Annotated in this window: 44 protein-coding genes and 3 tRNA genes (2 of these 47 only partly in view); 22 read left to right on the top strand and 25 right to left on the bottom strand. The window is 64.7% G+C overall.

The features are described from left to right. The 14 genes from BVH03_RS12485 to BVH03_RS12420 all read right to left on the bottom strand — a co-directional run. On the bottom strand, window positions 1-146 hold the 5' portion of the coding sequence (locus tag BVH03_RS12485; RefSeq protein WP_075961457.1) for a DUF2058 domain-containing protein. The gene continues 394 nt to the left of window position 1, outside the view; only the first 146 of its 540 coding nucleotides appear in the window; the start codon lies at window positions 144-146; its stop codon lies off the left edge, out of view. Window positions 147-205: 59 nt separating this feature from the next. After that, a complete protein-coding gene (gene mazG, locus BVH03_RS12480; RefSeq protein ID WP_075961456.1) occupies window positions 206-1,033 on the bottom strand; it encodes a nucleoside triphosphate pyrophosphohydrolase in 828 nt (275 codons plus the stop codon). Between the two features lie 55 nt (window positions 1,034-1,088). Further along, on the bottom strand, window positions 1,089-3,335 hold the full coding sequence (relA, locus tag BVH03_RS12475) for a GTP diphosphokinase (protein WP_075961455.1): 2,247 nt from the start codon (window positions 3,333-3,335) through the stop codon (window positions 1,089-1,091). Between the two features lie 107 nt (window positions 3,336-3,442). After that, on the bottom strand, window positions 3,443-4,792 hold the full coding sequence (rlmD, locus tag BVH03_RS12470; protein WP_075961454.1) for a 23S rRNA (uracil(1939)-C(5))-methyltransferase RlmD: 1,350 nt from the start codon (window positions 4,790-4,792) through the stop codon (window positions 3,443-3,445). Beyond that, window positions 4,792-5,697, bottom strand: coding sequence for a cysteine synthase CysM (cysM, locus tag BVH03_RS12465; protein WP_075961489.1), 906 nt, complete (start codon window positions 5,695-5,697; stop codon window positions 4,792-4,794). The genes rlmD and cysM overlap by 1 nt, the downstream gene beginning before the upstream one ends. Before the next feature lie 195 nt (window positions 5,698-5,892). After that, window positions 5,893-6,711, bottom strand: a complete 819-nt coding sequence (locus BVH03_RS12460) for an ABC transporter ATP-binding protein (RefSeq protein WP_075961453.1) — start codon at window positions 6,709-6,711, stop codon at window positions 5,893-5,895. Between the two features lie 40 nt (window positions 6,712-6,751). After that, window positions 6,752-7,810: an iron chelate uptake ABC transporter family permease subunit gene (locus tag BVH03_RS12455; protein ID WP_075961452.1), complete on the bottom strand. Its 1,059-nt coding sequence runs from the start codon at window positions 7,808-7,810 to the stop codon at window positions 6,752-6,754. Further along, window positions 7,807-8,820: an iron ABC transporter permease gene (locus BVH03_RS12450; RefSeq protein ID WP_075961451.1), complete on the bottom strand. Its 1,014-nt coding sequence runs from the start codon at window positions 8,818-8,820 to the stop codon at window positions 7,807-7,809. The genes BVH03_RS12455 and BVH03_RS12450 overlap by 4 nt, the downstream gene beginning before the upstream one ends. Beyond that, complete coding sequence (locus BVH03_RS12445) at window positions 8,817-9,740, bottom strand: ABC transporter substrate-binding protein (protein WP_083640051.1); 924 nt, start codon at window positions 9,738-9,740, stop codon at window positions 8,817-8,819. Before BVH03_RS12445 ends, BVH03_RS12450 begins: the two co-directional genes overlap by 4 nt. A gap of 121 nt (window positions 9,741-9,861) precedes the next feature. Further along, window positions 9,862-10,818, bottom strand: a complete 957-nt coding sequence (locus tag BVH03_RS12440) for an alpha/beta hydrolase (RefSeq protein ID WP_075961449.1) — start codon at window positions 10,816-10,818, stop codon at window positions 9,862-9,864. After that, the gene (locus BVH03_RS12435; RefSeq protein WP_075961448.1) at window positions 10,815-12,320 is read right to left on the bottom strand and encodes a methyltransferase regulatory domain-containing protein; all 1,506 of its coding nucleotides are present in this window, start codon (window positions 12,318-12,320) and stop codon (window positions 10,815-10,817) included. Before BVH03_RS12435 ends, BVH03_RS12440 begins: the two co-directional genes overlap by 4 nt. A 67-nt stretch (window positions 12,321-12,387) precedes the next feature. Continuing rightward, on the bottom strand, window positions 12,388-14,673 hold the full coding sequence (locus tag BVH03_RS12430; protein ID WP_075961447.1) for a TonB-dependent siderophore receptor: 2,286 nt from the start codon (window positions 14,671-14,673) through the stop codon (window positions 12,388-12,390). Between the two features lie 146 nt (window positions 14,674-14,819). Continuing rightward, window positions 14,820-16,175: a cell wall metabolism sensor histidine kinase WalK gene (locus BVH03_RS12425; RefSeq protein WP_075961446.1), complete on the bottom strand. Its 1,356-nt coding sequence runs from the start codon at window positions 16,173-16,175 to the stop codon at window positions 14,820-14,822. A 1-nt stretch (window position 16,176) separates the two neighbouring features. Beyond that, window positions 16,177-16,884, bottom strand: a complete 708-nt coding sequence (locus BVH03_RS12420) for a response regulator transcription factor (protein ID WP_075961445.1) — start codon at window positions 16,882-16,884, stop codon at window positions 16,177-16,179. A 134-nt stretch (window positions 16,885-17,018) separates the two neighbouring features. On the opposite strand from BVH03_RS12420, the gene BVH03_RS12415 reads away from it, so the two are divergent. The 4 genes from BVH03_RS12415 (at window position 17,019) to BVH03_RS12400 (ending at window position 21,534) form a co-directional block, all read left to right on the top strand. Beyond that, window positions 17,019-19,772 carry an ATP-binding protein gene (locus tag BVH03_RS12415; protein WP_075961444.1) on the top strand — a complete coding sequence of 918 codons (2,754 nt, stop codon included), beginning with the start codon at window positions 17,019-17,021 and terminating at the stop codon, window positions 19,770-19,772. Continuing rightward, complete coding sequence (locus BVH03_RS12410; RefSeq protein WP_083640050.1) at window positions 19,759-20,382, top strand: biliverdin-producing heme oxygenase; 624 nt, start codon at window positions 19,759-19,761, stop codon at window positions 20,380-20,382. Before BVH03_RS12415 ends, BVH03_RS12410 begins: the two co-directional genes overlap by 14 nt. A gap of 313 nt (window positions 20,383-20,695) precedes the next feature. After that, window positions 20,696-21,133, top strand: coding sequence for a hypothetical protein (locus tag BVH03_RS12405; protein WP_075961443.1), 438 nt, complete (start codon window positions 20,696-20,698; stop codon window positions 21,131-21,133). Next, window positions 21,133-21,534 (top strand): META domain-containing protein, encoded by a 402-nt coding sequence (locus BVH03_RS12400; protein ID WP_075961442.1) that lies wholly within the window; start codon window positions 21,133-21,135, stop codon window positions 21,532-21,534. Before BVH03_RS12405 ends, BVH03_RS12400 begins: the two co-directional genes overlap by 1 nt. Window positions 21,535-21,583: 49 nt before the next feature. On the opposite strand, the gene dinB is transcribed toward BVH03_RS12400, so the two are convergent. Next, entirely contained in the window at window positions 21,584-22,654 is a 1,071-nt protein-coding gene (gene dinB / locus BVH03_RS12395; protein ID WP_075961441.1) for a DNA polymerase IV, read from the bottom strand. Window positions 22,655-22,926: 272 nt separating this feature from the next. On the opposite strand from dinB, the gene BVH03_RS12390 reads away from it, so the two are divergent. The 5 genes from BVH03_RS12390 (at window position 22,927) to BVH03_RS12370 (ending at window position 27,514) form a co-directional block, all read left to right on the top strand. Next, window positions 22,927-23,003 (top strand) — tRNA-Met (locus BVH03_RS12390). Between the two features lie 120 nt (window positions 23,004-23,123). After that, window positions 23,124-23,200 (top strand) — tRNA-Met (locus BVH03_RS12385). Window positions 23,201-23,320: 120 nt separating this feature from the next. Next, window positions 23,321-23,397: transfer RNA gene (locus tag BVH03_RS12380), tRNA-Met, on the top strand. A 218-nt stretch (window positions 23,398-23,615) separates the two neighbouring features. Beyond that, the gene (gene mprF, locus BVH03_RS12375) at window positions 23,616-26,246 is read left to right on the top strand and encodes a bifunctional lysylphosphatidylglycerol flippase/synthetase MprF (RefSeq protein ID WP_075961440.1); all 2,631 of its coding nucleotides are present in this window, start codon (window positions 23,616-23,618) and stop codon (window positions 26,244-26,246) included. Beyond that, on the top strand, window positions 26,246-27,514 hold the full coding sequence (locus BVH03_RS12370; RefSeq protein ID WP_075961439.1) for a virulence factor family protein: 1,269 nt from the start codon (window positions 26,246-26,248) through the stop codon (window positions 27,512-27,514). The genes mprF and BVH03_RS12370 overlap by 1 nt, the downstream gene beginning before the upstream one ends. A 38-nt stretch (window positions 27,515-27,552) precedes the next feature. On the opposite strand, the gene BVH03_RS12365 is transcribed toward BVH03_RS12370, so the two are convergent. Beyond that, window positions 27,553-28,893, bottom strand: a complete 1,341-nt coding sequence (locus BVH03_RS12365) for a short-chain fatty acid transporter (protein WP_075961438.1) — start codon at window positions 28,891-28,893, stop codon at window positions 27,553-27,555. 249 nt (window positions 28,894-29,142) lie between these two features. Between BVH03_RS12365 and rimO the strand changes: the two genes are divergently transcribed. The 3 genes from rimO to BVH03_RS12350 all read left to right on the top strand — a co-directional run bounded on the left by rimO (window position 29,143) and on the right by BVH03_RS12350 (window position 33,760). Then, window positions 29,143-30,468 (top strand): 30S ribosomal protein S12 methylthiotransferase RimO, encoded by a 1,326-nt coding sequence (gene rimO, locus BVH03_RS12360; RefSeq protein ID WP_027905637.1) that lies wholly within the window; start codon window positions 29,143-29,145, stop codon window positions 30,466-30,468. 751 nt (window positions 30,469-31,219) lie between these two features. Next, complete coding sequence (locus BVH03_RS12355; protein WP_075961437.1) at window positions 31,220-31,456, top strand: hypothetical protein; 237 nt, start codon at window positions 31,220-31,222, stop codon at window positions 31,454-31,456. 339 nt (window positions 31,457-31,795) lie between these two features. Beyond that, window positions 31,796-33,760: a TonB-dependent receptor domain-containing protein gene (locus tag BVH03_RS12350; protein WP_075961436.1), complete on the top strand. Its 1,965-nt coding sequence runs from the start codon at window positions 31,796-31,798 to the stop codon at window positions 33,758-33,760. Window positions 33,761-33,981: 221 nt separating this feature from the next. Here the strand turns inward: BVH03_RS12350 and BVH03_RS12345 are convergent, their stop codons facing one another. After that, entirely contained in the window at window positions 33,982-35,319 is a 1,338-nt protein-coding gene (locus BVH03_RS12345) for an NTP/NDP exchange transporter (RefSeq protein ID WP_075961435.1), read from the bottom strand. Between the two features lie 22 nt (window positions 35,320-35,341). Next, on the bottom strand, window positions 35,342-36,394 hold the full coding sequence (locus BVH03_RS12340) for an SDR family oxidoreductase (protein WP_143485951.1): 1,053 nt from the start codon (window positions 36,392-36,394) through the stop codon (window positions 35,342-35,344). 163 nt (window positions 36,395-36,557) lie between these two features. Between BVH03_RS12340 and BVH03_RS12335 the strand changes: the two genes are divergently transcribed. Next, entirely contained in the window at window positions 36,558-37,457 is a 900-nt protein-coding gene (locus tag BVH03_RS12335; RefSeq protein WP_075961434.1) for a LysR family transcriptional regulator, read from the top strand. 44 nt (window positions 37,458-37,501) lie between these two features. Then, a complete protein-coding gene (locus tag BVH03_RS12330) occupies window positions 37,502-37,711 on the top strand; it encodes a hypothetical protein (protein WP_075961433.1) in 210 nt (69 codons plus the stop codon). Between the two features lie 66 nt (window positions 37,712-37,777). Here BVH03_RS12330 and BVH03_RS12325 read toward each other — a convergent pair whose 3' ends face one another. Together BVH03_RS12325 and BVH03_RS12320 are read right to left on the bottom strand one after the other, a co-directional pair. Then, on the bottom strand, window positions 37,778-39,100 hold the full coding sequence (locus tag BVH03_RS12325) for an ATP-binding protein (protein ID WP_143485953.1): 1,323 nt from the start codon (window positions 39,098-39,100) through the stop codon (window positions 37,778-37,780). Between the two features lie 29 nt (window positions 39,101-39,129). Beyond that, window positions 39,130-39,876, bottom strand: coding sequence for a response regulator transcription factor (locus tag BVH03_RS12320; protein ID WP_075961431.1), 747 nt, complete (start codon window positions 39,874-39,876; stop codon window positions 39,130-39,132). Between the two features lie 148 nt (window positions 39,877-40,024). Between BVH03_RS12320 and xseA the strand changes: the two genes are divergently transcribed. The 8 genes from xseA (at window position 40,025) to leuA (ending at window position 50,679) form a co-directional block, all read left to right on the top strand. Next, window positions 40,025-41,404, top strand: a complete 1,380-nt coding sequence (gene xseA / locus BVH03_RS12315) for an exodeoxyribonuclease VII large subunit (protein ID WP_075961486.1) — start codon at window positions 40,025-40,027, stop codon at window positions 41,402-41,404. A gap of 12 nt (window positions 41,405-41,416) precedes the next feature. Continuing rightward, window positions 41,417-42,238 (top strand): M23 family metallopeptidase, encoded by an 822-nt coding sequence (locus BVH03_RS12310; RefSeq protein ID WP_075961430.1) that lies wholly within the window; start codon window positions 41,417-41,419, stop codon window positions 42,236-42,238. Between the two features lie 70 nt (window positions 42,239-42,308). Beyond that, window positions 42,309-42,977, top strand: a complete 669-nt coding sequence (locus BVH03_RS12305; RefSeq protein WP_075961429.1) for a glutathione S-transferase — start codon at window positions 42,309-42,311, stop codon at window positions 42,975-42,977. Between the two features lie 155 nt (window positions 42,978-43,132). Further along, on the top strand, window positions 43,133-43,654 hold the full coding sequence (locus tag BVH03_RS12300; protein WP_075961428.1) for a sigma-70 family RNA polymerase sigma factor: 522 nt from the start codon (window positions 43,133-43,135) through the stop codon (window positions 43,652-43,654). Further along, complete coding sequence (locus BVH03_RS12295; protein ID WP_075961427.1) at window positions 43,651-44,622, top strand: DUF4880 domain-containing protein; 972 nt, start codon at window positions 43,651-43,653, stop codon at window positions 44,620-44,622. The genes BVH03_RS12300 and BVH03_RS12295 overlap by 4 nt, the downstream gene beginning before the upstream one ends. Window positions 44,623-44,770: 148 nt before the next feature. After that, entirely contained in the window at window positions 44,771-47,251 is a 2,481-nt protein-coding gene (locus tag BVH03_RS12290) for a TonB-dependent receptor (protein WP_075961426.1), read from the top strand. Window positions 47,252-47,447: 196 nt separating this feature from the next. Further along, on the top strand, window positions 47,448-48,710 hold the full coding sequence (locus BVH03_RS12285) for a mechanosensitive ion channel family protein (RefSeq protein ID WP_075961425.1): 1,263 nt from the start codon (window positions 47,448-47,450) through the stop codon (window positions 48,708-48,710). Window positions 48,711-49,002: 292 nt separating this feature from the next. Next, window positions 49,003-50,679, top strand: a complete 1,677-nt coding sequence (gene leuA, locus BVH03_RS12280) for a 2-isopropylmalate synthase (protein WP_075961424.1) — start codon at window positions 49,003-49,005, stop codon at window positions 50,677-50,679. A 282-nt stretch (window positions 50,680-50,961) separates the two neighbouring features. Here the strand turns inward: leuA and BVH03_RS12275 are convergent, their stop codons facing one another. The 5 genes from BVH03_RS12275 to BVH03_RS12255 all read right to left on the bottom strand — a co-directional run. Then, a complete protein-coding gene (locus BVH03_RS12275; RefSeq protein ID WP_075961423.1) occupies window positions 50,962-52,515 on the bottom strand; it encodes an APC family permease in 1,554 nt (517 codons plus the stop codon). 136 nt (window positions 52,516-52,651) lie between these two features. After that, the gene (locus tag BVH03_RS12270) at window positions 52,652-53,407 is read right to left on the bottom strand and encodes a gamma-glutamyl-gamma-aminobutyrate hydrolase family protein (protein ID WP_075961422.1); all 756 of its coding nucleotides are present in this window, start codon (window positions 53,405-53,407) and stop codon (window positions 52,652-52,654) included. A gap of 51 nt (window positions 53,408-53,458) precedes the next feature. After that, window positions 53,459-54,736 (bottom strand): FAD-binding oxidoreductase, encoded by a 1,278-nt coding sequence (locus BVH03_RS12265; RefSeq protein WP_075961421.1) that lies wholly within the window; start codon window positions 54,734-54,736, stop codon window positions 53,459-53,461. 76 nt (window positions 54,737-54,812) lie between these two features. Then, window positions 54,813-56,306, bottom strand: a complete 1,494-nt coding sequence (locus BVH03_RS12260; protein WP_075961420.1) for an aldehyde dehydrogenase — start codon at window positions 56,304-56,306, stop codon at window positions 54,813-54,815. 13 nt (window positions 56,307-56,319) lie between these two features. After that, window positions 56,320-57,671 carry the 3' portion of a glutamine synthetase family protein gene (locus BVH03_RS12255; RefSeq protein WP_075934503.1) on the bottom strand. 31 nt of this gene lie beyond the right edge of the window, so 1,352 of the gene's 1,383 nt are visible here — the last part of the coding sequence; its start codon lies off the right edge, out of view; the stop codon is at window positions 56,320-56,322.

Raw genomic sequence — 57,671 nt, 5'->3', positions numbered from 1 at the left:
GCCGCAAGCTGGCTGCTGTTGTCCTCTTCAGCCTGGCCTTTCTTCACCATGCGCTGCTGTTTGTGCTGTTGCTTGCTGGCCTGCTTGACCTGCTTCTCGTTGACCAACCCGGCTTTGAGCAACTGGTCACGTAGTGAAATCGCCATAACCTACCTATGCGCAGACAATTTAACGGGATGGGACAAGCCCATCTGACTTGAAGCGTTCAGCAGCCTGACTGCCGCTCACTTTTCTTGGCCTCGCCCCACAGGGCGTCTAGCTCGTCCAGGGTGCAATTCTCGATGGGCCGCCCGGCTTCGCGCAATGCCTGTTCGATGAAGCGGAAGCGCCGCTCGAATTTGCCATTGGCCGCCCGTAATGCCGCCTCGGGATCGACCCGCAGATGTCGAGCCAGATTGGTGGCGCTGAACAGCAGATCACCGATTTCCTCGGCGATGGCTTCAGGGTCGTTCTCGCTGATCGCTTCGAGCACTTCATCGAGCTCTTCGCGCACCTTGTCGAGCACCGGCAAGGCATCCGGCCAGTCGAAACCGACACGGGCCGCGCGGCCCTGCAGCTTACTGGCGCGGCTCAGGGCCGGCAGCACATTCGGCACGTCGTCGAGCAACGACAGCTGCTGCGGTGCCGCAGCTCGCTCTGCGCGCTCTTCGGCCTTGATCGCTTCCCAACGTTGCTTGACCTCCGCTTCGCCAAGGCGAGGCTGATCCACCGGCCCATACAGATCGCCATCGGGAAACACGTGGGGGTGGCGGCGTACCAGCTTGCGGGTGATGCCATCGACCACCGCGGCAAAATCGAAGCGCCCCTCCTCCTCTGCCAGCCGGCTGTAGTAAACGACCTGAAACAGCAGGTCACCCAGCTCGCCCGGCAATTCGGCGAAGGCGCCGCGCTCGATGGCGTCGGCCACTTCGTACGCTTCCTCGAGGGTATGCGGCACGATGCTGGCGTAGGACTGCTTCAGGTCCCATGGGCAGCCATGCCGAGGGTCGCGCAGGCGCGCCATCAGGTTGAGCAGGTCAGGGAGTTGGTACATAGCGGGGTCCAGTGAATGCGGGCCCGAGGTTCACCACCTCGCGCCCGTTTACGACTCAGGGCGCGCGGTGACGGCGCGCCTCGATGATATTGGGCAGTTGCGACAGGCGGCCCAACAGCCTGCCCAACGCGTCCAGCCCCGGAATTTCCACGGTCAGCGACATTGACGCCGTATTGTCTTCCTTGTTCGAGCGGGTATTGACCGCCAGCACGTTGAGCTTCTCGTTGAGCAGCATCTGCGTCACGTCGCGCAGCAGACCGGAACGGTCGTAGGCGCGGATGATGATGTCCACCGGGTAGGTTTGCACCGGCACCGGACCCCAGCTGACCTGGATAATCCGCTCCGGCTCGCGGCTGCCGAGCTGCAGCACCGCCGCACAATCCTGGCGGTGAATGCTGACGCCACGGCCCAGGGTGATGTAACCGACGATGGGATCGCCCGGCAGCGGCTGGCAGCAGCCGGCCATCTGGGTCATCAGGTTACCCACGCCCTGGATCTGGATATCGCCACGCTTGCCCGGCTTGAAGCCCTGGGCCTTGCGAGGAATCAGCTCGAGCTGCTCGTTGCCACGCTCCGGCTCGACCAGTTGCTGAGCCAGATTGACCAGCTGCGCCAGACGCAGATCTCCCGCACCCAGGGACGCGAACAGATCCTCGGCGGTGCGCAGGTTGGCCTTCTCGGCGAGCTTCTCGAAGTCCACCGGCGGCAGGGCAACACGGGCCAGCTCACGTTCGAGCATGGTTTTGCCGGCGGCAACGTTCTGGTCACGGTCCTGCAGTTTGAACCAGTGGACGATCTTCGCCCGCGCCCGCGAGGTGGTCACGTAGCCCAGGTTGGAGTTCAGCCAGTCACGGCTCGGCGTACCCTGCTTGCTGGTGATGATTTCCACCTGCTCGCCGGTCTGCAGGCTGTAGTTGAGCGGCACGATGCGCCCATTGATCTTGGCGCCGCGGCAGTTATGGCCGATCTCGGTGTGTACGCGGTAGGCGAAGTCCAGCGGCGTGGCGCCCTTGGGCAGGTCGATAGCATGGCCATCCGGGGTGAACACGTAGACCCGGTCGGGCTCGATATCAACGCGCAGCTGCTCGGCAAGGCCACCGATGTCGCCAAGCTCCTCGTGCCATTCGAGCACCTGGCGCAGCCAGGAAATCTTTTCCTCATAATGGTTGGAGCCGGATTTGACGTCGGTGCCCTTGTAGCGCCAGTGGGCGCAGACGCCCAGCTCGGCTTCCTCGTGCATGTTGGAGGTGCGGATCTGCACTTCCAGCACCTTGCCTTCGGGGCCGAGTACCGCCGTGTGCAGCGAGCGGTAGCCGTTCTCCTTGGGGTTGGCGATGTAGTCGTCGAATTCCTTGGGAATGTGCCGCCACAGGGTATGCACGATACCCAGCGCGGTGTAGCAATCACGCACCGCCGGCACCAGCACGCGCACTGCGCGCACGTCGTAGATCTGGCTGAACTGCAGGCCCTTGCGCTGCATCTTGCGCCAGATCGAATAGATATGTTTCGCGCGGCCGCTGATATCGGCCTTGATGCCGGTGGCCTCGAGCTCCTCGCGCAGCTGGCCCATCACTTCGTTGATGTAGTGCTCGCGATCCAGGCGGCGCTCGTGCAGCAGGTTGGCGATCTGCTTGTACTGCTCCGGCTCCAGGTAGCGGAAGGACAGGTCTTCCAGCTCCCACTTGATATGGCCGATGCCCAGGCGGTGAGCCAGCGGCGCGTAGATGTCGAAGACCTCGCGGGCCACGCGCTGGCGGCGCTCCTCGTCGGTGTCCTTGACGGCGCGGATCGCGCAGGTACGCTCGGCCAGTTTGATCAACGCGACGCGCACGTCGTCGACCATGGCCACCAGCATCTTGCGCAGGTTGTCGACCTGGGCCTGGGAGCCGAGCACCGTGGACTCGCCGCGCGGGTTGAGGCTGGCACTGATGGCCGCCATGCGCAGCACGCCCTCGATCAGCTTGGCCACCACCGGGCCGAAACGCTGACGCACGTCAGCCAGGGGAATCTTGCCTTCACGCACACCGCGGTAGATCACGGCGGCGACCAGGGAATCCTGATCGAGCTTGAGGTCGGCGAGGATCTCGGCGATCTCCAGGCCGGCGCCGAAACTGGACGCGCCTTCGGTCCACAGATTCTGCGCCGCATTGGCCTGTTGCTCGGCCGCCCGGGCGAATTCACAGGCGGCGCGCAACGCATCACGATCGAGAGCCGGGTCGACACTCGTGACGTGCTCCAACCAGGCCTCGAGATTGATACTGCCATCATCGTTGATGGGCTGGTGCACTCTAACCTGAACCATCTAATACCTTCCCTATCGCGGGGCACGCCCCGCTGAATGTCGCCAGGCTTCTGCGAGCCGGTCGGTTGACCAATCGGCGCAATCCCTGTGCGCCATATCACTTGCCTTCAGCGCTCGAACAGCGCCATCGCTTCCACATGGGCCGTCTGTGGAAACATGTCCAGAATACCGGCTTTTTTCAACCGGTAACCTTGCTGCAACAATTCGCCACTGTCACGCGCCAGGGTGGTCGGATTGCACGATACATAGACCAGCCGATCGGCGCCAAGACTGGCCATCTGCCTGACCACCTGCAACGCGCCGTCACGCGGCGGGTCGAGCACGATGGCATCGAAACCGCCGGCCGCCCAGCCAGTCTCGGCCAGCGGATTGGACAGGTCGGCCTGGTGAAAGTGCGCATTGGCCAGGCCGTTGCCACGGGCGTTTTGCGCCGCCCGCTCGACCATCGCCTGCACGCCTTCCACGGCAATCACCTCACGGGCGCGCTGGGCCAGCGGCAAGGCGAAGTTGCCCAACCCGCAGAACAGATCCAGCACCCGCTCGTCTTCACGCGGCGCCAACCACTGCAAGGCCTGGGCCACCATGGCGGCGTTGACGGCCGCGTTGACCTGGACGAAATCACCCGGTCGGTAAGCCAGCTCCAGATCCCACGCATCCAGTCGATAGCCCAGCGACTGGCTGGCGCCAAGCGTTTGCGGTTCACCCTCGCCCTGCAGCCACAATTGCGCTTCGTGCACCGAACAGAACGCCTGCAGACGGGCCGTATCCACTTCGCTCAAGGGCTCGGTGTGGCGCACCAGCATGGCACTGGCGGTGCCCTGAAACAGTTCCACATGACCAATGGCACGCGGTGCCTGCAAGCCACCGAGCAGCGCCGGCAGTGCGCGCAGGATCGGTTGCAGCGGCTCGACCAGCACCGGGCACTCGCTGATGGCGACGATGTCCTGGCTGGCCGCCGCACGGAAGCCCACATCCAGGCGCTTGTTGCGTGCATCCCAGCGCACCGCGATACGGGCGCGGCGGCGGTAGGCGAACTCGGGACCGGTCAGCGGCTCGGCCCAGGCCTCGGGCTGCTGGCCGCCGAGGCGCTCGAGTTGCTCGGCGAGCTGGCGCTGCTTGAGCGCCAATTGATCGCGATGGGCGATATGTTGAATGCTGCAACCGCCACAGATACGCGCGTGCACGCAGGGCTCGGCGCGCCGCTCGGGGCTGGCCTGGAACACCCGCTCGGTGCGTGCATCGATCACCTTGCTGCGGGCATCCAGCACCCGGGCTTCGATTTCCTCACCCGGCAGTGCGCCGCTGACGAACCAGGTGCGCCCGTCGATGAAGGCGATACCGCGCCCGTCATTGGCCAGGCGCTCGATCTTCAGACGCTGCTTCTTGCCCACCGGCACCTGGGCGGCACGGGTGCCGCCGCTGGGTTGAAAGCGCAGGCCGCCGTTCTTGCGGGCCATCAGTTCGCCACGGCGTCGTATACGCCGGTGGACAGGTAGCGGTCGCCGCGATCGCAGATGATGGCGACCAGCACGGCGTTCTCCAACTCCCGGGACAGGCGCAGCATGGCCGCCACCGCGCCGCCGGACGACACACCACAGAAGATGCCCTCTTCGCGCGCCATGCGGCGCATTACGTCCTCGGCTTCGGCCTGGGCCATGTCGACGATACGGTCGACGCGCTCGGCTTCGAAGATCTTCGGCAGGTACTCTTCCGGCCAGCGGCGAATACCCGGGATCGCCGCGCCTTCCATCGGCTGCAGGCCGACGATCTGCACGGCCTGGTTCTGCTCCTTGAGGTAGCGCGACACGCCCATGATGGTGCCGGTGGTGCCCATGGAGCTGATGAAATGGGTGATCTGCCCGCCGGTCTGGCGCCAGATTTCCGGGCCGGTGCTGGTGTAGTGGGCGACCGGGTTGTCGCCGTTGCCAAACTGGTCGAGCACCTTGCCGCGGCCGTCGGCCTGCATGGCCAGCGCCAGATCGCGGGCGCCTTCCATGCCCTCTTCCTTGCTGACCAGAATCAGCTCGGCACCGTAGGCGGTCATCGCCGCCTTGCGCTCGGCGCTGGAATTGTCCGGCATGATCAGGATCATCTGGTAACCCTTGATCGCCGCGGCCATGGCCAGGGCGATGCCGGTATTGCCCGAGGTGGCTTCGATCAGCGTGTCACCAGGCTGGATGTCGCCGCGCAGCTCGGCACGGGCGATCATCGACAGCGCCGGGCGGTCCTTCACCGAGCCGGCCGGGTTGTTGCCTTCGAGCTTCACCAGCAGGGTATTGCTGGTGGCACCGGGCAGGCGTTGCAGGCGAACCAGCGGTGTGTTGCCGACGCATTCGGCGATCGTGGGGTATTGCTGGGTCATGGCGTCGATCGGGTCCAGACGGCTGCAGGGGGCGGCCATGATACCGGCAAATCAACGCAACCCCTACTCCCCGCTGCGCGCGATAACGCAGCCTTGCAAAGCGGCCCGCTCGCGGCGAAGCCCGCAGTGATCAGCCTTTGCGGCCAACGCACGGCAGCCGGTGAACCAGGCGATCTAAGCTGATAACCGATTCATCTAACGCCTCGTGATGCCGGCGATCACCGGCGTCCCGCTGACCGGGTCGCGCATCAGCGTGCAGCGCACGTCGTACAGACGCTCGACCAGTTCCGGCGTGACGATGGCACCTGGCGCGCCTTCGGCGACGATCTGCCCGGCTTTCATCGCCACCAGATGGTCGGCGTAACGGCAGGCGCTGGACAGGTCGTGCACCACCATGACCACGGTCTTGCCCGCCGCGGCGAGGTCACGAATCAACTCGAAGACCTCGATCTGGTGGCCGAGATCCAGCGCTGAAGTCGGCTCGTCGAGCAGCAGCAACGGCGTCTGCTGGGCCACTGCCATGGCGATCCAGGCACGTTGCCGCTGGCCGCCGGACATCGACTCCAGCGGGCGCTCGGCCAGGGCGTGCAGGTCGGCCACGCGCAACGCTTCGTCGACGATGGCCTGGTCCTCGACCGACCACTGGCGTAGCAGGCTCTGGTGCGGTTGGCGGCCGAAGCGAATCAACTCGGAGACGGTCAGCCCGTCCGGCGCCGTGGCGTCCTGGGGCAGCAGCGCCAGTTGCCGGGCGACCTGTTTGGACGGCAGGCTGCCGATAGCCTTGCCGTTGAGCAGCACCGCGCCGGCCGTGGGCTTGTGCAGGCGCGACAGCCCCGCCAACAGCGTGGACTTGCCGCAGCCATTGGGCCCGACGATGGCCGTGACCTGCCCCGGTGGGATGCGCAGGGACAAGTCGTCGATGATCGCCGCCTGCGGGTAACCCAGGCTCAGGCGCTCTGCCTGCAGGGTGATCGCGGCCTCGGGCCTGGTGGCGAACAGGTTGGAGGTGGTCATTGCTTCAGCTCCACAGCAGCCGCACCCGCGGGGCGGCCTTTCATGACAATCTGCGCGCGGGTTGGCGCAACAGGATCCACAGCAGGTAGGGGCCACCCACCACGGCGGTGATCACCCCGACGGGAATCTCGATGGGCGCCAGCCATGTGCGTCCGACCCAGTCGGCGACGGTCATCAACAGCGCGCCTGCCAGCGCCGAACAGAGTACCGGCACACCACGGTGGCCACTGAGGTAGCGAGCCATTTCCGGCGCGGCGAGCGCCACCAGCCCCACTGGGCCAGCCACGGCGACCGCCAGGGCGGTGAGCAGCACCGTGGTGATCAGCGTCAGCAGGCGCATGGCTTTCAGGCGCACCCCCAGGCCCACTGCCACGCTGTCGGAAAAGCGCATCAGCTCCAGGCGCTGGGCCAGGTACTTGACCAGCGGCAGGCTCAGCAGCAGGCCGGCACCCAGCAGCCACACCGCCTGGGCGGGCCGCGCGTTGAGGCTGCCGACCGTCCAGGGATAGGCGACGTTGGCGGCGTCAATATCGGCTCGCGCCAGCATCAGGTTGGTCAGCGCGCCAAACACCGCGCCCACGGCAATGCCGACCACGATGAAGCGATAACCCCGCGCTCCGGCGCCGGCACTCAACCCGAAGGCCAGTACCGCGGCCGTGGTGGCGCCAGTAAGCGCCAGGGCGGAAGGCGCCAGGGTGGTCGGCACGGCGACGATGGACGCCACCGCGAAGGCCGTGGCGCCGTCGTCGATGCCGATCACCCCGGGTGTGGCCAGACGATTGCGCGCCAGGGTCTGCAGCAGGCAACCGCCGATGCCGAACGCCGCCCCGGTAAGCAAGCCGGCGATCAGGCGCTGCAGGCGCAGCTCCTGCACCAGAAACACGTGCATCGGCTCGCCCTGGCCAAAAGCAGCGGCCAGCGCCGTCCACGGTGACAGGCCGGCGGCGCCGGATGCCAGGCTGATGCCGGTAATGATCAAGATGGCCAGCGAGAGCCCCAGGGCGGCGAACACGCCTCGACGGTTGAGCAGCACGCGCAGCGAGCCGAGTGCCAGCAACCAGTAGCCGCTGGGCGCCTTGAGTGAAGTCGCCGCTTTCATAGGGTCGGCAACCTGTGGCTGCGCACCACCGCGATCAGCACTGGCGCACCGATCAGCGCAGTCACCACGCCGATCGGCAGCTCGTAGGGGCTGACCAACAGGCGCGAGAGGATGTCGGCGAACAGCACGATGATTGGCCCGAGCAGTAGCGACAAACCGATGGTGCGGCGGATGTCCGGCCCCACCAGGCGGCGCGCCACGAAGGGCACCACCAGGCCGACGAAGGCCATGGGCCCGGCCGCCGCCGTGGCGGTGCCGACCAGCACGGCAACGCCGAGCAAGGCGCCCAGACGGGTCAGGCCAGGATGATGGCCGAGCCCGGTGGCCATCTTCTCGCCGAGGGCCAGGGCTGCCAGTGGACGAATCAGCGGTGCCAGCAGCAACAGGCCGAGCAGCAGGCCAGGCGCGCTCCAGGTCAGCACGTCCTGGGGGCGACCGGCCAGGGCGCCGATGATCCAGAAACGGATCTCGTCGGAGCTGCGCTGGTCGTGCAGCAGAATCAGCGTGCTGATCGCCGTGAGAATGCCCGAGAACGCGGCACCGGCCAGTACCAGGCGCACCGGGTCGTCACCGACGCCGCGCACCTGGGTGACCAGCAACACCAGCAGGCAACCGGCCATGGCGCCCGCGATGGCCACGCCGAGGTTCAAGGTCGCCGCGCTGGCGCCCAGGCTGATCGCAACGACCACGGCGAACGAGGCCCCGGCGCTGACGCCAAGCAGACCGGGCTCGGCCAATGGGTTGCGGGTCGCTGACTGCAGCACCACGCCCGCCGCACCCAGCGCCACACCGACCAGCACGCCAAGCAGAGTGCGCGGCAGGCGCAGCTCGAAGAGCACGAAGCGCGCCTCGTCATCCACGGCGCCGACCAGCGCCGACAGGCTACGCAGGATGCCCACTTCCCCTGCACCGATCAGCAGGCTGGCAACGCACAGCACTGCCAGGGCAGCACTCACCCACGCCAACGCAGCGGCCAGCGTCAGGCGAGCGGGTTTTGCCGCACGGCTCATTGCGAGGCGACGGCCTTCTCCACGTCATCGAGAATCACCTTGGCGGCCAGCGGCCCTGCGCCGCTGCTCCAGATCTGCCCGTCGACGCTCTGCACATGGCCACTGCTGACCGCCTTGAGGCGCGCGAAGGCCGGCTGCTGGCGCGCCTGTTCCAGCGCCTTGTCACCGTCGGCGTTGAGGGTGGCGAGAAACAGCCAGTCGCCATCGATGCGCGACAGGTTCTCCAGGCTCAGGGCATCGCTATGGGGCTTGCTGGTCAACTCGGCGGCCATGGCCGTGCCCTTGAAGCCCAGTTGGTTCAGCAATTGGCCGACGAACAGATGTTGCGACATCACGCCCGGCCCCTGGGGGCTCCAGCGCACCACTGAGGCGACCTGGCCCGGCTCGATCTTGCCTTTGAGGCCTTCGATGCGGGCATCGACCGCGGCGATGGCGGCCTTGGCCTCGGGTTGCTTGCCCAGCGCCTGGCCATAAAACTCGACGTTGTGACGCCAGTCGGCGAAGGAGTTGCCCTTTGGCACCAGGGTCGGCGCGATCAGGCTGAGTTTATGGTACTGATCCCGGGTCAGCTCCGGCGCGGCCAGGATCAGATCCGGTTGCAGGGCGAACACCGATTCCAGGTTGGTTTCCCGCGCAGTGCCGACGATCTTGATGTCGCCTGCCTTGTCTTTCAGGTACGTCGACACATCGCTGCCGCCGCGGGTGGCCACGCTGCCCAGCGGTTTGACGCCGACCGCCAGGGCTACGTCCAGCGCATTCTCGCTCAGGGTCACCACGCGCTGGGGCGTGCCGTCCAGCTTGATCTCGCCGTAGGCGGTATCCAGGCTGCGCGACTCGGCCAAAGCAGCGCCCAATGGCAACAGAGCGAACAGGCCAGACAGCGCCAGCAGGCGCGAGCATCGAGATAGGCGAGCGATCATCAACATATCCTTTCTTCAACGGTAAAACGTGCCACCGCGTCTGATGACCGTGGCACGGCAGCGGCAATACTGCCGCACAAATGCGTGGGATTTTCATTTACATATGTAAATCCCGGGCGATTCACTTCGACGTCCAGCGGGTAATCACCTCGTCATCCCCGGCACTCAGGCGCAGCGCCGGCCCCAGCGAAGCCGGCAGCATCGGCCCGTGGCCCAAGTCGGCGTAACGCTTGTAACGAACCGGGCCGTGGCCGGCAGCCGCCAGTTGCTCGGCGAGCCGTTCGGCGGCATTGTCCGGCAGGGCCGCAACGGCTTCACGGCGGGCGCGTACCTGCGGGTCTTCGTTCTTGCCGGCTGGCGGGCGTTCGCGAACTGCGCCACCGGTCAGCAGCGTCAGGTCGAACGCTTGCGGGCGGGCCAGAAACGCCCGGGCCTCCTCGAGAATGAAGCCGCCCTGCCACCACAACGACGGATCGGCGGCGATATAGCGTTGGAAGCTCGCCGGCCGGGTGAACAACGCGTGCAGCGTCAGCAGGCCGCCATAGGAATGCCCCCACAGGCTCTGGCGCGTCGGGTCGATGGGTGCCTGCGCCTGCACCAGCGGCTTGATGCGCTGCTCGATCAGGTCGAGAAACACATCCGCCCCGCCGCCGGGTCGCTGCCGGGCGATGTCGTCGATCACCGGCTCGCCACCTGGCAAAGGCGGCGTGTAGTCGTAAGCGCGCGCCGTCACGTCGAAGCGCAGGTCGGTGGCGTAGCCGATGAACACCAGCACCGGCGGCCCGCGCCTGGCGAGATCGGCCAGTTGCGCCTCCTGCAAGGCGCCCAGCGCCGCATTACCATCGAGCAGGTACAGCACCGGATAACCCGCCGGGGGCGCGGCCTGCTCGGGAACGGCGATCCAGATACGGTAGTGGCGCTGGCCATCGGCCGAGGCGAGTTCCTGCCGGCTGAACCGGTAATGGGGCGAACCATGATCGGCCAGGGTTGGGCCCAATGGCTGGGACAGATCAGGCTTGGCCACGGCGGCTCCGCTGATCGTCAGCAGCACCAGGAGAATGCTCAACCATCGGCTCATGAGCCCACCACGCCGAGCTGTTGCCAGACCGGCAAGGTATCGCGCTCGAAGCGTCCCAACTGGGCTTGCAACGAGTCGGTGGGGTTTTCCAATGGTTGCCAGCCGACCTTGCGCAACAAGGCATCCACGGTCTGGCACAACAGCGCGCCGCGCAGCGCCGGATGGTCGAGCAGCACGCGGGCGGCAGCCATTTCGAGGAAACTCGCGGCCAACCCGGAGCCCAGGCTCGGCGCCGCCAAATGGGAATAGCGAGCGCCCGCCAGCACACGCTCGCTGATCACCCGATTGAAGGCTTGACAACCCGCCACATTAATTTGCCCAGGCAGCAGTGGGTGCACATGGCCTGCGGCCGTCAGCGCCTGGAGCGCAGGGCTGATGCTACCCGCCTGCCCGGCCAATGCCGGCAGCCGCAACAAACCGGGAAAACTCTGTGGCCGCTCGGCCAGCGCTTCAAGGATCGGGGAGAACAGCGACGCTGCACCTTCGACCGCACCGATGCGCGTCTCGAACGTCACGCCACCTTGGGCTGGAGCGCCGGGTAACGCAGCCACCACCTGATCGAACAGCGCAGCCTTGTGAGCGTATTCGTCCAGCTCCTGCGTATCGCGCTGATAGAGATCCCGGCGCTGGGTCTGGTTGCGAGCGAGATCCTTGAACGTCTCCCGCAACGCGATGCCCTCAAGGTCAGCCAGTTGCTGGATCACGTTGGCTGGCAGGGACAGATCGTCGATGTTGTCCATCAGGCTGGCGCTGCCCATGTACCCGGTGCCACAGGCTTGGAATGCGGCCATCACCTCGGCGACCGGCAGCGTGTGCCAGTGTTGGTTGAGCAACTCATGGGCGAGGTAATGCGGATCATCCTGCAGGCTGCGCTCCACATAGGCCGCTACCTGGCGGTCATGGGCGAACAGCCCTGCGCCACTCGCCGCCAGGCGCTGCAGCGCGCGCAGCGACTCGACGACGCGCTGCGCCGAAGTGCCTGACAGGGTCTGGGCATACTGCTGGACGAAACGCCGCGGCGCCGCGAAGAAATCCAGCCCAGGCTGGGCCATGTAGCCGACGAAGGCGATGCCGCCGGGCTTGAGCTCGCGCTCGACGAACTGCCGCAAACGCTGCTGATCCGCTGTCGACACCCAGGAGTAGATGCCGTGCAGGATGATGAAGTCATAACGCGGCGTTGCCGCAGCTCGATCGAGCATGCCCTGGAAACTGTTTTCGACGAACTCCACGTTGGCCACACCGGCGGCCTGGGCCAGCGCCTTGGCATGGGCTATATGTTCAGCGTTGAAATCCACGCCGACGAAATGGCCCTGGGGATTGGCGACAGCTTGCAGCAGCGTGGCGAACCCCTGGCCGCAGCCCAGTTCGCAGGACACGAAAGGCTGGCGCAGATCAGGGCTCGGGCGGCCCAGCGCACGCGCAGCGAAACTCAGCCAGACTGGCGTGGTTTCGCGCTGGAAGAAGTGTGGATAGGCGACGTCGGTGATGTAGTCGGCAGTCATCGTGCTCAATCCGTTTCAATGCAAAAAACCACCGCCCTGATTGGGGCGGTGGCTTGGGTGCCGCTCATCAGAACGAGGTGGTTGCCGACACATAGAATGCCCGGCCCGGCTCGTTGTAGGTATTCGCACCTTCACCGCCGGCAATGCTTTCACGACGAATCTGCTTGTCGAACAGGTTGTTGATACCGGCGCCGAAACGCCAGTTGTCGTTCAGCTCGTAGTTGGCGCTGAGGCCCACCAGCGTGTAAGGATCCCTGGCCCGCAACGCATCACCGGTGGCGGCACTGCCCTGACTGGTCAGGCGCCGTGGTTCCTGCTTGCCGTAGTGGGTGACGATCAGCGAGAGATCCAGGGCCTGGGTCACGCTCCAGTCGAGCATCGAGTTGACGGTGTACTTGGGAATCACCGACAGCGGTTCCCCGGTGCTCTTGTTCTTGTTCTGGATCATGTAGGTGAAGTTGTTGCTCCAGCTCAGCGTTTCACCTTCGCTGCCCAGCAGCGGAATGGTGAGGTTGCCCTCCCAACCCGAGACGATTGCCTTGGGCGCGTTGACCCACTGGTATACCTCGGCGTAGTTGCCAGCGCCCGGAACCACCTGAATGGGATCGGAGCCGTCGCCCATTCCAGCCACGACCTTGTTCTTGTAGTCGTTGTGGAAATAGGTCAGCCCTGCAACCCAACCGGCGTCGTCGAAGGCGATGCCCAGTTCCTTGTTGATACTGGTTTCAGCTTCCAGGTTGGGATTGCCCAGGATATAGCAGCCACCACCACCGCCCGAGCCGTCCGGGCAGCCGTTGCCCTTGGTGAAGTAGATGTAGTTGGGGTTGGACTGATAAAGGTTGGGCGCCTTGAATGCCTTGGCAACGCCGCCCTTGAGGGTGATGGTGTCGGTCAGCTTGTAGGCGCTGTTGAGGCTGGGGCTCCAGTTATTGCCGAAGATGCTGTTGTCGTCGAAACGCAGCCCAGGGGTCAGCGTCCAGTCGGGGGTCAGCTCGATGTTGTCTTCGATGTAGAGCGCGTAGGTGTCGGCATCCGACTTACCACTGCGGGGGCCTGCAGCGAAGCCTGGCAGCGTGATACCGCCAAACGACGAGGCCTGGCCATTGGAGTACGGGTCGTTCAACTCCTCACGCACGTACTCGCCGCCGATGGTCAACGTCTGGTGCAAGCCCAGCTCCAGCGGCAGGTTGAGTTCGCCGTGCAGGCGATAATTGTCCAGCTCGGAGGTCGATTTGTCCTGCCGGCTGATGCCGGTTTCCGGCCCGCCGGCCAGCGCCTCGGCCATCCGCCGATTACGGGTGTTCTCGTAGGAAATGCCGACCTGAGAAGTACCGATGTCCCAGTCGCCACGATGGGTGATGGCTGCGGTCTGGCGGTACATGGTGTTGGTTTCGCGACCCAGCAGCGCATTGGTGTTGCCCACCGTGCTGGGGTGATCCTGGGCGCGCTCGCCTGCGTAGATGTTGCCTTGGCGACTGAAGCCGGTTTCGAATTCGAGGGTCTGCTGCTGGGTGACGTCCCAGCGCAACAACGTGTTGATGTCTTTGTTGCGAACCCCTTCGCGCCCGGCCGGTGCGGGATTGCTACCCACGGCGTAGCCGTCGTTCAGCCCAGCATCATCGGCTTCGGTCTTGTTCAGGTTGCCGTAAACCCGAAACGACAGGTTGTCGGTCAGCGGCCCGGCGGTGTTGAAACTCAAGCGCCGGGTAGCGCCCTCGTCACTGTTTTCAGGAATGTTGGTGTACGCGGTGACCGACCCCGATACCGTCTTGCCCGGCGCCTTGGTGATGATGTTAACCACCCCGCCAGCCGCGCCCGAACCATAACGGGCAGCTGCCGGGCCACGCAGTACTTCGATACGTTCGATCGCCTCGGCCGGCACCCAATTGCTGTCGCCGCGACCGTTGCGCTCACCGGAACGACCCATGCGCACAGCATTACGCGAGGCAACGGGGCGGCCGTCGATAAGGATCAGGGTATTTTCCGGGCCCATGCCGCGCAGATCGATCTGCCGGCTGTTGCCGAACTGCCCGCTGGCACTGTTGCCGGTGAGGTTGACGCCTGGCATGCGGCGGATGATTTCGGACAGGTCATTGGCCGGCGGGTGGCGCTGAATATCGTCGGCCGTGATGATCGACACCCCGGAGGCCTGCTTGAGCTCCTGCTCGGCGGTGCCAACGATCCGCGTTTCGCCGATTTCCAATCCGTGGCTACCCTGCTCTACCTGCAGCCCTTCGCTGGCCGCCGCGTCATCGAGGGTGATTTCGCTAGTTTGCGCAGTCACTGCAGCCGGCGCACTGAACGCCACCATGATGGCCGTGGCCAGCAGACTCGGTTTGTATTTCGGATTCATCGACGTCCCCATACCGGATATTGTCAGGCCCAGGTGGGCGAAAACGGCGGTAGTGGGTCTCCTGAAGGCGCTCCCCAGAGCCTTCCCGCCGCTATAACGGCGCAAATGATAGTTAATATCATATGAGAGTAAACGTCATTTACAGTCTATACACTTTGCTCCGGCACTTCGGCGGCTGGCAGCGCCAGGTGCATCTGCAGCCCGCTGCCGGGCGGGCTTTGCGCCCACAGGCGACCGCCCTGCAGGGCAATGGCGCTGCGTGCGATGCTCAGGCCAAGGCCGAAGCCGCCGTCACCGGGGCGGGCGCAGTCGAGCCGCGAGAAGGGTTCGAAGATGGTTTCCAGGTAACGCTCATCGACACCGGGGCCGTCATCGACCAGGCGCAGATGCCAGCAGTCACCCTCCCGAACACCGCTCAGGCGCACCGTTCCTGCGGGTGGTGAGTGGCGAATGGCGTTACGCAGCAGGTTTTCCAGGGCCTGGGCCAGGCTGGTCAGGTTGGCGTATACGGTGCAGTCTTCATCGACCTCGAACAGCAGCCGTTCGCTGGGCCAACCGGCTTCGAAGCAGGCGTCCTCGACCAGCATGTCCCAGAGTTGCAGCACGCGGATCGGCTCGCGGGCGAACTGCGGTCGCTCGGAGTCGAGCCAGGCCAGCTCCAGGGAATTTTCCACCAGGGTCTGCATGATGGTGATTTCCCGGTCGAGTCGTTGACGCAGCACCTGCGGGTCGCTCTCGCCATCACTGGCCACGCGCAAGCGGCTCAGCGGCGTACGCAACTCGTGGGACAGGTCGCGCAGCAAGCGCCGCTGATACACCACGGTGCCCTGCAAGCGCTCGGCCATGTGATCGAAGGCGCGCCCCAGTTCACCCAACTCATCCTGGCGGGAAGCCACCGGCGCACCGACCCGCGCGCTCAGATCGCCGGCGCTCAGGTTGTTGGCCTGACGGCGCAGGATCACCAGCGGCGCGATGAGCCAGCGGTACAACAGGGTGCCCAGCAGAATCGCCAGGCTGGCCGGCAGTACGCTGCGCAGGAAGACATCCCACAGCGGGCTGTAATTGCGTGGGTCGAGGCGTCGCGGCAGTTCCATCACCAGGCGCCCATCGCCATCACTGAAGGGCACGTAGAAGACCGGTTGGCCACCAGGCCGGCCGACCTTCTGGTCGAGCCGGCGTACGAAACTCAGGCGCAGCGCCTCCTCCTCACTGAGCGGCAGGGAAGACAACGACCGATGCTGCTCGTCGACCACCACCACCCAGACCCGTTCGCGCTGATGGAGGTCTTGCAGATATGTGTCCAGCCCGATCCGGCCCTGCTCACGCCAGGCCGTTTCCGCCTCGCGGGCGAACTCGGTGAGTTCCCCCCGGCTGCTGGTGGAAAGCGTGGACATCGAGTCGTACACCCGCTGTTCCAGGTCCAGGTGCATGCTGACGGTCAGCAGGCAGAACAGCGCCAGGCCGACGATCAGTTTCCAGAACAGCGAATGCCACCCCGGCACCTCAGGACTCCCGGGCCGTCAGCACGTAGCCCTTGCCCCACACCGACTCCAGGCGCTTGCCGCTGTAGCCGATAGCCTTGAGCTTGCGGCGCACGTTGCTGACGTGCATGTCCAGGCTGCGATCATGCTGGGAGTAACCGCGGTGCAGCACGTGCTGATAGAGAAAGGCCTTGCTGAGGACTTCCTCGGCATGCCGGGAAAAGGTTTCCAGCAGCCGGTACTCGGTCGAGGTGAGCGTGGCCCACTGGCCGTCATGGCAGACGTCACAGCGGTCCTCGTGAAAGGTCAGCGCGTCGGCCGGCAGCGGTGGTTGCCCGCGGCGCTCGTAGGCGACCCGGCGCAGGATGGCCTCGATGCGCACGCTGAGTTCGCCCAGGCTGAACGGCTTGGGCAGGTAGTCGTCGGCGCCCTTGCTGAAGCCGGCGATGCGATCCGGCTCGGCGCCCAGGGCGGACATCAGGATGACCGGCACGTGGCGCTGCTCGCGCAGGCGTTGCAGCACGTCCAGGCCATTGCTGCCGGGCAGCAGGATGTCCATGAGGATCAGGTCGAAGTGCTGCGCCCGGGCCAGGCGCAGGCCTTCGCTGCCATCGTGGCTCATGGTCACGTCGAAGCCGCAGCCCTGCAGATGCGCCTGCAGGTGGGAGGCCAGGGCGGGGTCGTCTTCGACCGCGAGAATACGGGTGGCAGGGGTGGCGAGAAGCGTCATGGCAATGTGGCTCTGAAAAGCGAATGCGAGCGATTCTACCTTTTGCCCAAGCGTCCGTAACCCGCCTCACGACGGGCAAGCGCCGCCCGGCCGGAATCGCTACACTGCCTGGCATCGTCGAAAGGGGGCATCGCGTGTTCAAGGATATCGGCATCAAGGGTCGGGTACTGATGCTTACTCTGCTGCCCACCAGCCTGCTGGCGCTGGTACTGGGCGGCTACTTCATCTGGATGCAGCTCTCCGGGCTGCAGGCGCAACTGCTGCAGCGCGGCCACATGATCGCCGAACAACTGGCGCCCCTGGCCGCCCCCGCCCTCCTGCATGGCGACCAGGCGCTGCTGCAGCGCATCGCCACCGAGGCCCTGGAGCAGCCCGACGTACGTGCGGTGACCTTCCTGACCACGCAAAGCGATCGTCTGGCCCATGCAGGCCCGAGCATGCTCAACCAGCGTCCGGTGATCGACAGCAACACCGTGGACATCGCCGAACGCAGCAACCAGGACGCGACCCGTTTCCTGCTGCCGGTGCTGGCCCAACACCTGACCCTCAGCGGCCAGGAACGCACCAGCGCCGAGGCCGGACCGATCGGCTGGGTGGAGCTGGAACTGTCGCACCACAACACCCTGCTCAGCGGCTACCGCAGCCTGCTCACCAGCCTCCTGCTGGTGGTCACCGGGCTGATCATCACCGGCCTGCTGGCGCTGCGCATGAGCCGCAGCATCAACGACCCCCTGCTGCGCATCAAGCATGGCGTGGCCCTGCTCAAGGACGGCCACCTGGAAACCCGCCTGCCACCGCTGGGCAGCCACGAACTCGACGAACTGGCCTCGGGCATCAACCGCATGGCCGAGTCCCTGCAGGCCGCCCAGGAAGAAATGCAGCACAGCATCGACCAGGTCACCGAAGACCTGCGCCAGAACATGGAAAACATGGAGATCCAGAACATCGAGCTGGACTTCGCCCGCAAGGAAGCCCTGGAAGCAAGCCGCATCAAGTCCGAGTTCCTGGCCAACATGAGCCACGAGATTCGTACGCCGCTCAATGGCATTCTCGGCTTCACCAACCTGCTGCAGAAAAGCGAGCTCAGCCCGCGCCAGCAGGATTACCTGAGCACCATCGAGAAGTCAGCCGACAGCCTGCTGAGCATCATCAACGAGGTGCTCGACTTCTCGAAGATCGAGGCCGGCAAACTGGTGCTGGAAAACATCCCCTTCAACCTGCGCGACCTGCTGCAGGACACCCTCACCATCCTCGCGCCGACCGCCCACGAGAAAAAGCTCGAACTGCTCTCGCTGGTCTATCGCGACACACCGGTGTGGCTGTCGGGCGACCCGCTGCGCCTCAAGCAGGTGCTGACCAACCTGGTCAGCAATGCGATCAAGTTCACCCGCGAAGGCAGCATCGTCATCCGCGCCATGGTCGAGGAAGAAACCGCCGACCGTGCGCAACTGCGCATCAGCGTGCGCGATACCGGCATCGGCCTCGGCGAAGAGGATTTGCGCTCCCTGTTCCAGGCCTTCAGCCAGGCCGACAATTCCATGTCGCGCCAGGCCGGCGGCACCGGCCTGGGCCTGGTGATTTCCAAGCGCCTGATCGAGCAGATGGGCGGGGAGATCGGCGTGGACAGCACGCCGGGCGAAGGCTCCGAGTTCTGGGTCAGCCTCAACCTGCCCAAGGCGCGCAGCGAGGCCGACGAGCAGCCCCGCGCCCTGGCCGGGCGCCGGGTGGCGATTCTCGAGGCCCACGAACTGGCCCGCCAGGCGCTCCAGCATCAGCTGGAGGATTGTGGCCTGCAGGTGGTTGCCTTCAGCGATCTCGGCAGCCTGCAAGACGCGGTCAACTCAGCCACTGGCGGCGCACAGGCGTTCAGCTGCGCCGTGCTGGGCGTCACGGCCGACGATTTGCCCCCCGCGGCGCTGGGCAGGCAGGCCTGGGCGCTCGAGGAGCAGGGCTGCAAGAGCGTGCTGCTCTGCCCCACCACCGAACAGACGCTCTATCAGGACAGCGTGCCGGACTGGCACGGCCAGCTGCTGGCCAAACCGGCCTGTACGCGGCGTCTGCAACGCGCACTGATCGAGCTGGTGGCGCCGCGGCAGGCACGCCAGGCGGCGCGCCACAACCCGATGCGCTCGCCGGCCATCCTCTGCGTCGATGACAACGCCGCCAACCTGCTCCTGGTGCAGACCCTGCTAGACGACATGGGCGCCAAGGTCACGGTCGCCAGCAGCGGCTTCGATGCCCTGGCGATCGCCCAGCAGCAGGACTTCGACCTGGTGTTCATGGACGTGCAGATGCCCGGCATGGACGGTCGCCAGACCACCGAGGCGATCCGCCAGTGGGAACACGACAACGCCCGCACGCCGATGCCCATCGTCGCCCTCACTGCCCATGCCCTGGCCAACGAGAAGCGCACCCTGCTGCAAAGCGGCATGGACGACTACCTGACCAAGCCGATCAGCGAGCGCCAACTGGCCCAGGTGGTGCTCAAATGGACCGGCCTGACCCTGGCGGGCAACACCCAGGAGTTACCACCTGATACCGCCGCGCCCCCTGCCACGGCGGTGCTCGACAAGGAAGAAGGCCTGCGCCTGGCCGCCGGCAAGGCCGACCTGGCCGCCGACATGCTCAACATGCTGCTCGCCGGTTTGCCGGGTGACCTGCAAGCCATCCTTCAGGCACGCGCCGATGGTGATCGCAACGCCCTGATCGAACGCATCCATCGCCTGCACGGCGCGACCCGCTACTGCGGCGTGCCGCAACTGCGCGCCGCCTGCCAGCACAGCGAAACCCAGCTCAAGCAGGAGCAGCCGATCCGCAGCAGTGGCCTGGATGAGCTCGAGCAGGCGATCGTGCGCCTGCAGGAGGAAGCGCAGCATGCAGCCGTCTGATTTCGAGGCACATGCGGCAACCCTGCAGATGACGTCGCCTGCGCAGCTGCCACTGAGCAAGCGCTTGAAAGCCGGCACCCGCCGTGATCACGACAGTGTCGATACACTGATCATGCAGTCTCGACCTTTCGAGAGCCTGCAGCGTTACGATTACTTTCTGCGTCTGCAGCACCGGTTTCATGGTTCGATTGATGCGCTATACGACGATATCGAACTCAATCGCCTGCTACCGGGCCTGAGCGAGCTGCCTCGTTTCGAGGCGGTGCGCGCCGACATCACGGATCTGGGCCTGCCACTGCCGCCGACGCCGCCTGCCGTTGCGCCCCCCAGCACGCACGCCGCGCTGGGCTGGCTGTACTGCAGCGAAGGCTCCAACCTGGGCGCTGCGTTTCTGTTCAAGGAAACCCAGCAGATCGGCCTGAATGGCGAAAACGGCGCTCGCCACCTGGCGGCTCACCCGGACGGCCGGGGCCTGCACTGGCGCCAGTTCGTCGCCCTGCTCGATGGCCTGGAACTCAGCGAAAGCCAGCGTGAAGAAGCCGTCAGCGGCGCGGTAGCGGCATTCGATTTTTACCGCGCGGCCCTGCGCGAACTGTTTCCCACCATCTAAGAATCTGTTCACGATTTTTTTGGCGACATCAAAAGGCTGCTGCAAGGCAAAAGCGGACATCGATGCATTACCTGTGGGAGCGGGCCATGCCCGCGATTCTTCGCGCGCATAAACTTGGCGTCCCCGCCCGCTCCCACAGTGAATCGGCGAACGGCCGTTCCCACCACTTAGCTGCCAAAATCGACGAACCTGTACGTAAGGATTCTGAACAGGTTTTAGCTATCTCGACGCGACGCCGGGCTAGCCCCAAGCGTCGCCACCCCGCCCGCCTCGGTCGCGGCCTGTTAGTATGCCCTCCTCACCCGGAGGACCCATGGCCGAACACGATTTTCGCTACAACCTGCTCAACCCCGAACACACCCTGATCGAGTGCCGTGCCCTGGCCCCCGGACGCTATCAGGTCACCGGTAACGGCGGCTCGATCAAGGGCAACGACACCCTGGTCGTCAGCCTCAAGGGCAGCCGCGACCTGAGCATGCGCCTGCAGGTCGACAAGGTCCGTCATCTGATCAATCCGCCCGGCCAATGGGTCGCCGTCGCCCACGGGCCGGCGTTCACCGAGCTGTCGATCTTCAATTGGCAGGTCACCTGCGACAGCTGCGGCAAGCAGCTGGACTTCGAATTCGCGGTAGACAGCGCGCTGGGCAAGAAGGCCCAGGCACCCGCCGCCGATGCACGCCTGGCCGAACTCGGCTGGCGCAAACAGCAGGACAATCACCTCTGCCCTGCGTGCCTGACCAAGGAGGCCTGATGAAACCGCTTCTCGCCTTGGGCCTGCTCGCCGCAGCCTTGGCTGGCTGCGCCGGCAAACCGGTGCAACTGGAACCCGAGCGCACCTACAGCGTGGAATGGATCGGCGAACGCCCGCTGATCGACAACAGTCACCTGACCATCATCCTCGGCGAAGATGGCCGCGCCTACGGCAACGCCGGCTGCAACCACTGGTTCGCCAGCTATCAGCGTGACGGCGACAAGTTGACCTTCAGCGACGCCGGCAGTACCCGAAAAATGTGCGCACCGGCATTGATGGAGCAGGAAAACCGCTTCCTGCAGAGCCTCGCGACCATCGAACGCTGGGACGTTTCGCCGATCGACCAGCTGCGCCTGTGGCCGGCCAGCGGCAAACCGATCCGGTTGTGGCCTGACGAATAAAAACGCGCTATGGCGGACGGGCGGCCCCACTCGCCTGCCATGCCGGTTCCTATGATTCGGGCGTGGTGAACAGATCCAGCTGTTCATGCTTGCCGCGCAGGTCCTGCAAACGTAAGCCAACGCCGAGCAGCCGCACCGGCTTGTTACCGCGCGCATGGGCGCTGGTCATCAGTACCCGGTAACTCTCCAGGTCGCGCCCAGCGCCGGCCTGTTCCATGGTGGTCTGGGTGAAGTCGTGGAACTTGACCTTGACGAAGGGCTTGCCCGCCCGATAGCTGCCATCCAGGCGCGTCATGCGTCGTTCCAGTTCTTCCAGCAACGCCGGCAGTTGCGCCAGGCAGGCGTCGAGGTCTGGCAGGTCCTGATCGTAAGTGTTCTCCACGCTCATCGACTGGCGACGGCTGTCGGTCTGCACGATACGCTCGTCGATACCATGGGCCAGGTTCCACAGCCGCTCACCGAAGCTGCCGAACTCGCGCACCAGGCGCAGCTTGTTCCACTCGCGCAAATCACGGCACGTGCGTATGCCCAGGCGGGTGAGCTTGTCCGCGGTGACCTTGCCGACCCCATGGAGTTTGTTGACCGGCAGCTCGGCGACGAAATCCTCGACCTGATCCGGGGTGATCACGAAGATGCCGTTGGGCTTGCGCCAGTCGCTGGCGATCTTGGCCAGGAACTTGTTGGGCGCCACCCCGGCGGACACGGTGATGTGCAGATCGCTGGACACGCGCCGGCGGATGTCCTGGGCGATCCGCGTGGCGCTGCCACCGAAGTGCTCGCAATTGGAGACATCGAGAAAGGCTTCGTCGAGCGACAACGGCTCGATCTGGTCGGTGTAATCGCGAAAGATCCCGTGTATTTCCCGAGATACGGCGCGGTAAACGTCGAAACGCGGCTTGACGATCAGCAGGTCCGGGCACAGCTTCAGCGCATGCCCCGAGGCCATGGCCGAGCGCACACCGTAGGCCCGCGCCTCGTAATTGCAGGTGGCGATCACCCCGCGCCGATCCGCCGAGCCACCGACGGCCATGGGCTTGTCGGCCAGCGCCGGGTTGTCGCGCATTTCGACCGACGCATAGAAGGCATCGCAATCTACGTGGATGATCTTTCGCTGCGCCATAGACCTGAGAGAGCCAGCCGACCGCGGGCGCGGTCGGCGAGAAAGGATAGAAAGCGCACCTTACTGTATATAAGAACAGCCTTCCAGCCCATGGCTTGCCATTCATCGTTACCAGAGCCCGTCATGAAAACGCCACAAAACCGCCTGAGACGCCCGTGCGGCAGGGCCTCGAGCACTTTAAAATGTACGATTCGAATCGCTAACCAATTGACGGTAAAACGTTTTTCCCAGATAAGCGTTGACAGCAGGTCTCAGATGAATAGAATGGCGACCGCGGGATGGAGCAGTCTGGTAGCTCGTCGGGCTCATAACCCGAAGGTCGTCGGTTCAAATCCGGCTCCCGCAACCAGATACTCAGAAAGGCCACTCAATCGAGTGGCCTTTTTGTTTTTCTGCTTCCTTGATTTAACTAATTGATTAAAAAGCAGAAATCGATTGACACAAGCTTCATCCTGTATAAAATGGCCGCCGCGGGATGGAGCAGTCTGGTAGCTCGTCGGGCTCATAACCCGAAGGTCGTCGGTTCAAATCCGGCTCCCGCAACCAGATACTCAAAAAGGCCACTCAATCGAGTGGCCTTTTTGTTTTTCTGCTTCCTTGATTTAACTAATTGATTAAAAAGCAGAAATCGATTGACACAAGCCTCATCCTGTATAGAATGGCCGCCGCGGGATGGAGCAGTCTGGTAGCTCGTCGGGCTCATAACCCGAAGGTCGTCGGTTCAAATCCGGCTCCCGCAACCACCTTCGAAACGAAAGCCCTGACAGTTCGCTGTCGGGGCTTTTGTTTATGGGCGCTGAAAAGCTCGCCTCCCTACACGCCCCACGCTGATGGACTAATCTTTCCAGGCGCCTGCCATAGACACCTTGAAGCGGTTCGCTCAAGCTCATACATTGCTTGATACAAAATGGAACTTGGATTCCGTCCTTCAATCTGAGCCGCACTGCCCAAGAGGTATCCGATGCGCGCCAGCTCCGACGCTACTGCCCCACCCTCTCTGCCCAAATCTCAACTTCTGCTCTGGCGCCAACGCCTGGATCGCTACCGCCAGCCGCTGGGCTTGACTGTCGCCCTGGCGCTGTTCGTCATCGCGCTACTGGCCTGCCGCCACCTGCTCGATGAACTGGACCCCAGCGCGCTGCATGCCTCCATCCTGGCGGTACCGACCGCGAACCTGTTCGGTGCCGTGGGCCTGACCGTCATCGGTTTCATCGCCTTGCTCGGCTACGAGTGGTCGGCCAGCCGCTATGCCGGCGTCAGCCTGCCCGGCCGTACCTTGGCCACTGGCGGTTTCTGCGCGTTCGCCATCGGCAACGCCGTGGGCCTGTCGATGCTCTCCGGCGGCTCCATCCGCTACCGACTGTATGCCCGCCACGGCATCGGCGGCGTGGAAATCGCCCGCATGACGGTGTTCGCCAGCCTGTCGCTGGGCTGCGTACTGCCGATTCTCGCCGCCCTGGCGGCACTGGCGGACCCCGCCGACGCGTCCGCCGCGCTGCGCCTGCCGCAACCGATCCTGATCGTCATCAGCCTGATGCTGCTGGCACTCGGTGCGGGCCTGCTGCTGATGCTGCATCGCGCGCGCCTGGGCGAACGCCCGAACGCCGATTGCGTGGCGGTGCGCGTGAGCCGCCACCTGCTGCGCATGCCGGGCGCACGCCTGACCCTGCTGCAAGTATTGATCACCCTGGTGGACGTCAGCGCTGCAGCCGGCGTGCTGTATATGCTGCTGCCCGAGGCACCGCCGTTCACCACTTTCCTGCTCGTCTACCTGCTGGCCCTGGCCGCCGGCGTGCTCAGCCACGTGCCGGGCGGCGTCGGGGTGTTCGAGGCAGTGCTGCTGGCCGCCTTTGCCAGCGAGCTGGGCGCTGCGCCCCTGGCGGCTGCACTGCTGCTCTATCGCCTCATCTATATCATACTGCCGCTGCTGGTGGCCTGCCTGCTGCTGCTGGCCATGGAGCTGCGCCGGCTGATCAACGCCCGCCAGGCGATCCGCGCTGCCAGTGGCCTGGCCGCGCCGATCCTCGCGCTGCTGGTATTCATCTCCGGTATGGTGCTGCTGTTCTCAGGCGCTACACCGAGCCTGGACGAGCGGCTGGAGATTCTCGACTTCCTCATACCGCACCGGCTGATCGACGCCTCGCACTTCGGCGCCAGCCTGATCGGCCTGTTGTGCCTGCTGCTCGCTCAAGGCTTGCGCCGCCGCCTGTCAGCGGCCTGGGCGATGACCCTGGGCTTGCTGGTGACCGGCGCGATCCTGTCGCTGCTCAAGGGCTTCGATTGGGAAGAAGCACTGCTGCTGAGTATCACCGCCGGCCTGCTGGCGCTGTTTCGCCCCTACTTCTACCGCCCCAGCCGGCTGATGGAGCTGCCCCTCTCGCCCTGGCACCTGGCGGCCAGCGCCTGCGTGCTCGGTGCGTCGATCTGGCTGCTGTTCTTCGCCTACCAGGACGTGCCCTATGAAAACCAGCTGTGGTGGCAATTCGCGGTAAATGCCGATGCGCCGCGTGGCCTGCGTGCCGCGCTGGGCTGCGTACTGATGCTTGGCGTGGTGTTCCTGGCCTGGCTGCTGCGCGCCGCGCCACCGGCCATCACCCTGCCGAACAGCGAGGAGCTGGACCGCGCTGCACGGATCGTCAAGGCCTCCGACCAGGCCGATGGCGGCTTGGCGCTCACTGGCGACAAGGCCCTGCTGGTGCACCCTGAAGGCGACGCCTTTCTGATGTACTCGCGCCGCGCTCGCAGCATGGTCGCGCTGTTCGATCCCATCGGCACCACGCAACGGCGCGGCGAACTGGTGTGGCAGTTCCGCGACCTGTGCGACCGCCACCACACCCGCCCGGTGTTCTATCAGGTGCGCGCCGACAACCTGCCGCTGTACATGGACATCGGCCTGACCGCCATCAAGCTCGGCGAGGAGGCGCGGGTCGATCTCAACCGCTTCGAGCTGGAAAGCACCGGCAAGGCCATGAAAGACCTGCGCTACACCTGGAACCGCGGCCAGCGCGACGGCCTGGTGCTGGAATTCCATGAGCCCGGTCAGGCGCCGTTCGACGAGCTGCGCGCCATCTCCGATGCCTGGCTGGGCGGCAAGCAGATGCGCGAGAAAGGCTTCTCCCTCGGCCGTTTCGATCCGGCCTACCTGAACCGCTTCCGCATCGTCATCGCCCGGGTCGAGGGCCGCGCCGTGGCTTTCGCCAACCTGCTGGAAACCGACAGCCGCGACCTCGCCACCCTCGACCTGATGCGCGTGCTGCCCGATGCGCCGAAGCTGACCATGGAGTTCCTCATGCTCGGCCTGATCCTGCACTTCAAGGCCGCCGGCTTCGCCCGCTTCAGCCTCGGCATGGTGCCGCTCTCGGGCCTGCAGCCGCGCCGTGGGGCACCCCTGGCACAGCGTCTCGGCGCGCTGGTGTTCAAGCGTGGCGAGGCGTTCTACAACTTCCAGGGCCTGCGCCGCTTCAAGGACAAATTCCAGCCTGACTGGGAGCCGCGCTACATGGCCGTGCCGGCCGGGCTCGACCCGCTGGTGGCACTGACCGACACCGCCGCACTGATCGCCGGCGGCTTTACCGGACTGGTGAAACGCTGATGACCCGCACTGCAAAACGTCTGTTACCGATCCTTGCCTTGCTGCTGGCAGTGGTTGCCGGCGGCCTCTACCTCTGGCTGCGCCCTCCAGCCGCTGCCAGCCTGGCGCATCATGGGCTGGCGTCCGGCGCTGACCTGCAGGTCGCCACGCCGGGCGGCAAGGTGCAGCGCCGCGTGCTAGTGGTGCTGCCGAACGATCAGTTGCTCGATGAAACCGAACTGCTGGAACTGGCCCAATCCAACCACGCGCTGATCGGCCAATACCCGCTTCAGGCGCAAAGCTGCGACGCACAAGCCAAGACCCTGCAAGACGCCGCCGCGCAACTGGGCGGCCCGCCGAACATGGTCGCCGGCAGCGAAAGCAGCGCCATGCTCGCCTGGCGCTGGCTTGCCACCCAGACTGATGACAAGGCCCAGGCGCTGTCGGTGGGCTTCTCCCTGGAAAAGCCCGATTGCGCCACGCCGCCGCCAACCGGCAGCGCCCATGGCCACTGGCTGGCCGCCTGGAACGATAACCCGGATGACGCCAGCGCCCGCTTCGTACGCGAGCAGGCCAACGCCGAGACCCTGATCGGTGACTACGACACCGCGCCCAAGGCGCTGCTGATCGCCCAGGTGCGTCGCCTGCTGCAAGGCGCCAGCGATGACCTGCCGGTGGTCGAGGTGCCGTCCACGCCGCCCGGCGATACGGTCAGCCTGTTCTACTCCGGTGACGGTGGCTGGCGCGATCTGGACAAGGCCGTGGCCGAGCAAATGGCCGAGCGTGGCTACCCGGTGGTCGGCGTCGATACCCTGCGTTACTTCTGGCAGCGCAAGAGCCCGGATCAGGCCGCCAGCGACCTCTCCGAGATGATGCGCGAGTACCGTGAAAAGTGGCACGCCAAGCGCTTCGTGCTGATCGGCTACTCCTTCGGTGCCGACGTGATGCCGGCGCTCTACAACCGTCTGCCCGACAGCGACAAAAAGCAGGTCGATGCCGTGCTGCTGCTGGCCCTGGCGCGTAGCGGCGCCTTCGAGATCCAGGTCGAGGGCTGGCTGGGCAAGGACGCCGACGAAGCCGCCACCGGCCCCGAGCTGGTCAAGCTGCCCGCCGCGAAAGTGCTGTGCGTGTACGGCACCGAAGAGGCGCCGGAAAGCGGCTGCACCCAGCAGCAGAGCGTCGGCGAGAAGCTGGAGCTGCCTGGCGGCCACCACTACGACAAGGATTATCCGGCGCTGGCCGAACGCCTGATCGCGGCGATCAAGAAGCGCCAGCCTGCGGCGCAGTGACTCCGGTACTGCCGGCGCCTGCCGGCAGCACGCCTCGCTCACACCAGAAAGTAGAACGCCCCGCCAATCACCACGCCTGAATACAGCAGCATGATCAGGCAGTAGCCCATGATGTCCCGCGCGCCCAGGCCGGCAATGGCCAGCAGCGGCAGCGCCCAGAACGGCTGGATCATGTTGGTCCAGGCGTCGCCCCAGGCAATCGCCATGGCGGTGATCTCCGGCGCCACGCCAAGCACCTCACCGGCCGGCAGCATGATCGGTCCCTGCACCGCCCACTGGCCGCCGCCCGACGGGATGAACATGTTCAAGAGCCCGGCACTGAGGAAGGTCAGCAGCGGAAAGGTCTCGGCCGATGACCAGTCGATGAACAGGTCGCTGATCAGCTTGCCGAGCGTCTGCCCCTCGGCGTTGGCACCGACCATCATGCCCATGATCCCGGCGTAGAACGGGAACTGGATGATGATCCCGCTGATGCCACCGACGCTGTCCTGAACCGCCCGCCCGTAGCGCTCCGGCGAGCCATGCAGCAACAAGCCGGCGAACAGGAACATGCCGATCACCAGGTTCAGGGTCAGCCCGAAGCCGTTGCTGGCGAAGTGGTAGACGAAGTAGATGGCCGCCAGGGCGACGATCAGCAGGCCGAGGATGCGGCTGTCGTCCAGGCGTTGGGCGCCGGTGTCGCGAGGAATGACCGGCGCTGGTGGGTCGATCAACAACTCGGGCGCGGCCACCGTGGGCGTGCGCGGCATCATCGCCCGGTTGAGCAGCGGCGCGCCGATTACCAGCAAGGCGATGATGGTCAGGTTGAGGGTGGTGAACAACGTGTGCTCGACGCCAATGGCAGCGGTCAGCACGCCGCCGCTGATACGTTGCAAATCCGCACCACCGGTGGCCAGGGACAACGGCACCGAGCCCGACAGGCCGCCATGCCAGACCAGAAAGCCCGAATAGGCAGCCGCCACCAATAATGGGTAATGCACGCCCTGAACCTGCCGCGCCAGCGCTCGCGCGAATACGGCGCCGACCACCAGGCCGAAACCCCAGTTGACCCAGGATGCGGCCATCGCCACCAGGGTGACGAACACGATCGCTTGCCCTGGGGTGCTGGGAATGCGCGCCAGGCGATCCAGCAGCCGGGCCACCGGTGGCGCATTGGCCAGGGCATGACCGGTAACCAGCACCAGCGCCATCTGCATGGTGAAGGTCAACAGGTTCCAGAAACCGCCGCCCCAGTGCTGGGCCATCTGCGGCAGGCTCTGGCCGGTGGCGAAGATGCCCAGCGCCAGCACCACGAGGGTCAGCAGCATGGCGAATACGAAGGGAGAAGGCAGGAAGCGCTGAACCAGATTGACGCTCAGCAGCGTGATCCGTGAAAACATCGGGTAGCCCTTTTGTCATTGTTATAGGGATGCGCGGCGGTGCTCGCCGGTCGCTCGGGCACGCTAACAGGCCCTGGCACGGCGGATGGGCGGAGTCTGCAACAGCATCTTTCAGAGCGATGGGCGCAGCCCGCCACCACATCCTGTCGGCAGTGCTGGAAAAGTGCCTCACACGCCGCTAGAATTGCGCACTTTTTGACCAGAGGCGCGCAAAGCGCCCGGCCCGTCTTAGCCCTGAGGTTCACCTGCATGACCACCACCGCCACCCCCAAAGTTGGGTTCGTTTCCCTTGGCTGCCCGAAAGCTCTGGTGGACTCCGAACGCATCCTGACCCAACTGCGCATGGAAGGTTATGAAGTGGTGCCGACCTACCAGGACGCCGACGTGGTGGTGGTCAACACCTGCGGCTTTATCGACAGCGCCAAAGCCGAGTCCCTGGAAGTGATTGGCGAGGCCATCAAGGAAAACGGCAAGGTCATCGTCACCGGCTGCATGGGCGTCGAGGAAGGCAACATCCGTGACGTGCACCCCAGCGTGCTGTCGGTCACCGGCCCGCAGCAGTACGAGCAGGTGGTCAACGCCGTGCACGAAGTGGTGCCGCCGCGCCAGGATCACAACCCGCTGGTCGACCTGATCCCGCCGCAAGGCGTCAAGCTGACCCCGCGCCACTACGCCTACCTGAAGATTTCCGAAGGCTGCAACCACAGCTGCAGCTTCTGCATCATCCCCTCGATGCGCGGCAAGCTGGTCAGCCGCCCGGTCGGTGACGTGCTCAGCGAAGCCGAGCGCCTGGTCAAGGCCGGGGTCAAGGAACTGCTGGTGATCAGCCAGGACACCAGTGCCTACGGTGTCGACCTCAAGTACAAGACCGATTTCTGGAACGGGCAGCCGGTCAAGACGCGCATGAAAGAGCTCTGCGAAGCGCTCTCCAGCATGGGCGTATGGGTACGCCTGCACTACGTGTACCCCTACCCCAACGTCGACGACGTGATCCCGCTGATGGCCGCCGGCAAGCTGCTGCCGTACCTGGACATCCCGTTCCAGCACGCCAGCCCGCGCGTCCTCAAGCTGATGAAGCGCCCGGCCTTCGAAGACCGCACCCTGGCGCGCATCAAATCCTGGCGCGAGCAGTGCCCGGACCTGACCATCCGCTCGACCTTCATCGTCGGCTTCCCCGGCGAAACCGAGGAAGACTTCCAGTACCTGCTCGACTGGCTGACCGAAGCCCAGCTCGACCGCGTCGGCTGCTTCCAGTACTCGCCTGTCGAAGGCGCACCCGCCAACGACCTGGATGTGGACATCGTCCCTGATGACGTCAAACAGGATCGCTGGGACCGCTTCATGGCCCACCAGCAAGCCATCAGCACCGCCCGCCTGCAACTGAAGATCGGCCGCGAAATGGACGTGCTGATCGACGAAGTCGACGACCAGGGCGCCGTCGCCCGCTCCTGGGCCGACGCCCCGGAAATCGACGGCAGCGTGTTCATCGAAGGCACCGACTTCCAGCCGGGCGACAAGGTGCGTGTGCGTATCGTCGATGCCGATGAATACGATATGTGGGCCGAGCGGGTTTAAGCCCCTTGTATCAAAACGCCCACTGCGTCGCCTGACCCAGTGGGCGTTCTTGTATTGGCGCGATGGATATGGCCGGCACAAGCCGAGTAGTGTCTTGCCAGCCCCAACCAGGCGTTGATGGACCTTGAGCCGCTACCGAAACGCCAAACGCTCAAATCGGATCTGAGCTGTGAGAGCCTGTTCAAAATTTTGTATGCGCACGAAGCCGCGACTGCAAGGCAGAAGCGGCCGTCCCCGATCCACTGTGGGAGCGCGCCATGCGGGCGAAAAATCGCGGGCATGGACTAGGGTCTGTTCCCGTTTCACGCACGGCCGCGCCGGAGCCAGTTTTTGTGCGAGGCAAGGACCGCGCCCGCTCCAGGCGGGCTTGCGGCATTTCCCACATCCATGTGGGGCACACAGATGCGAAGTTTGGCGGGCCAAATGAGCCATCGAGTAACGCCGCATCGCACAAAAACTGGCCCGGCCCTTCGGGTGGGGCCGCCTAGGTTGCGCGGGAAATGGCCTCCGCTGTCGTTGCAGGACTTGGCAAGGGAAAACGCGGACGGCTAGTCCATTCCCTGCGTCCTGCGCCTAACCGGAGGCCATTTCTCGCGGCAACGCGGCTCGCGCTGAAACGGGAACAGACCCTAGGTGTCCCCGCCCGCTCCCACAAATACTCCGCCGATGACCGACCGCACATCTAGCGCTGCTCATCACCTGCTGCCCAGCTTTCGCTATCGCCGCCACCCCGAACATGGCAGGCGACCATGTGGGCCAGATCGAAAACACCGGCAAGCTGGACAAGGTCGTCACCTCCCTGCGCTGGAGCGGCAAACACACCCTGTCGGGCACCTGTGTGCTGACTGAACAGAATGGCGAAACCAAAGGCCGCCCGAAGGATTGCAAGCGCCTGCGCAGCCGGCTCTTGAAGTGCGTGTGGATAGACAAATACGGCTACGGCCATCTCGAGATCAACTTCGGACCGCTTCACGGCGTTTTATGGTGAATGGAGTTATTTCGAGGGTGGGGAGCGGTATGTGTGGAATGGCCTGAAGCAGCGTTAAAGGCCGCAAGTAGCATGCACAATGCGAAGCTTGTCCATCGATCCTCAAACACTACGAGACAAGGACAGTTTTCCGAAATTATTTATAGCCATGGTGGATGAAAAGAGCGTCATCCACCCTACTCGTTAGTTTCGGCTGGTAAACAGTCGATAGGCGATGGCGCTGCGCCCGAACCGCTCAAAGTTCCCCCGTCAAGCGACCACACTGTCTTACTTTGTCCAACCTTCGCGCCCATGGATGCATACGATTCGCGCCTGCAAACGATTCGTAAGGAACATTCCATGCACGCGCCCTTCTCTCGCCGCCTTGTCGGCACGCTGGCTCGCCTGGCAACGTTTTGTCTGGCAACCGGCAGCACCCTCGCCCATGCCGAGCCTCTGCAGCTGGACGATATGGTGGTGACCGCCTCCGGCTTCGCCCAGAATCTGGAAGACGCACCGGCGTCGGTCACGGTGATCAGCGGTGACGACCTGCGCAAGCGCTCGGTGCAGAACCTTGCCGATGCCGTGCGTGATGTGGAAGGCGTGGTGGTCAACGGGGGTGCCAACGAAACCGACATCCAGATCCGTGGCATGCCGGGCGACTACACGTTGATTCTGGTCGACGGCAAACGCCAGAGCGGGCGCGATTCGCGGGTCAATGGCAACCGTGGTTACGAGCAGAGCTTCGTACCACCGGCTGCGGCCATCGAACGTATCGAGGTGGTGCGCGGACCGATGTCTTCGCTGTACGGCTCCGATGCCATTGGGGGCGTGATCAACATCATCACCCGCAAGGTATCACCCGAGTGGGGCGGCAATGTGTCCTACGACTATTCGGCGCGCCCGAACAGCGATCAGGGCAATGCCCGCAATACCCAGTTCTATCTCAACGGCCCGCTGGTCAACGAAGTGCTGGGCCTGCAGGTATGGGGCAACTACCTCGACCGCCAGGCCGATGACGACGTCGAAACCAACGAAGGTTTCGCCAAGTCCGACAACAAGAGCCTGACCGCGCGCCTGGCCCTGACGCCGTCCGAGAACCACGACTTCCTGCTCGAAGCGGGCGCCTCGCGCCTGAGGAACGGCGACGGCCTGAGCGCCAACTGGTCGACCCGGGAGCAGAAAAACAACCGCGATCACTGGTCGCTGACCCACGAGGGTCGCTGGGGCTGGGCCGACTCGACGCTGTCGTTCGCCGAGGAGACAACCAGCCGCGAAGGCAAGGCCACACCGGCGCAGGCCGATGTGTTCGGGCGCAAGCCGGAGATCCGCAACCGCGTGCTGGACGGCAAGCTGGTGATCCCGACCGACTACCACGTCACCACCGCCGGCGTGCAGTGGAACGAAGCCACCTTGACCGATTGGAACCAGGCCAACCGCGGCACCGCTCGCGAGCGCGAGAACGAGGAATACTCGGTGGTGCAGAAAGCCCTGTTCGCCGAAGACGAATGGTCGATCACCGACGATTTCGCCCTGACCACCGGCATGCGTCTGGACCACCACGAGCAGTACGGCAGCCACGTAAACCCTCGTGTCTATGGCGTATGGCACCTGACCAACGAATGGACGCTGAAAGGCGGCGTGGCCCGTGGCTTCAAGGCACCGGAACTGCGCGCAGTGATCGACGATTACGCGGTGGTGCGCCGCAACCGCTTCGTGCAATTCGGCAACTCGAACCTCAAGCCCGAGAGCAGCACCAACTACGAGCTGAGCGCGATGTGGTCGAACCGTGACGACCTGTCGGCCGGCGCCACCCTGTTCTACAACGACTTCAAGGACAAGCTGTCCACCGTCACCACCACCGAGCAGTGGCAGGGCCTGACCGTGATGGAGCGAGTCAACGTCGACAAGGCGGTGATTCGCGGCCTGGAGTTGAGCGGTAACTGGCAGGCACTGAGCAACCTCGCGATCAAGGGTAACTTCACCTACCTGGATTCCGAGCAGAAGAGCGGCGCCGACAAGGGCCGGCCTCTGTCGTTGACGCCCAAGCGCAAGGCGAGCCTGCGCGCCGACTGGGACATCACTGACCGAGCCCTTGCCTGGGCCGCGACCCATTACAACGGCGAAGAGTACGGCGCCACGCTGACCGGCCAATCGTCCCGCACCTATACCACTGCCGATATCGGCGGCTCGTACAAGCTGACCGAATCGCTGACGCTCAACTCGGCCATCTACAACCTGGGCAACAAGCGCCTGAATGACGAGGACGACGGCACGGTCAATTACGGCCGCACTTACTGGCTGGGCGCCTCGCTGGACTTCTGATCCGAAGTGTCGGGACGGCAATCGTCTCCTGGGTTTCGCTGCGCTCTACGCCAGGCTACGCAATGGCGTGCAGCGCAGACCGTAGCCTGTCACTGAGCGCAGCGATGTGCAGGGAGCGATCGGTCAGGCGGCCTGTATCTCGTGGAGATCGCTTCCCGGGTTTCGCTGCGCGCTACGCCAGGCTACGGAGCGCCGCGCAGGAACGCTTGAGTACTGCAACACTAGCTGCTGGCAAGCGCCACCCTCGTGCCCTCTTTCGCCTCCGGCGTGGCGCACCTGCTCATCTCGTCGGCCTGCCTGCCCAGGTACCAGCCTAGCGCGCCCCAGACCAAGGCGCAGCCCGCACCCACCAGCGCCACCAGTACGGCACCCTGGCCGAGCAGATCGAGAAAGCTCTTCACCCAGCCGCTGAGCGCATCGCCGGCGCGGTAGATCACGGTGTCGATGAAGTTCTTCGCCTTGTACTTGCTCTGCGCGTCCAGCGGGGCGAAGAGCATTTCCCGGCCGGGCCGCACGAAGGCGTATTCGCCGATACGCCGCACGATCATCAGCGCCGCCAGCATGGCGAAGGTCGGCGCCAGGGCGAGGCCGATGAAACCTACGCAGACCAGCAGCGGCACGATGGCCAGTAGCACCCGCACGCCCAGCTTCTGGGCCAGGCGTCCGGTGATGAACAGCTGCGACAGCAAGGCGCCGGCCTGCACGATCACATCGATGATGCCGAACACGCGGATCTGCGCATCGCGATCCGGAAAGCGCTCGGCCACCAGGCGCGCCTGCTCGAAATACAAAAAGGTGGTCACCGTGGCGAGCAGCACCACGAACCCGGCGATGGCCAACAGATAGCGCGATTGCAGCACCCGCGTCAGGCCGCTGAACGGGTTGCCGGCCACCGGCTTGCGTAAACTCTCGGCCTTCGCGGCGCCTGGGCGGCCCGCGCCGCCGACTTCCCGCCAGCGCATCAGCGGCGCCTTGAGGGCCAGGGCGATACCCAGCAGCACGCCAGCCAGCAGCGCCAGGCCGCTTTCGCCGACAACGCCGACCAGCAACGCGCTCATGGCCGGCCCGACCAGGCCGCCGACACTGGCACCGGCGGCGATGAAGGCGAACAGCCGCTTGGCCTGCTGACTGTCGAACACGTCGGCCATCAGGTTCCACGCCACCGAGACCACGAACAGGTTGTAGACCGAGATCCACACGTAGAACACCCGCGCCAGCCAGACGCTGTCGTCACTGAGCTGAAACAGCACGGCAAAGGCCAGCAGGTTCAGGCAGAAGAAGCCGTACACCCAGTCGACGAAATGGATGCGCGGCACCCGCGAGCTGAGCCAGGCGAACAACGGCACGGCCACCAGCATCACCACGAAGGTGGCGGTGAACAGCCATTGCAGGTTCTCCACCCCGGCCATGATGCCCATCGATTCGCGAATGGGCCGCAGCATGAAATAGCCGGAGAACAGGCAGAAGAACAACGCGAACCCGGCCAGTGCCGGCCCCAGCTCGTGGCGCTCGGCGTTGATGGCGACGCCAAGGCGCCGCACCAGAACGGTGGGAAACATGATGGGCGCTCCTGGCAGTTTGTCAGCGGTAGGTGACGCCGGTCAGTTGCTCGGCCATCGTCCACAAGCGTGCGGCGGCCTCGGCATCCTGAGCAACCGCCGGCACCGTGGCGAGGCCCAGCGGCCCGCGTTTTTCGTCTTCGCCGGTCGGCCCGTAATAGGCACCGCCCTGGGCCTGACCGGCGGTGGCGGCATACAGCGTCGGCAGTGCGCCCTGGGCAGCGGAGTGGTACTCGTCGCGATCCTTGGCCCAGTTGCGGCCGAATTCGCTGTCCAGCCCTGGCCCACGGGCAATCAGCTCGGTCACGGCCACGCCGGGGTGCGCGGCGATGCTCTGGATGCCCCAGCCCTGCTGCTCACTGCGCCGCTGCAGCTCGAAGGCGAACATCAGGGTCGCCAGCTTGGACTGCGCATAGGAAGCGTAGGGGTTGTAGGCCCGCTCGGACTGCAGGTCATCGAAGTCGATGTTGCCACGCAACACCGCGATGCTCGACAGCGTGACCACTCGTGGCGCAGTGCTCTTGCGCAGCAGCGGCAGCACGTGGCCGGTCAGCGCGAAATGGCCCAGGTAATTGGTGGCCAGCTGAAGCTCATGGCCGTCGGCCGAGGTTCTGCGCTGAGGCGGCGCCATGACCGCGGCATTGTTGATCAACCCATCGAGGCGCGGCAGTTTGGCATTGAGGCGCTCACCGAGGGCTTTTACCGAAGCCAGGTCGGCCAGGTCGACTTCCTCGAACTGCACCTGGGCGCCGCGGACTTCCTCCTTGATGCGCGCCATCGCCTCCCTGCCGCGCTGCGGATTGCGGGCGGCGATCACCACTTCGGCGCCAGCGGCGGCCAGCGCCTTGGCATCCTCGAAGCCCATGCCGCTGGTGCCGCCGGTAACCAGGAAGATGCGCCCGCTCTGGGATGGCATATCGGCCAGGGTCCAGTCCGGCTTGGGTGCGGTTTGCTGGGCGGGGGCACTGTTCGCCTCGAGAGCGAAGCCCAGGGTCAGGCTGAGGGTCGCCAGCCACTTGCGCCAAGTGGCGCCGGGGCTGGCCAGGGTGTCGGTTGATACGATGGCGGTTGGCATTGTTCGGTCCTCTCGTCGGTGGGAGTTCCGACGGCTCGCAACAGCGCGGCCCGTCGACGTGGACCATTGTTCAACGGGGCGCAGGCCACGATAAGCCGTATAAAACTGGACGCTGTGTACGCTCAGCCGTACGATCAGAACATCCCGTTCGAGAGTCATCGCCATGCGCCAGCCCAACCTGACGGACGTCGCCCTGTTCGCTGCCGTGGTCGAAGCCGGCGGTTTCCGGGTGGCGGCGCAGAAGCGCGGCATGCCGGCGTCGTCGATCAGCGATTGCGTGCGCCGCCTGGAAAGCGATCTCGGCGTGCGCCTGCTCAACCGCACCACCCGCAGCGTGTACCCCACCGAAGTGGGTGCACGCCTACTGGAGCGACTCCGCCCGGCCCTCGATGAAATTGGCGCGGCCTTCAGCGACCTCGACGACGAGGCGAAACAGCCGGTCGGCACCCTGCGCCTCAACGTGCCGGTGCCCATCGCCCGCTTCGTGCTGCCGCGCCTGATTCCCGCCTTTCTCGAGCGCTACCCCGGCGTGAGCGTGGAAGTGGCCATGGACAACACCTTCATCGACGTGGTCGCCACCGGCTTCGATGCCGGCGTGCGCTACGAGGAAAGCCTGGCCAAGGACATGATTGCCGTGCCCATCGGGCCGCGCCGGCAGCGTTTCGTGGCCGGCGCATCACCGGCTTATCTGGAGCGTTATGGCATGCCCCGGCACCCGCGCGATCTCCTCGAACACCGCCTGATCGGCCACCGTTTCGAAAGCGGCAAGCTGGGCGTCTGGGAGCTGGAAAAGGACGGCGAGATCGTCCGCGTGCCGCCCCAGGGGCCGCTGTTGTCCTCTTCACAGGATCTGGAGGTGGGCGCCGCCGTGGCCGGTGTCGGCATCATCTACACCTTCGAGGAATACCTCGGCGCGCTGTTCGAGCAGGGCGCGCTGGTGCCCGTACTGGAAGACTGGTGGCAAGCGTTCGACGGCCCCTACCTGTACTACAACGACCGCCGCCACGTGCCCTCGCCGCTGCGCGCCTTCGTGGATTTTCTCAAGGCCGAGAACGGGGGCTGAGGGCGGCGGCACCCGCAAGCTGGCCCTGGGTTTAGTGCTGCTCTATGAACCTGTTCACGATCTTTTTCAGGCGAGATGAACAGATCGCTGCAAGGCAGAATCAGCCGTTCGCCGATTCACTGTGGGAGCGCGCCATGCGCGCGAAAAATCGCGGGCATGGCCCGCTCCCACAAATACTCCACCAATGGCCGCTCCTGCCACTTAGCTACCAAAGTCCGACGAACCTGGGCGGGAAGATCATCAACCGGCTCTGAGCCAGGCGTCGGGAGCGAACCATGGACGCTTGCCCGGCATACGGCGGGCGTAAAATGGCCCGAGCCTCAAGGCTCTGCCGGTAACCGCACCACGGCGCACAAGCCTGCAGGCGCGCGGTTTTCCAGGCTCAGTTCACCGCCATGGGCCTGCACGCAGGCACGGGCGATGGCCAACCCGAGGCCCAGGCCCTTGCCGCGCCGCTCACCACTCAATTGCGCGAACGGCTCGAACATCTGCTCCAGCTTCGCCGGATCGATGCCCGGCCCGTGATCGAGAATCTCCAGGCACAGCTCACCGGATGAATGGCACTGCAGGGTAATCTGCGCATCGCCGCCATGCAGCAGTGCGTTGTCGATCAGGTTGGTCAACGCCCGCTTGAGAGCCAATGGCCGACAGCGGCAGAAAACCGTTCCGGCGATCTGCCAGCCGACGGGCTGATCGAGGGTGCGATAACGCTGCGCCAGGTCGTGCAGCAGGTCGTTCAGGCACAGGCGCAGCGTCGGTTCCTGCACCGCATCGTCGCGGATGAAATCCAGCGTCTCGGCGACCATGGCGCGCAGCTCGTCGAGGCTTTCCAGCAGGTCCTCACGCAGTGGGCCGTCATCGAGCAGTTCGAGCTGCAGGCGCAGTTCGGTCAGCGGCGTGTTGAGATCATGGCTGAGCGCCGCCAGCATCCGCGTACGCCCTTCCACGTGGCGGGCGACACGTTCCTGCATGCGGTTGAATGCCTGGCTCAGCTCCTGCGCCTCGCGCGGCCCCGCCAGCGGCAGCGGTGCGATCCGGTCACCCCGGCTGATGCGCTCGGTAGCCGCAGCCAGGGCGCCGAAGGGCCGCACTACCCGGCCCATGAAGAACAACAGAATGAACAGAATCGGCACGATGCTGACCGGCAACGCGTAAGCCAGGAGACGACTCCACTCATAGGCCCCGGACGGATGCTGCAAGGCGTTCAGGTACCGCCCGCCAGGCAGCCTGATGCTGCTGCGCAGCCGCAGAGGTTCCCAACCGGCCGGGCTCAATACATCCTCCCGGGCCGGGCCGCCACCGACACGTTCGAGTTGCATGTGGATCGCGCTCGCCGGCAGCCGCAGCTCCCCGGCAAACTGGTCGGTCAGGCGGCGCTCTTCGGCGTGCATCGAAAACGGCTGCACATCGGCGTCATTGGCCAACCAGAAACGCGCCTCGGCGCCGCCCATGGCCGCCAGCAGCCGTGTGGTATCGCCTGGGCTCAGTTGCGTGGCGCCGTGATACGCGGTGCTCAAGCGCTCCAGCACCTGGGCGCGAGACAACGGGTGCACCAGTGCGCCGGTGCGCTGCAACAGCAGTACGGCAATGGCATGGGACGCTAGCAGCGCGATGATCAGCAACACGGCCAGTTGATGAACCAGTCGCTGCGGCCACAAACGCGCCAGTACCCTCATGCCGGCGTGACATCCGCTACCAGCATGTAGCCGCCACCCCATACGGTGCGCAGCAGGTCGTCACGTCCAGAGATGTCGATGAGCTTTCGACGCAGGCGGCTGACCTGGCGGTCGATGCTGCGATCGAACACGTCGCTGTCCGCGCGCATGCTCAGGTCGATCAGTTGCGCACGGCTCAACAACTGATTGGGATGTTCGAGAAACACCTGCAGCAAGCGCCCCTGCGCGGTACTCAGGCGCGTGACTTGCCCGGTGCTGTCACAGAGGCTGGCGCTACCACTGGCGAACGCCAGGCCGGCGAAGCGGTAATGGCGTACCTGCGCGGCAGGCTCGACCCGCGGCGGCTGCGCCGCGACCGGGCCGCGCCTGCGCAATACGCTGTTGAGGCGCGCCACCAGCTCGCGTGGCTCGAAGGGTTTGGTCAGGTAATCGTCCGCGCCCAGATCCAGGCCACGAATACGATCGCTGGCGGTGTCGCGGGCAGTCAGCAGAATCACCGGCATGCCGCTGCGCCGATGCAAACGGCTGCACAACTCGAAACCGTCGCCATCGGGCAACATCACGTCCAACACCACTACGTCGAACGGCTGACCCTCGAGCAATTGCCACATGCCCTCGGCACTTTCCGCGGTACGCACGTCGAAGGCGTGCTTGCGCAGGTAGACGGCCAGCGGCTCGCGAATCTTGCGGTGATCATCGACGACCAGCACGCGCGGTGCGGCAAGTGGGGAAAGTGGATTCATCGAGGCGCAGGGTCGGCTATGCAGAGGATTATCATTTGCATGCCGATGATACCTCAGCGCCCTCCGCCCTGCCGAGTCGCCGCAGCGCTCAGCTCATTTGCTGACATGCAGTTTCGCGTCGTGCGCGCTGCGGCTTATCATGCCGGTCATGATCAAAGACCCGTTCCAACGCCTGAACCTCGACCGCGAGGTGCTCAGCGTCAGCCAGCTCAACAACCGCGCGCGCCTGCTGCTCGAAGATGTCTTCGGCGGCATCTGGGTCGAGGGTGAGATTTCCAACCTGGCGCGCCCGGCCTCCGGGCACATCTACTTCACCCTGAAGGACAGCCAGGCCCAGGTGCGCTGCGCGCTGTTCCGGCAGAACGCGGCGCGGGTGCGTCAGGCGCTACGCGACGGCCTGGCGGTCAAGGTGCGCGGCAAGGTTTCGCTGTTCGAGGGGCGTGGCGATTACCAGCTGATTCTCGACGCGGTCGAGCCCGCCGGCGACGGCGCCCTGCGCCTGGCCTTCGAGGCGCTGAAGGAAAAGCTCGGTGCCGAAGGCCTGTTCGCCGCCGAAAGCAAACGCGCCCTGCCCGCCCACCCACGGCGCATCGGCATCGTCAGCTCGCCGACCGGGGCGGTGATCCGCGACATCATCAGCGTGTTCCGCCGCCGTGCCCCGCAGGTCGAGCTGAGACTGATTCCCACCGCCGTGCAGGGCCGCGAGGCCACCGCGCAGATCGTCCGTGCCCTGAAGCTGGCCGATGCCCAGGGTTTCGATGCGCTGATCCTGGCCCGTGGCGGCGGCTCGCTGGAAGACCTCTGGTGCTTCAACGAGGAAGCCGTGGCCCGCGCCGTGGCCGCCTGCGTGACGCCCATCGTCAGCGCGGTGGGCCATGAGACCGATGTGTCGATCAGCGATTTCGTCGCCGACGTGCGCGCGCCCACGCCATCGGCCGCCGCTGAGCTATTGGCGCCGCACAGCAACGACCTGACCCAGCGTGTCAACGTGCTGCAACGGCGCCTGACCCTGGCGATGAACAGCCGCCTGGCCCGCGAGCGCATGCGCCTGGACGGCCTGACCCGGCGCATGCGCCACCCCGGCGAGCGGCTGCGCCAGCAGGCCCAGCGTCTCGATGATCTGGACATGCGTCTGCGCCGCGCCTTCGCCCAGCAGCTCAATGGGCGCAGCCACAAACTGGCGCAACTCGAAGCCCGCCTGGCCGGTCAACATCCCGGGCGCCACCTCAAGTTGCTGCGCCAGCGCCTCGACAGCCTGGCCGAGCGCTTGCCCCGAGCCATGAAGGAAGGCCTCAAGGCCCGCCGCCTGGCACTGCACAGCCAGATGCAGACGCTGCACGTGGTCAGCCCGCTGGCGACCCTGGGCCGTGGCTACAGCATTCTGCTCGATGAGCGCGGCCGGGCGATTCGCAGCGCGGCGGCCACCCAGCCCGGGCAACGCCTCAAGGCGCGCCTGGGCGAAGGCGAGCTGGAGGTGCGCGTCGAAGACAATCACCTCGCGCCCGTCACATTGTCGTTGTTGGACTGATAAGGAAACCCCATGCGTTTAGTGCTGTTGCTGCTCACCCTGTGCCTCGCCCTGCCCGCCCACGCCGAGGGCTTTATCAGTCGCCTGTTGAACAAGCCGGTGCCCGGTGGTGTGGCAGTGGTCGACCTGGGCAGTGGCGCCAGCGCGCCGAGCGCGACCTATCAGGGCAAACCGGTGCTGGTGGTGCATGAGGACGGGCAACGCTGGATTGCCATCGTCGGTATTCCGTTGAGCGTCAAACCCGGTACCCAGCAGATCGAATCCGCCGGCCAGCGCCTGAGTTTCCAGGTGGGCAGCAAGCAGTACGTCGAGCAGCGCATCACCATCAAGAACCAGCAGCAGGTAAACCCCAACGCCAAGAACCTCGCGCGCATCGAGAAGGAACTGGCCGAGCAGACCCGCGCCTACCGGCAATTCAGCCCGCGCCAGCCCAGCAACCTGTTATTCGACAAGCCGGTCAACGGGCCATTGTCGAGCCCCTTCGGCCTGCGCCGCTTCTTCAACGGCGAAGAGCGCAACCCGCATTCCGGGCTGGACTTCGCGGCCAACCGCGGCACGCCGATCAAGGCGCCGGCGGCGGGTACGGTGATCCTGGTCGGCGACTACTTCTTCAATGGCAAGACGGTGTTCGTCGACCACGGCCAGGGCCTGATCAGCATGTTCTGCCATCTCTCGGAGATCGGCGTGAAGGTCGGCGACGAGCTGCCCCGCGGCGGCGTACTCGGCAAGGTCGGCGCCACAGGCCGCGCCACCGGCCCGCACCTGCACTGGAACGTCAGCCTCAACGATGCGCGGGTCGACCCGGCGATCTTCATCGGCGCCTTCAAGCCCTGAGGCGCTAGGCGGCGCTGCAGGTTCGCGTCTACGCTGAGCGGCAGTCGCCCAACCTTCCCGAGGAGTTTCGATGATCACCGTCCACCACCTGAACAACTCGCGCTCGCAGCGCATCCTCTGGCTGCTCGAAGAGCTGGGCGTCGACTACCGGATCAAGCGTTACGAGCGTGACCCGAAAACCCTGCTCGCCCCGCCCGAGCTGCGCGCCGTGCATCCGCTGGGCAAGTCGCCGGTGGTCACCGACGGCGAACTGACGGTGGCCGAGTCCGGCGCCATCATCGACTACCTCGCCAACCGTTATGGCGCGCACCTGCTACCACCGGCCGAGAGCCCCGAGCGCCTGCGCTGCAATTACTGGCTGCACTACGCCGAAGGCTCGGCCATGCCGCCGCTGCTGCTCAAGCTGGTGTTCGACAAGGTGCAAAGCAGCCCGATGCCCTTCTTCGTCAAACCCATCGCCCGCGGCATCGCGCAGAAGGTCAAAAACGCCTTCGTTGCCCCGCAACTCAAGCTGCACTTGGACTACTTGGAAAGCGAACTCGGCAAAAACACCTGGTTCGCCGGCGAGCAGTTCAGCGCCGCCGATATCCAGATGAGCTTTCCTCTGGAAGCCGCTGCCGCGCGTGCCGGCCTGGACGCCAGCCGCCCGCGCCTGATGGCCTTTCTCGAACGCATCCACACCCGCCCCGCCTACCGCCGTGCCCTGGAAAAAGGCGGCGAGTACGCCTACGCCAGGTGAAGCGCTGGTCAGCCCGGCGATGGGGCGCGTCACTTATCGCGTGTCAGCTGCTGAAATCCATGGGCGCCATTTATCGTCCACAGGCCTGCGGCATTGCAAAGAGCCGGCCCGGGAATGACAATGCGAGGTATTATCAGACTCACTTCTAGCCACTCATGTCCGCCCTCGACTCACCGCAAAGCACTGTCATCCACACGCTGTACAGCGACCATCATGGCTGGCTGAAAGCGTGGCTGCGCGGCCGCCTTGGCAATGCCGCCGATGCGGCAGACTTTGCCCACGACACCTTTCTGCGCGTTATCCAGCGCTGCGACCTGACTGCCATCGATACGCCCCGCGCGTTCTTGCGCACCGTCGCGCGTGGTCTGGTGATCGATCACTGGCGTCGTGAGGAGCTGCAACGCGCCTGGCTGGAAAGCATCGCTCACCTCGACGACGCAGAAGCGCCGTCTCCCGAAGCCCGAGAGCTGGTGCTGGAGTTGCTCGAGCGCATCGCGCTAATGCTCGACGGTCTGAAACCTCGGGTTCGCACTGCCTTTCTGCTGGCCCAGTGCGAAGGCCTGTCGTACCGGGAAATCGCCCAGCGCCTTGGGGTATCGGTTCGCTCCGTCGAGCGCTACATCGCCGACGCGCTGTACCACTGCTATCTGCTGCGTTACGGCGACGACGAGCAATGAGCAACCCGGCCAACAAGGACGCGGAAGCCATTCGAGTCAAACAGGCGATTGGTTGGCTGATACGCCTGCAGCAGAACGACGCTCCAGCGCTTCGCCGCCAATGCGAACAGTGGCGGCGCGCCAACCCAGGCCACGAACGAGCCTGGCAGCGGGTCAGCGGCATGCACGCCGAACTGAGCCAGGACTTGCGTGCTCTGCCAGTCGGCACCGTAAACACCCTTGAAAATTCGGCGTTGCGCCTGCAACGCAGGCAAGCGCTCAAGCTGCTGTCCTTGACGGCTGTCGCGGGAGGCAGTGCGTGGCTGGCCAAGGATCTGTCCGCCATCCAGCCGCTACTGGCAGACCAGGCGACCGCCGTGGGCGAGCACCGTCATCTGGCACTCGGCAACGGCGACGAGCTCGATCTCAATACGGCCACCGCCGTGGACGTGCGCCTGGGCGCCAGGCAGCGGCTGATCGTTCTGCGCCAGGGTGAGCTGTTCGTGAACTGCACCGCCGACAGCCAGCGCCCATTGCAGGTCAGCACCCCGCACGGATTGTTCGAGGCCAAGGCAGGCGCCGAACCAGTCACTCGCTTCGGCCTGCGCCTACGTGATGGCGGTATAAACCTGAACGTTGAACAAGGTCAGGTTGCAGTGGCCGGCATACCCGTTTTTAAGGCTACGGCCGGCAATCATTACCGGGTTGCCGATGGCAGCGCTTCACGTTACCAACGTGGCGATATGGATCCCTCCGCCTGGCGCGAAGGCCTGATCGTTACCCGCGACATGCGCCTGGAGGACTTTCTCGACGAAGTAGGTCGCTACCGCAGCGGGCATCTCGGCTACACTAGAGGCGTTGCCGATCTGCGTCTGTCCGGCGTGTTCCGTCTCGACGATACGGATGAGCTATTGCGCGTCATGGCGCAGACCCTGCCCATTCGCGTGCAGTACATGACGCGCTGGTGGGTTCAAGTGAAAGCAGCCTGACGCCAACCGCCGCCCATCTGCATGCAACGCTGATAACACATCACTCTCGCGCAAAAAAATTTGAAAAAAACTGTCGGCTTTTCCGACGAGGTTCGGCAAGGAATCAGAACCATTCCTATTCATCGCCGTTCTGTCGACAGTGAGCCCCATGCAACCACGCTTAGACGCCGCCCGCCTCACCCCGCTCAATCGCGCCCTGCGCTACGCCCTGTTCGGGGCAGCCCTGGGCTTCGCCGCTGCCCCGACCACGCTGCTGGCCAGCGAGCCTGGCAGCACTGCCAGCGTTAAACGCTATTCGATTGCTGCAGGCCCGCTGGGCGATGCCCTCAACCAGTTCGCCCGCGCTGCCGGCATCACCCTTGCTGCGACACCTCAGCAAACCACCGGCAAGAACTCGCCCGGCCTGCAGGGCGAATATGAAGTTCATCAGGGGCTCAACGAGTTGCTGCAAGGCAGCGACCTGGAAGCACTGAACCAGGGCAACGGCAGCTTCATCCTCAGTGAGCGCATGGACGTAGGCAGTGCCATGGAGCTGGGCGCAACGGCGATCAGCAGCACTGGCCTGGGCGCTACCACCGAAGGCAGTGGCTCATACACCACTGGCACTGTAAGCATCGGCAAGACGCCGCAATCGCTTCGTCGCACTCCGCAATCGGTGACGGTGCTGACCGAACAACGCATGAAGGATCAGAACCTCACCAACCTCAAGGAAATGCTTCAGCAGACACCCGGCGTGGTGGTCGACCAGACCGACAGCGAGCGGGTGAACTACTACTCCCGGGGTTATCAGATCGATGCACTGCAATTCGACGGTGCGACACTGAACATCGATTCGCGTAACGGCAACTTCATCCAGCCAGATGTGGCAACGCTCGACCACGTTGAAGTTTTGCGTGGTGCCAGCGGCATGCTGCGCGGCTCGGGCAACCCATCCGGCACTGTCAATATGGTGCGCAAACGCCCAACTCACGAGTTTCACGGCTCGGCCAGCTACACCGCTGGCTCCTGGGACGCGAACCGTTACACCGCCGATATCTCCGGCCCGTTGACCGAAGGTGGTGCCATCCGCGGGCGAGTCATCGCGGTGCATAGCGACAAGGATTTCTTTCAGGACGCCCGCATGGAGCGCAAGAACGTGCTCTATACCGTGCTGGCAGCTGATCTCAGCGAAAGCACCACGCTGACCGGTGGTTTCGAATACACGGAGATGGACGCCACAGGTGCCTGGGGCGGCCTGGTGCCCGATTTCGACGGCTCGCCATTGTCGTTCTCGCGCTCGACCTTTCTAGGTGCCAACTGGGCACGCTGGGATCGCACCAACGCTCACAGTTTCCTGGAGCTTGAGCACGCCTTCGACAATGGCTGGAATCTCAAGCTAAGCGGCAACCGCAGCCGCCTTGCCTACAAGGATCACGGGTTCCAGCAAACGTCGCTGGCCAGAACGGCTGGCGCGACCAACCCTTATCTGTGGGACGTGAACTACAACTTCAGCGATGGCGGCGGTAGAACCAACTACAGCAATGTCGGAGCTGTACTCGATGGCCCGTTCAGCCTGTTCGACCGTGAACACCGGCTCACCGTCGGTGCAGAGTGGAACGAGGCGGATGCCATCGGCAACGAATCCGTATGGGGCTACAACGCCCGCGGTGTAGACGTGCGCAACTGGGACCCGTCGGCGGTCAACAAAACTCGCGTCAACCCGACGGTCAATCCGCAAGCGCACACCATCACGACTCAGAAAGCCACTTACGCCACTCTCAACATGTCGCTGGCAGATCCGCTGAACGCCATCATCGGTGCACGCCTGAACTGGTATGACTTCGCCAATGAGAACAGCAACACAGGCGACTACAAGGTCACTCAGGAAGTCGTTCCCTACGCCGCGCTGATCTATGACCTGACCGACAACATCAGCGCGTACACCAGCTACACCGAGATATTCGCCCCCCAGGCGGTCTTCGACTCTACAGGCTCGGTGCTCAAGCCAATGACTGGCGAGGTTTACGAACTCGGCCTCAAGGGCGAGTTTTATGAAGGCCGGCTGAACAGCTCGATTGCCGTATTTCGTACCAACCTGATTGGCAAGGCGCTGGACGATCCATCCGTTACCAACGGTGTGCAGCAATGCCTTCCTTCGTACCCGACAGGGTTCTGCAAGACGGCGGCAGGTAAAAGCCGCAGCGAAGGCATCGAAATGGAAATTTCCGGTGAGGTACTGCCTGACTGGCAGGTGACCGGCGGTTATACCTACACCACCACCGAGTACCTGAAGGACACCGCCAGTAACCAGGGCAATGCCCTGCGCACCACGGATCCCAAACACCTGCTGCGACTGTTCACCTCTTACAAACTGCCAGGCCAGCTCGCTGGCTTCACGATAGGCGGCGGCGTTCAGGCACAGAGCGATATTTACGCAACCAACGCGACGAAAACCGCCCGCGCCGAACAAAGCGGCTATGCAGTCTACAACGCCATGATCGCTTATCGTTTCAACGAGCACTACTCGGCACAGTTCAACGCCAACAACCTGTTCGACAAGTATTACTACGAGAAAATTGGCATAACCGGCGCCAACTATTACTACGGCGAACCCCGCAACTTCGCCCTGACCCTGCGCGGCGAGTTCTGATCGCCCCTCTGCGCCCCCGAGCATTCGCCGGGGGCGCCCCGCCTGACTTCTCGAGTTCAGTACCACGCCATGCTCGCCTGACTGAAAGGTAAGTAAATCGTGCGCGTCCGCCCGTCCGTCACCCGGGTTTGCTAAGGTACGCGCCCCATCGCCCAACGCGCCGGCGATGGCGGTCTTGAAACCAGCGAGAGACGTGATGAAAGAACACTACCAGGCCACACTCGCGTGGCTGCAGCAATACCCCGAACTGCATACCCTGATCAGCCTATGCCTGCTGATCGCTGGCGCCTGGCTGGCCAACTGGGTGGTCAAGCGTATTCTGGTGCGCGGCCTGTACCGCGCGCTGCGCTCCACCGCGGTGGGTCAGGACAAGGCTCTGGCCGATTCCCATGTGGTGCGCCGCCTGGCCAATATCGTGCCGGCGCTGATCCTGGCCAGCGGCATCAAGGTGATCCCCCACCTGCCCGAGGCCGTGGTCACGGTGGTGGAGAACGTCTGCAGCGCCTTCATCATCCTCACCATCGCCCTGGCGATCGGCGGCGTGCTGAACCTGGTCAACCTGTTCTACCAGCGGCGCCCGAATGCGCACCTGAAGCCGATCAAGGGCTACATCCAGGTGGTGACCATCGTCATCTACGCCATCGCCACCATCCTGATGATCGCCACGCTGATCGATCGCTCGCCGCTGATCCTGCTGTCCGGCCTGGGTGCCATGGCCGCGGTGCTGATGCTGATCTTCCAGGACACCCTGCTGTCGCTGGTCGCCAGCGTGCAGATCTCCTCCAGCGACATCGTGCGGGTCGGCGACTGGGTGGAGATGCCGCAGCTCAACGCCGACGGCGCGGTGATCGATATCGCCCTGCACACGGTGAAGGTGCAGAACTGGGACAAGACCATCACCACCGTCCCGACCAAGCGCTTCATCAGCGATCCGTTCAAGAACTGGCGTGGCATGCAGGAGTCCGGTGGCCGCCGCATCAAGCGCGCGATCTACCTCGACCAGACCAGCGTGCGCTTCCTGAGCCCGGACGAGATCGCCCGGCTACAGCGCTTTCTGCTGCTCGGCCAATACTTGAGCAGTAAACAGAGCGAGCTGCTGAGCTGGAACGGTGAACTGGCCGAGGCCGCCCAGGAGCCGGCCAACACCCGCCGCGTCACCAACCTGGGCACCTTCCGCGCCTACGTCGAGCATTACCTGCGCCAACACCCGGGCATCAACCAGGACATGACCCAGATGGTGCGCCAGCTGCAGCCCACCGCCGACGGCCTACCGCTGGAACTGTACTGTTTCACCAATACCGTGGCCTGGGTACCGTACGAGGGTTATCAGTCGGACATCTTCGATCATCTGCTGGCGATCCTCCCGGAGTTCGGTTTGCGGGTGTTCCAGCACCCGAGCGGAGCGGACATGCGCGAGTTGCGCCCAGCGCTGCATGGCAGCGGATCTGCCAGCGCCTGACCGCCACGCAACACGCTTGCAAAAAACCAATACAGCGCGCAATAAAAAACCACCAAGAATCATACCTTGGTGGTTTTCACCAATTTTCAAGACAGGCTTGCCAGCTTTACCCTCAGTGGTTAGGGTTGAGCCCATGACTACCTCCAAGACCCTCATCCTGCTTCGGCAACACGCCAATCTTTGCCTGGTCGCTCAGCGACTGCGCTAGGGTCTGCCGGCCCCCTTCTCGTCTTTCGTTTTATCCTTGTTATTCAGCACGGCCCACGCTGGCCCTCGCCTTCAGGATTGATTCATGAGCATGCTCAAAGACCCGTCGCAAAAGTACCGTCCGTTCACCCAGATCCAGATTCCCGACCGCACCTGGCCGGACAAGATCATCGACAAGGCGCCGATCTGGCTGTCCACCGACCTGCGTGACGGCAACCAGTCGCTGATCGAGCCGATGGACGCCGAGAAGAAGATGCGCTTCTTCAAGTGCCTCGTGCAGGTTGGCCTGAAGGAAATCGAAGTGGGCTTCCCGTCCGCTTCGCAGACCGACTTCGACTTCGTGCGTGAGCTGATCGAAGGCGGCCATATCCCGGACGACGTGACCATCCAGGTGCTGACCCAGGCCCGTGACGACCTCATCGAGCGCACCTTCGAGTCCCTCAAGGGCGCCAAGAAGGCCATCGTCCACTATTACAATGCCTGCGCACCGAGCTTCCGCAAGATCGTCTTCAACCAGGACAAGGCTGGCGTGAAAGCCATCGCCGTGGCCGCCGGCACCACCATCAAGCGCCTGGCCGATGCCGCGCCCGAGACCCAGTGGGGCTTCGAGTACTCGCCGGAAGTGTTCAGCAGCACCGAGATCGACTTCGCCGTCGAGGTGTGCAACGCGGTGATCGACGTGTTCCAGCCGACCCCTGCCAAGCCGCTGATTCTCAACCTGCCGGCCACCATCGAGTGCGCCACGCCGAACAACTACGCCGACCAGATCGAGTGGTTCGCCCGTCACGTCGACAAGCGCGACAGCGTGGTGATCAGCGTGCATACCCATAACGACCGTGGCACTGGCGTGGCGGCTTCCGAGCTGGCCGTCATGGCCGGCGCCGATCGCGTCGAAGGCTGCCTGTTCGGCAACGGCGAACGCACCGGCAACGTCTGTCTGGTGACCCTGGCGCTGAACCTCTATACCCAAGGCGTCAACCCGCAGCTGGACTTCTCCGACATCGACGCGGTGCGCAAAGTGGTCGAGGACTGTAACCAGATTCCGGTACACCCGCGCCACCCATACGTGGGCGACCTGGTGCATACCGCCTTCTCCGGCTCCCACCAGGATGCGATCCGCAAGGGCTTCACACAGCAGCAGGAAGGCGCGCTGTGGGAAGTGCCATACCTGCCGATCGACCCGGCCGACATCGGCCGCGACTACGAGGCGGTGATTCGCGTGAACAGCCAGTCCGGCAAGGGCGGCATCACTTTCCTGCTCGAGCAGGAATACGGCATCAACCTGCCGCGCCGCATGCAGATCGAGTTCAGCCAGGTGGTGCAGAAGGAAACCGACCGCCTGGGCCTGGAGATGACCGCCTCGCAGATCCACAAGCTGCTCGACAGCGAGTACCTCAAGGCCACGTCACCCTACGAGCTGAAGGGCCATCGCCTGGAAGAGGAGAACGGTGAAAGCCGCGTCGACGCCAAGGTGCAGGTCAATGGCCAGGAACAGCGCTGGAGCGGTTCGGGCAAAGGTGCGCTGGAAGCCCTGGCCTCCAGCCTGCCGGTCGCCGTCGAGGTGATGGACTACCACGAGCATGCCATCGGTGGCGGCGCCAACGCCAAGGCCGCCTGCTACATCGAGATTCGCCTCGATGGCCAGCGCCCGCTGCACGGCATCGGCATCGACGAGAACATCACCACGGCGAGCTTCCGCGCCCTGTTCAGCGCCCTCAACCGCGCAGTCAAACAGGCCGAGGAAAAGACCCAGGCAGCGTGATCAGCAGCCTGCGGTAAACGACAAAGGGACGCTTCGGCGTCCCTTTGTCGTTCTGACACCAGGTAGCCTGGCGTTGAGCATAGCGATATCCAGCTCATAGGGCGGACTCAGGAGCGAAGCGAACAGTCCGTCATAATCCATCGATCCCGAGACAACGGCAACGGCGTACTGCTTCGCGAGTACGCCCTACCGCGCTGACACCAGGTAGCCTGGCGTTGAGCGTAGCGATACCCAGGAGGCTCCCGGGCATCGCTGCGCTCGACCCGGGCTACGGGTTGGCCGTTACAGCTTTGCTTTTGCCGGCTTCATCTGCTTCTGCAGCGTGTTGCCCCTGAAGAACGCCGGCGCCTGCCAGCGGGCGATGAACATCAGCACCAGGCCGAGCAGCAGGATCACCACGGCGATCACGAACACCAGGCCGAGGCCGCCGATGTGCGAGCCGCTGCCGAAGTCCGGCGACATGCTGTCCAGGGTGGTCTGCCAGAAGATGATCGACAGCATCACTGCGCCAACCAGCGGGCACAGGCCGCGCATGAAGAAGTGCCGCGCGCTGTCGAACAGGCTGTGGCGGAAGTACCAGACGCAGGCGAAGGCCGTCAGCGCATAGTAGAAGCAGATCATCATGCCCAAGGCGGTGATGGTGTCGGCCAGCACGTTCTCGCTCAGCGTGCGCATGGTCACGTAGAACACTGCGGTGGCGATGCCAGCGGCGATGGTCGCGTAGCGCGGCGTCTGCGAATGCGGGTGCACGCTGGCGAAGCGTTTCGGCACCGCCCGGTAGTAGCCCATCGCAAGCAGCGTGCGCGCCGGTGAGATGAAGGTCGACTGCAGCGACGCGGCGGTGCTGGCCAGCACGGCGATGGACATCAGGATCGCCAGTGGGCCCATCACCGGGCCGGCCAGGTGGGCGAAAACGTTTTCCTGGATCTGCGCATTGCCCAGGCCCAGGCCGGTTTCACCTGTGCCAGCGAACTGCAGGGTGGCCGCCGCGGTGAACAGGTAGAGAGCAAGAATCAGTAGTACGGTGAGGGTCGCGGCGCGGCCGGGCACCTTCTCGCTGCCTACCGACTCCTCGCTCACCGTCAGGCACACGTCCCAGCCCCAGAAGATGAAGATCGACAGCGACAGGCCGGCCGCGAACGCGGAGAACGAATCGATATTGAACGGGTTGAACCACTCGGGGTGAAAGACCACTGGCGAGCTGTCCGGCGCGGCGGCGAAGGCGGCGATGGAGAAACCGATCAGTACCACCAGTTGCAGCGCCACCAGGGTGTATTGCACGCCCATGGTCATGCCGATGCCCCGGCAGCATACCCACACCGCCATGGCGATGAAGACGCAGCAGGTGACGATGTTCACCAGCAGGTTGCGGGTCAGGTCGGCCAACCAGTCCAGCCCGGTGAGCTGGGCGAGGAACAGGTAGAAGAAATCCACGGCTATGCCTGCCAGATTGGAGAGCACGATGGTGGTAGCGGTAACCAGCCCCCAACCGCCGATCCAGCCGATCATCGGCCCGAAGGCCCGCGCCGACCAGGTGAACGAGGTGCCGCTGTCCGGCTCCGCGGCGTTGAGTTCACGGTACCCCAGGGCCACCAGCAGCATCGGCAGGAAGCCGACGATGAACACCGCCGGCAGGTACACACCGACTTCACGGACGGTCGGGCCAAGGGCGCCAGTCAGCGTGTAGACCGGTGCAATGGTGGAAATGCCCAGAACCACGCAAGCCAGCAGACCGACCTTGCCTTGGGCCAGGCCCTTGCCGGAAACTACCGCAGCGGCGCCAGCGACAGGGGTTGCCTGCACGTGCGATGCCGCCGCGTTCGTGTAATCACTCATAAGTCTCTGCCATCGTCTTGGAATTGTCTCCGAACGTGGCCGGGATCTGCCTGGCGCAACTCGCTGCGCCGGCGGGCAGCCGATCCCGACCCGTTCAGGTCAGAGCACCCGGAACCCAGACGGGTTCAGGGCGGATTCAGCGGGCGTCGCGCGCCTGGGCGTAGGCCTGGCAGGCATCGCGGAAGGCCTGGAACAGCGCCAGCGATTCGGGGTTCTCGGCGAAGCGCCATTCCGGATGCCATTGCACGCCGATCAGGAAGCCCGGCGCATCGGGGATCGACACCGCCTCCACCAGGCCATCCGGCGCCCTCGCTTCGACGCGCAAGCGCTCGGCCAGGCGGTCGATGCCCTGGCTGTGCAAGGAGTTGACCTGAAACTGCAGCGGCAGGCCGATGCGTTCGAAAACGCCGCCCGGCTGCACGGCGACCGCATGCTGCGGCGCGTACTGCTCGGCGACCGAGTCGCGCTGTGGCTCGCGGTGATCCAGATAACCGGGCAGCTCCTGCACGCGCTGGTGCAGCGTGCCGCCGAGGGTCACGTTGAGCTCCTGGAAGCCGCGGCAGATGCAGAACACCGGCACGCCCTTGTCGATGGCCAGGCGCAACAGCGGCAAGGTGTTGGCATCGCGGCTCGGGTCGTGCTGGGTGCCTTCCAGGCTCGGCGTGCCCTGATAGTGGCGAGGCTCGACGTTGGACGGCGAGCCGGTGAAGAGAATGCCGTCGAGCTGTTCGAGCAACTGCTGCGGGTCACTTGGCGTGCTGCGTGCCGGTAGCACCAGCGGCAGGCCGGCGTAGGCCGCCGCCTCGACGTACTTGTCGCCGACCGTGTGCGAATCGTATTTACCAAGCGTCTGCCGACAGGCAGTCACCCCGATCAAAGGCATGCGGGTCATGGTGTTCTCTCCGGAAAAGCCTGCCGGCGGAGCACGCCGGCAGGCGCAGCATCAGATACCCAGGCGGTCACGCAGCTGGTAGTAAATAGCGCCCAGGGCGGTGAACGGCACGCGCAGCAGCTGCCCACCCGGGAAGGGGTAATGCGGCAACCCGGCAAAAGCGTCGAAGCGCTCGGCCTGGCCGCGCAGCGCCTCGGCCAGCACCTTGCCGGCCAGGTGCGTGTAGGTCACGCCGTGGCCGCTGCAACCCTGGGAGTAGTAAATGTTCTCACCGATCCGGCCAACCTGGGGCAGGCGCGACAGGGTCAGCAGGAAGTTGCCGGTCCAGGTGTAATCGATCTTCACGTCCTTGAGCTGCGGGAAGGTCTTGAGCAGCTTGGGGCGGATGATCGCTTCGATGTCTGCCGGGTCGCGGGCGCCATACACCACACCGCCGCCGTAGATCAGGCGCTTGTCGCCGCTGAGGCGGAAGTAGTCGAGCAGGTAGTTGCAGTCTTCCACGCAGTAGTCCTGGGGCAGCAGGCTGCGGGCCAACTCGTCGGACAGCGGCTCGGTGGCGATCACCTGGGTGCCGCAGGGCATCGACTTGCTCGCCAGCTCGGGCACCAGGCCACCCAGGTAGGCGTTGCCAGCGACCACCACGAACTTGGCCTTCACCTGGCCATTCGGGGTGTGCACCACGGGCTGCGGGCCACGGTCGATGCGCGTGGCCGGGCTCTGCTCGTAGATCGCACCACCCAGGGATGCCACCGCAGCGGCTTCACCCAGGGCCAGATTGAGCGGATGGATATGGCCACCGCTCATGTCCAGCATGCCGCCGACATAACGGTCGGTGCCGACCACCTCGCGGATGCGGCGCTGGTCCATCAGCTCCAGCTGGGTATGGCCGTAGCGCTCCCAGAGTTTCTTCTGGGACTCGAGGTGGCCCATCTGCTTGTCGGTAATGGCAGCGAACACGCCACCGTCCTTCAGGTCGCACTGAATGCCGTACTTGGCGACCCGCTCGCGGATGATGCGTCCGCCTTCGAAAGCCATCTCGCCGAGCAGCTGCGCCTGGCGCGCACCGACCTGCTTTTCGATGACGTCGATGTCGCGGCTGTAGCTGTTGACGATCTGCCCGCCGTTACGGCCCGAAGCGCCGAAGCCGACCTTGGCGGCCTCCAGCACGGTCACCCGGAAACCGTTCTCCAGCAGGAACAGCGCGGTGGAAAGACCGGTGTAGCCGGCACCGATGATGCACACGTCGGTCTCGACGACGTCGGTGAGCGCAGGGTAATCGACCCGCGGGTTGCGCGAGGCGGCGTAGTAACTGTCGACGTGTTGAGTCATGGAGTATCTCCCAAGGCGCCTGAATATGAGGCCAAAGCACTGGCGGCCCGCTGTGGCAGCGGACCGCATCCCTTGCTTAGAGCTTTATCCAGGTCGCTTTCAGTTCGGTGTACTTGTCGAAGGCATGCAGCGACTTGTCGCGGCCATTGCCCGATTGCTTGAAGCCGCCGAACGGCGCGGTCATGTCGCCACCGTCGTACTGGTTCACCCATACGCTGCCGGCGCGCAAGGCCCGAGCGGTGCGGTGGGCGCGGGAAACGTCGCGCGTCCACACGGCTGCCGCCAGGCCATAGGGCGTGTCGTTGGCGATGCGAATGGCTTCTTCATCGCTGTCGAAGGTGATCACCGACAGCACCGGGCCGAAGATTTCCTCGCGGGCGATGCGCATGGTGTTGTCCACACCGGCGAAGATCGTCGGCTGCACGTAGCTGCCGCCGGTTTCCTGCAGGGCGCGTTCGCCGCCAATCAGGATCTCGGCGCCCTCCTCGCGGCCGGCCTCGATGAAGCCGAGCACGCTCGCCAGATGGCCGTCGTCGACCAGCGCACCGACGCGGGTCTGTGGATCCAAGGCATGACCAGGTTTCCAGCGCTGCAGCGCCTCGACCACCATGGGCAGGAAGCGCTCCTTGATCGAGCTTTCCACCAGCAGGCGCGAGCCGGCCACGCAGACTTCGCCCTGGTTGAAGGCGATGGCGGTAGCCGCCGCGTCGGCGGCGGCCTGCAGGTCAGGCGCGTCGGCGAAGAGGATGTTCGGGCTCTTGCCACCGGCCTCCAGCCAGACGCGCTTCATGTTCGACTCGCCAGCGTAGATCATCAGCTGCTTGGCGATTTTGGTGGAGCCGGTGAACACGATGGTGTCGACATCCATGTGCAGGGCCAGGGCCTTGCCCACGGTGTGGCCGTAACCGGGCAGCACGTTGAACACGCCGGCCGGAATGCCCGCCTCCAGCGCCAGCTGGGCGACGCGGATGGCGGTCAGCGGCGACTTCTCGGAGGGTTTGAGGATCACCGAGTTACCGGCGGCCAACGCCGGGCCGAGCTTCCAGCTGGACATCAGCAGCGGGAAATTCCACGGCACGATGGCCGCCACCACGCCCACCGCCTCACGGGTCACCAGGCCGAGCTGGTCATGGGGCGTGGGCGCCACTTCGTCGTAGAGCTTGTCGATGGCCTCGGCGCTCCAGCGGATGGCGTTGGCCGCCGCCGGTACGTCGATGCTCAGCGAATCGCTGATCGGCTTGCCCATGTCGAGGGTTTCCAGCAGCGCCAGCTCCTCGGCATTGGCCAGCAACTTGTCGGCGAAGGCGATCAGCACGCGCTTGCGCTGCGCCGGCGCGAGTTTCACCCAGTCGCCACGCTCGAAGCTGGCCCGGGCGGCCTTGACGGCAAGCTCGGCATCATCGGCCATGCAACTGGCTACGCTGGCCAGCTGGCGGCCGTCCACCGGGCTGATGCTGTCGAAGGTCGCGCCGCCCACGGCATCGCGGTAGGCGCCGTCGATAAAGGCCCGCCCCTCGATGCGCAGGCTGCTGTAACGCTGCTCCCAATCCTGGCGAGTCATGCTGCTCATGTTCATCACTCCGTCAGACGGTATGCAGGTACCAGTTGTATTCGAGGTCGGAAATGGTGGTCTCGAACTCGTGCATTTCCGCTTCCTTGCAGGCGACGAAGATGTCGATGTATTCCGGGCGGATGTACTTGTTCATCACTTCGCTTTCGTCCAACTGGCGCAGGGCGTCGCGCAGGTTGTTCGGCAGGCTCTGCTCCAGCTGCTCGTAGGAGTTGCCTTCGATGGGCGCCCCCGGCTCCAGCTGATTGGTCAGGCCGTGGTGAATGCCGGCGAGGATCGACGCCATCATCAGGTACGGGTTGGCGTCGGCGCCGGCCACGCGATGCTCGATACGGATGGCATCGCTGCTGCCGGTCGGTACGCGTACCGCAACGGTGCGGTTGTCCAGGCCCCAGCTTGGTGCGTTCGGTACGTAGAACTGCGCGCCGAAACGGCGGTAGGAGTTGACGTTCGGGCACAGGAAGGCCATCGACGCCGGCATGGTGTCGAGGATGCCGGCGATGGCATGGCGCAACGGTGCGTGCTGCTCCGGATCGTCGGTGGCGAAGATGTTCTGCCCGGTCTTCTTGTCGAGCAGCGAGATGTGCACGTGCAGACCATTGCCCGCCTGGCCCGGATAGGGCTTGGCCATGAAGGTCGAATCCATCTCGTGGTCGTAGGCGATGTTCTTGATCAGGCGCTTGAGCAGTACCGCGTAGTCGCAGGCCTTGATGGCGTCTTCGACGTGATGCAGGTTGACCTCGAACTGCGCCGGGGCACTTTCCTTGACGATGGCATCAGCCGGCAGGTCCTGCTCCTTGGCCGCTTCGAGCATGTCCTGCAGGCAGTCGACGTACTCGTCGAGGTCGTCGATCAGGTAGACCTGGGTAGAGATCGGGCGCTTGCCGGAGATTGGCGAGCGCGGCGGCTGCGGCCTGCCGTTCACGTTTTCCTGATCGATCAGGTAGAACTCCAGCTCGAACGCCGCGCAGATGGTCAGGCCCAGCTCGTCGAACTTCTCCACCACCTGGCGCAGCACTTCGCGGGGGTCGGCGAAGAACGGTGCGCCATCCAGCTCGTGCATGGTCATCAGCAGTTGCGCGGTGGGGCGCTTCTGCCAGGGCTCTTTGCACAGGGTGTCGGGAATCGGGTAGCAGATACGGTCGGCGTCGCCGATGTCCAGGCCAAGGCCGGTGCTTTCCACGGTGGAGCCGTTGATGTCCAGGGCGAACAGCGATGCCGGCAGGTTGATGCCCTTCTCGTAGACCTTGTGCAGGCTGGCGCGCTCGACGCGCTTGCCACGCACGATGCCGTTCATGTCGGTGATCAGCAGGTCGACGTACTGAATCTCCGGGTGATCCTTGAGGAAAGTGTTCGCTTCGTTGA

This window comes from Pseudomonas sp. PA15(2017), from assembly GCF_001945395.1.
GTDB lineage: Bacteria > Pseudomonadota > Gammaproteobacteria > Pseudomonadales > Pseudomonadaceae > Aquipseudomonas.
The sequence above is the reverse complement of the archived record's forward strand: the minus strand, read 5'-3'. Positions and strand labels throughout refer to the sequence as shown.

Coding starts and splice junctions, on each gene's coding strand:
- relA (WP_075961455.1), bottom strand. CDS start 3,335: ATGGTTCAGGTTAGAGTGCACCAGCCCATCAACGATGATGGCAGTATC.
- BVH03_RS12455 (WP_075961452.1), bottom strand. CDS start 7,810: ATGAAAGCGGCGACTTCACTCAAGGCGCCCAGCGGCTACTGGTTGCTG.
- BVH03_RS12420 (WP_075961445.1), bottom strand. CDS start 16,884: ATGACGCTTCTCGCCACCCCTGCCACCCGTATTCTCGCGGTCGAAGAC.
- BVH03_RS12295 (WP_075961427.1), top strand. CDS start 43,651: ATGAGCAACCCGGCCAACAAGGACGCGGAAGCCATTCGAGTCAAACAG.
- BVH03_RS12430 (WP_075961447.1), bottom strand. CDS start 14,673: ATGAATCCGAAATACAAACCGAGTCTGCTGGCCACGGCCATCATGGTG.
- BVH03_RS12460 (WP_075961453.1), bottom strand. CDS start 6,711: ATGACCACCTCCAACCTGTTCGCCACCAGGCCCGAGGCCGCGATCACC.
- BVH03_RS12330 (WP_075961433.1), top strand. CDS start 37,502: ATGAACCTGTTCACGATCTTTTTCAGGCGAGATGAACAGATCGCTGCA.
- BVH03_RS12445 (WP_083640051.1), bottom strand. CDS start 9,740: ATGATCGCTCGCCTATCTCGATGCTCGCGCCTGCTGGCGCTGTCTGGC.
- BVH03_RS12370 (WP_075961439.1), top strand. CDS start 26,246: ATGACCCGCACTGCAAAACGTCTGTTACCGATCCTTGCCTTGCTGCTG.
- BVH03_RS12260 (WP_075961420.1), bottom strand. CDS start 56,306: ATGAGCAGCATGACTCGCCAGGATTGGGAGCAGCGTTACAGCAGCCTG.
- BVH03_RS12450 (WP_075961451.1), bottom strand. CDS start 8,820: ATGAGCCGTGCGGCAAAACCCGCTCGCCTGACGCTGGCCGCTGCGTTG.
- BVH03_RS12345 (WP_075961435.1), bottom strand. CDS start 35,319: ATGTTTCCCACCGTTCTGGTGCGGCGCCTTGGCGTCGCCATCAACGCC.
- BVH03_RS12290 (WP_075961426.1), top strand. CDS start 44,771: ATGCAACCACGCTTAGACGCCGCCCGCCTCACCCCGCTCAATCGCGCC.
- rlmD (WP_075961454.1), bottom strand. CDS start 4,792: ATGGCCCGCAAGAACGGCGGCCTGCGCTTTCAACCCAGCGGCGGCACC.
- BVH03_RS12350 (WP_075961436.1), top strand. CDS start 31,796: ATGCACGCGCCCTTCTCTCGCCGCCTTGTCGGCACGCTGGCTCGCCTG.
- leuA (WP_075961424.1), top strand. CDS start 49,003: ATGAGCATGCTCAAAGACCCGTCGCAAAAGTACCGTCCGTTCACCCAG.
- BVH03_RS12400 (WP_075961442.1), top strand. CDS start 21,133: ATGAAACCGCTTCTCGCCTTGGGCCTGCTCGCCGCAGCCTTGGCTGGC.
- BVH03_RS12310 (WP_075961430.1), top strand. CDS start 41,417: ATGCGTTTAGTGCTGTTGCTGCTCACCCTGTGCCTCGCCCTGCCCGCC.
- BVH03_RS12405 (WP_075961443.1), top strand. CDS start 20,696: ATGGCCGAACACGATTTTCGCTACAACCTGCTCAACCCCGAACACACC.
- xseA (WP_075961486.1), top strand. CDS start 40,025: ATGATCAAAGACCCGTTCCAACGCCTGAACCTCGACCGCGAGGTGCTC.
- BVH03_RS12335 (WP_075961434.1), top strand. CDS start 36,558: ATGCGCCAGCCCAACCTGACGGACGTCGCCCTGTTCGCTGCCGTGGTC.
- BVH03_RS12305 (WP_075961429.1), top strand. CDS start 42,309: ATGATCACCGTCCACCACCTGAACAACTCGCGCTCGCAGCGCATCCTC.
- BVH03_RS12435 (WP_075961448.1), bottom strand. CDS start 12,320: ATGACTGCCGACTACATCACCGACGTCGCCTATCCACACTTCTTCCAG.
- rimO (WP_027905637.1), top strand. CDS start 29,143: ATGACCACCACCGCCACCCCCAAAGTTGGGTTCGTTTCCCTTGGCTGC.
- BVH03_RS12275 (WP_075961423.1), bottom strand. CDS start 52,515: ATGAGTGATTACACGAACGCGGCGGCATCGCACGTGCAGGCAACCCCT.
- dinB (WP_075961441.1), bottom strand. CDS start 22,654: ATGGCGCAGCGAAAGATCATCCACGTAGATTGCGATGCCTTCTATGCG.
- BVH03_RS12285 (WP_075961425.1), top strand. CDS start 47,448: ATGAAAGAACACTACCAGGCCACACTCGCGTGGCTGCAGCAATACCCC.
- mazG (WP_075961456.1), bottom strand. CDS start 1,033: ATGTACCAACTCCCTGACCTGCTCAACCTGATGGCGCGCCTGCGCGAC.
- BVH03_RS12440 (WP_075961449.1), bottom strand. CDS start 10,818: ATGAGCCGATGGTTGAGCATTCTCCTGGTGCTGCTGACGATCAGCGGA.
- BVH03_RS12265 (WP_075961421.1), bottom strand. CDS start 54,736: ATGACTCAACACGTCGACAGTTACTACGCCGCCTCGCGCAACCCGCGG.
- BVH03_RS12270 (WP_075961422.1), bottom strand. CDS start 53,407: ATGACCCGCATGCCTTTGATCGGGGTGACTGCCTGTCGGCAGACGCTT.
- cysM (WP_075961489.1), bottom strand. CDS start 5,697: ATGACCCAGCAATACCCCACGATCGCCGAATGCGTCGGCAACACACCG.
- BVH03_RS12300 (WP_075961428.1), top strand. CDS start 43,133: ATGTCCGCCCTCGACTCACCGCAAAGCACTGTCATCCACACGCTGTAC.
- mprF (WP_075961440.1), top strand. CDS start 23,616: ATGCGCGCCAGCTCCGACGCTACTGCCCCACCCTCTCTGCCCAAATCT.
- BVH03_RS12410 (WP_083640050.1), top strand. CDS start 19,759: ATGCAGCCGTCTGATTTCGAGGCACATGCGGCAACCCTGCAGATGACG.
- BVH03_RS12320 (WP_075961431.1), bottom strand. CDS start 39,876: ATGAATCCACTTTCCCCACTTGCCGCACCGCGCGTGCTGGTCGTCGAT.
- BVH03_RS12340 (WP_143485951.1), bottom strand. CDS start 36,394: ATGCCAACCGCCATCGTATCAACCGACACCCTGGCCAGCCCCGGCGCC.
- BVH03_RS12365 (WP_075961438.1), bottom strand. CDS start 28,893: ATGTTTTCACGGATCACGCTGCTGAGCGTCAATCTGGTTCAGCGCTTC.